This window comes from Nonomuraea aridisoli (genome assembly GCF_003236395.1).
In the GTDB taxonomy this organism is placed as follows: domain Bacteria; phylum Actinomycetota; class Actinomycetes; order Streptosporangiales; family Streptosporangiaceae; genus Nonomuraea; species Nonomuraea aridisoli.
The window spans coordinates 1-51,981 of the sequence record NZ_POUD01000024.1; the positions used below are offsets into that span (position 1 = coordinate 1).

Annotated in this window: 73 protein-coding genes (1 of these 73 only partly in view); 21 read left to right on the forward strand and 52 right to left on the reverse strand. The window is 70.4% G+C overall.

Annotated features, from left to right (window positions below):
* The 6 genes from C1J01_RS08705 to C1J01_RS08730 all read right to left on the reverse strand — a co-directional run.
* On the reverse strand, positions 1-353 hold a 353-nt coding region (locus C1J01_RS08705), incomplete at its 3' end, for a hypothetical protein (protein ID WP_146615505.1).
* Positions 350-613, reverse strand: coding sequence for a hypothetical protein (locus tag C1J01_RS08710; protein ID WP_111177900.1), 264 nt, complete (start codon positions 611-613; stop codon positions 350-352). The genes C1J01_RS08710 and C1J01_RS08705, both read right to left, overlap by 4 nt.
* Before the next feature lie 69 nt (positions 614-682).
* Positions 683-1,219, reverse strand: coding sequence for a hypothetical protein (locus tag C1J01_RS08715; RefSeq protein ID WP_146615506.1), 537 nt, complete (start codon positions 1,217-1,219; stop codon positions 683-685).
* Positions 1,212-1,589 carry a hypothetical protein gene (locus C1J01_RS08720; RefSeq protein WP_111177904.1) on the reverse strand — a complete coding sequence of 126 codons (378 nt, stop codon included), beginning with the start codon at positions 1,587-1,589 and terminating at the stop codon, positions 1,212-1,214. The genes C1J01_RS08715 and C1J01_RS08720 overlap by 8 nt, the downstream gene beginning before the upstream one ends.
* Positions 1,586-1,945, reverse strand: coding sequence for a MerR family transcriptional regulator (locus C1J01_RS08725; RefSeq protein ID WP_111177906.1), 360 nt, complete (start codon positions 1,943-1,945; stop codon positions 1,586-1,588). The genes C1J01_RS08720 and C1J01_RS08725 overlap by 4 nt, the downstream gene beginning before the upstream one ends.
* Before the next feature lie 82 nt (positions 1,946-2,027).
* The gene (locus tag C1J01_RS08730) at positions 2,028-2,489 is read right to left on the reverse strand and encodes a helix-turn-helix domain-containing protein (RefSeq protein ID WP_111177908.1); all 462 of its coding nucleotides are present in this window, start codon (positions 2,487-2,489) and stop codon (positions 2,028-2,030) included.
* 236 nt (positions 2,490-2,725) lie between these two features.
* Here C1J01_RS08730 and C1J01_RS08735 point away from each other — a divergent pair, with 236 nt between their 5' ends.
* From C1J01_RS08735 to C1J01_RS08790, 13 genes are all read left to right on the forward strand, one after another.
* Positions 2,726-3,127 (forward strand): hypothetical protein, encoded by a 402-nt coding sequence (locus C1J01_RS08735; protein WP_111177910.1) that lies wholly within the window; start codon positions 2,726-2,728, stop codon positions 3,125-3,127.
* A gap of 129 nt (positions 3,128-3,256) precedes the next feature.
* Positions 3,257-3,649: a hypothetical protein gene (locus C1J01_RS08740; RefSeq protein ID WP_146615507.1), complete on the forward strand. Its 393-nt coding sequence runs from the start codon at positions 3,257-3,259 to the stop codon at positions 3,647-3,649.
* Positions 3,634-5,052 (forward strand): tyrosine-type recombinase/integrase, encoded by a 1,419-nt coding sequence (locus C1J01_RS08745; protein ID WP_111177914.1) that lies wholly within the window; start codon positions 3,634-3,636, stop codon positions 5,050-5,052. The genes C1J01_RS08740 and C1J01_RS08745 overlap by 16 nt, the downstream gene beginning before the upstream one ends.
* A gap of 519 nt (positions 5,053-5,571) precedes the next feature.
* Positions 5,572-5,742 carry a hypothetical protein gene (locus C1J01_RS49660; RefSeq protein ID WP_181448639.1) on the forward strand — a complete coding sequence of 57 codons (171 nt, stop codon included), beginning with the start codon at positions 5,572-5,574 and terminating at the stop codon, positions 5,740-5,742.
* Positions 5,736-6,368, forward strand: a complete 633-nt coding sequence (locus C1J01_RS08755) for an HAD family hydrolase (RefSeq protein ID WP_111177918.1) — start codon at positions 5,736-5,738, stop codon at positions 6,366-6,368. Before C1J01_RS49660 ends, C1J01_RS08755 begins: the two co-directional genes overlap by 7 nt.
* 61 nt (positions 6,369-6,429) lie before the next feature.
* Positions 6,430-7,611, forward strand: coding sequence for a helix-turn-helix domain-containing protein (locus C1J01_RS08760; RefSeq protein ID WP_111177920.1), 1,182 nt, complete (start codon positions 6,430-6,432; stop codon positions 7,609-7,611).
* A 365-nt stretch (positions 7,612-7,976) separates the two neighbouring features.
* On the forward strand, positions 7,977-8,252 hold the full coding sequence (locus C1J01_RS49020) for a hypothetical protein (protein WP_146615508.1): 276 nt from the start codon (positions 7,977-7,979) through the stop codon (positions 8,250-8,252).
* Entirely contained in the window at positions 8,245-8,490 is a 246-nt protein-coding gene (locus tag C1J01_RS08765; RefSeq protein WP_111177922.1) for a hypothetical protein, read from the forward strand. The genes C1J01_RS49020 and C1J01_RS08765 overlap by 8 nt, the downstream gene beginning before the upstream one ends.
* A 205-nt stretch (positions 8,491-8,695) precedes the next feature.
* Positions 8,696-9,205 carry a hypothetical protein gene (locus C1J01_RS08770; RefSeq protein WP_111177924.1) on the forward strand — a complete coding sequence of 170 codons (510 nt, stop codon included), beginning with the start codon at positions 8,696-8,698 and terminating at the stop codon, positions 9,203-9,205.
* A 107-nt stretch (positions 9,206-9,312) separates the two neighbouring features.
* Positions 9,313-10,263, forward strand: coding sequence for a DUF2637 domain-containing protein (locus C1J01_RS08775; protein WP_181448640.1), 951 nt, complete (start codon positions 9,313-9,315; stop codon positions 10,261-10,263).
* The gene (locus C1J01_RS08780; protein ID WP_111177928.1) at positions 10,260-11,660 is read left to right on the forward strand and encodes a hypothetical protein; all 1,401 of its coding nucleotides are present in this window, start codon (positions 10,260-10,262) and stop codon (positions 11,658-11,660) included. The genes C1J01_RS08775 and C1J01_RS08780 overlap by 4 nt, the downstream gene beginning before the upstream one ends.
* An 11-nt stretch (positions 11,661-11,671) precedes the next feature.
* Entirely contained in the window at positions 11,672-13,867 is a 2,196-nt protein-coding gene (locus C1J01_RS08785; protein WP_111177930.1) for a hypothetical protein, read from the forward strand.
* 274 nt (positions 13,868-14,141) lie between these two features.
* The gene (locus tag C1J01_RS08790; RefSeq protein ID WP_111177932.1) at positions 14,142-14,705 is read left to right on the forward strand and encodes a DUF4352 domain-containing protein; all 564 of its coding nucleotides are present in this window, start codon (positions 14,142-14,144) and stop codon (positions 14,703-14,705) included.
* Between the two features lie 81 nt (positions 14,706-14,786).
* Here the strand turns inward: C1J01_RS08790 and C1J01_RS08795 are convergent, their stop codons facing one another.
* The 29 genes from C1J01_RS08795 to C1J01_RS49665 all read right to left on the reverse strand — a co-directional run bounded on the left by C1J01_RS08795 (position 14,787) and on the right by C1J01_RS49665 (position 35,316).
* Entirely contained in the window at positions 14,787-15,257 is a 471-nt protein-coding gene (locus C1J01_RS08795; RefSeq protein WP_181448641.1) for a hypothetical protein, read from the reverse strand.
* Between the two features lie 79 nt (positions 15,258-15,336).
* Positions 15,337-16,338: a peptidoglycan recognition protein family protein gene (locus tag C1J01_RS08800; protein ID WP_146615510.1), complete on the reverse strand. Its 1,002-nt coding sequence runs from the start codon at positions 16,336-16,338 to the stop codon at positions 15,337-15,339.
* Positions 16,335-16,682 carry a putative phage holin gene (locus tag C1J01_RS08805; RefSeq protein ID WP_111177938.1) on the reverse strand — a complete coding sequence of 116 codons (348 nt, stop codon included), beginning with the start codon at positions 16,680-16,682 and terminating at the stop codon, positions 16,335-16,337. Before C1J01_RS08805 ends, C1J01_RS08800 begins: the two co-directional genes overlap by 4 nt.
* On the reverse strand, positions 16,675-16,884 hold the full coding sequence (locus tag C1J01_RS08810; protein ID WP_111177940.1) for a DUF7620 family protein: 210 nt from the start codon (positions 16,882-16,884) through the stop codon (positions 16,675-16,677). The genes C1J01_RS08805 and C1J01_RS08810 overlap by 8 nt, the downstream gene beginning before the upstream one ends.
* The gene (locus C1J01_RS08815; protein ID WP_111177942.1) at positions 16,881-17,207 is read right to left on the reverse strand and encodes a hypothetical protein; all 327 of its coding nucleotides are present in this window, start codon (positions 17,205-17,207) and stop codon (positions 16,881-16,883) included. Before C1J01_RS08815 ends, C1J01_RS08810 begins: the two co-directional genes overlap by 4 nt.
* On the reverse strand, positions 17,207-17,698 hold the full coding sequence (locus C1J01_RS08820) for a hypothetical protein (RefSeq protein WP_111177943.1): 492 nt from the start codon (positions 17,696-17,698) through the stop codon (positions 17,207-17,209). The genes C1J01_RS08815 and C1J01_RS08820 overlap by 1 nt, the downstream gene beginning before the upstream one ends.
* A gap of 165 nt (positions 17,699-17,863) precedes the next feature.
* Complete coding sequence (locus tag C1J01_RS08825; protein ID WP_111177945.1) at positions 17,864-20,578, reverse strand: fibronectin type III domain-containing protein; 2,715 nt, start codon at positions 20,576-20,578, stop codon at positions 17,864-17,866.
* Positions 20,575-21,456 carry a hypothetical protein gene (locus tag C1J01_RS08830; RefSeq protein WP_111177947.1) on the reverse strand — a complete coding sequence of 294 codons (882 nt, stop codon included), beginning with the start codon at positions 21,454-21,456 and terminating at the stop codon, positions 20,575-20,577. Before C1J01_RS08830 ends, C1J01_RS08825 begins: the two co-directional genes overlap by 4 nt.
* On the reverse strand, positions 21,453-23,699 hold the full coding sequence (locus tag C1J01_RS08835) for a phage tail protein (protein ID WP_146615511.1): 2,247 nt from the start codon (positions 23,697-23,699) through the stop codon (positions 21,453-21,455). The genes C1J01_RS08830 and C1J01_RS08835 overlap by 4 nt, the downstream gene beginning before the upstream one ends.
* Before the next feature lie 423 nt (positions 23,700-24,122).
* Entirely contained in the window at positions 24,123-24,485 is a 363-nt protein-coding gene (locus C1J01_RS08840) for a phage tail assembly protein (RefSeq protein ID WP_111177951.1), read from the reverse strand.
* A gap of 94 nt (positions 24,486-24,579) precedes the next feature.
* Positions 24,580-25,140 carry a phage tail tube protein gene (locus C1J01_RS08845; protein WP_111177953.1) on the reverse strand — a complete coding sequence of 187 codons (561 nt, stop codon included), beginning with the start codon at positions 25,138-25,140 and terminating at the stop codon, positions 24,580-24,582.
* 60 nt (positions 25,141-25,200) lie between these two features.
* The gene (locus C1J01_RS08850) at positions 25,201-25,617 is read right to left on the reverse strand and encodes a phage tail termination protein (RefSeq protein ID WP_111177955.1); all 417 of its coding nucleotides are present in this window, start codon (positions 25,615-25,617) and stop codon (positions 25,201-25,203) included.
* Positions 25,586-25,969, reverse strand: coding sequence for a hypothetical protein (locus C1J01_RS08855; protein WP_146615512.1), 384 nt, complete (start codon positions 25,967-25,969; stop codon positions 25,586-25,588). Before C1J01_RS08855 ends, C1J01_RS08850 begins: the two co-directional genes overlap by 32 nt.
* A gap of 59 nt (positions 25,970-26,028) precedes the next feature.
* Positions 26,029-26,328 carry a DUF5403 family protein gene (locus tag C1J01_RS08860; protein WP_111177959.1) on the reverse strand — a complete coding sequence of 100 codons (300 nt, stop codon included), beginning with the start codon at positions 26,326-26,328 and terminating at the stop codon, positions 26,029-26,031.
* Entirely contained in the window at positions 26,328-26,720 is a 393-nt protein-coding gene (locus tag C1J01_RS08865; protein WP_181448642.1) for a phage head completion protein, read from the reverse strand. Before C1J01_RS08865 ends, C1J01_RS08860 begins: the two co-directional genes overlap by 1 nt.
* Positions 26,717-27,127: a Gp19/Gp15/Gp42 family protein gene (locus C1J01_RS08870; RefSeq protein WP_111177961.1), complete on the reverse strand. Its 411-nt coding sequence runs from the start codon at positions 27,125-27,127 to the stop codon at positions 26,717-26,719. The genes C1J01_RS08865 and C1J01_RS08870 overlap by 4 nt, the downstream gene beginning before the upstream one ends.
* Positions 27,128-27,136: 9 nt before the next feature.
* Positions 27,137-27,490, reverse strand: a complete 354-nt coding sequence (locus tag C1J01_RS08875) for a hypothetical protein (protein WP_111177963.1) — start codon at positions 27,488-27,490, stop codon at positions 27,137-27,139.
* A gap of 14 nt (positions 27,491-27,504) precedes the next feature.
* On the reverse strand, positions 27,505-28,533 hold the full coding sequence (locus C1J01_RS08880; RefSeq protein WP_111177965.1) for a major capsid protein: 1,029 nt from the start codon (positions 28,531-28,533) through the stop codon (positions 27,505-27,507).
* 12 nt (positions 28,534-28,545) lie between these two features.
* Positions 28,546-28,935, reverse strand: a complete 390-nt coding sequence (locus C1J01_RS08885; RefSeq protein WP_111177967.1) for a head decoration protein — start codon at positions 28,933-28,935, stop codon at positions 28,546-28,548.
* Positions 28,936-28,950: 15 nt separating this feature from the next.
* Positions 28,951-29,595: a capsid assembly scaffolding protein Gp46 family protein gene (locus C1J01_RS08890; RefSeq protein ID WP_111177969.1), complete on the reverse strand. Its 645-nt coding sequence runs from the start codon at positions 29,593-29,595 to the stop codon at positions 28,951-28,953.
* A gap of 86 nt (positions 29,596-29,681) precedes the next feature.
* A complete protein-coding gene (locus C1J01_RS08895; protein WP_111177971.1) occupies positions 29,682-30,422 on the reverse strand; it encodes a VG15 protein in 741 nt (246 codons plus the stop codon).
* Positions 30,419-31,777, reverse strand: a complete 1,359-nt coding sequence (locus tag C1J01_RS08900; protein ID WP_235854339.1) for a phage portal protein — start codon at positions 31,775-31,777, stop codon at positions 30,419-30,421. Before C1J01_RS08900 ends, C1J01_RS08895 begins: the two co-directional genes overlap by 4 nt.
* Complete coding sequence (locus C1J01_RS08905) at positions 31,774-33,474, reverse strand: terminase large subunit domain-containing protein (protein WP_111177973.1); 1,701 nt, start codon at positions 33,472-33,474, stop codon at positions 31,774-31,776. The genes C1J01_RS08900 and C1J01_RS08905 overlap by 4 nt, the downstream gene beginning before the upstream one ends.
* Complete coding sequence (locus C1J01_RS08910) at positions 33,446-33,880, reverse strand: phage terminase small subunit (RefSeq protein ID WP_111177975.1); 435 nt, start codon at positions 33,878-33,880, stop codon at positions 33,446-33,448. Before C1J01_RS08910 ends, C1J01_RS08905 begins: the two co-directional genes overlap by 29 nt.
* A gap of 116 nt (positions 33,881-33,996) precedes the next feature.
* On the reverse strand, positions 33,997-34,260 hold the full coding sequence (locus C1J01_RS08915) for a hypothetical protein (protein WP_146615513.1): 264 nt from the start codon (positions 34,258-34,260) through the stop codon (positions 33,997-33,999).
* A gap of 11 nt (positions 34,261-34,271) precedes the next feature.
* Positions 34,272-34,481, reverse strand: coding sequence for a hypothetical protein (locus C1J01_RS08920; protein ID WP_111177979.1), 210 nt, complete (start codon positions 34,479-34,481; stop codon positions 34,272-34,274).
* A gap of 9 nt (positions 34,482-34,490) precedes the next feature.
* Complete coding sequence (locus C1J01_RS08925; RefSeq protein WP_111177981.1) at positions 34,491-34,802, reverse strand: HNH endonuclease; 312 nt, start codon at positions 34,800-34,802, stop codon at positions 34,491-34,493.
* Entirely contained in the window at positions 34,802-35,149 is a 348-nt protein-coding gene (locus C1J01_RS08930) for a RyR domain-containing protein (protein ID WP_220039800.1), read from the reverse strand. Before C1J01_RS08930 ends, C1J01_RS08925 begins: the two co-directional genes overlap by 1 nt.
* Positions 35,146-35,316, reverse strand: a complete 171-nt coding sequence (locus C1J01_RS49665; RefSeq protein ID WP_181448645.1) for a hypothetical protein — start codon at positions 35,314-35,316, stop codon at positions 35,146-35,148. The genes C1J01_RS08930 and C1J01_RS49665 overlap by 4 nt, the downstream gene beginning before the upstream one ends.
* On the opposite strand from C1J01_RS49665, the gene C1J01_RS08940 reads away from it, so the two are divergent.
* On the forward strand, positions 35,315-35,833 hold the full coding sequence (locus C1J01_RS08940; RefSeq protein ID WP_111177985.1) for a hypothetical protein: 519 nt from the start codon (positions 35,315-35,317) through the stop codon (positions 35,831-35,833). The two genes, C1J01_RS49665 and C1J01_RS08940, sit on opposite strands and share 2 nt — an antisense overlap.
* 107 nt (positions 35,834-35,940) lie before the next feature.
* Here C1J01_RS08940 and C1J01_RS08945 read toward each other — a convergent pair whose 3' ends face one another.
* Positions 35,941-36,144: a hypothetical protein gene (locus C1J01_RS08945; RefSeq protein WP_181448643.1), complete on the reverse strand. Its 204-nt coding sequence runs from the start codon at positions 36,142-36,144 to the stop codon at positions 35,941-35,943.
* Between the two features lie 66 nt (positions 36,145-36,210).
* Here C1J01_RS08945 and C1J01_RS08950 point away from each other — a divergent pair, with 66 nt between their 5' ends.
* From C1J01_RS08950 to C1J01_RS08960, 3 genes are all read left to right on the forward strand, one after another.
* A complete protein-coding gene (locus tag C1J01_RS08950; protein ID WP_146615514.1) occupies positions 36,211-36,555 on the forward strand; it encodes a hypothetical protein in 345 nt (114 codons plus the stop codon).
* A gap of 161 nt (positions 36,556-36,716) precedes the next feature.
* Positions 36,717-37,088: a hypothetical protein gene (locus tag C1J01_RS08955; RefSeq protein WP_111177991.1), complete on the forward strand. Its 372-nt coding sequence runs from the start codon at positions 36,717-36,719 to the stop codon at positions 37,086-37,088.
* A 217-nt stretch (positions 37,089-37,305) separates the two neighbouring features.
* Positions 37,306-37,710 carry a helix-turn-helix transcriptional regulator gene (locus C1J01_RS08960; RefSeq protein WP_111177993.1) on the forward strand — a complete coding sequence of 135 codons (405 nt, stop codon included), beginning with the start codon at positions 37,306-37,308 and terminating at the stop codon, positions 37,708-37,710.
* Here the strand turns inward: C1J01_RS08960 and C1J01_RS08965 are convergent.
* The 3 genes from C1J01_RS08965 to C1J01_RS08975 are packed head-to-tail and all read right to left on the reverse strand — an operon-like array spanning position 37,707 to position 41,280.
* Positions 37,707-38,003 carry a hypothetical protein gene (locus C1J01_RS08965; RefSeq protein ID WP_111177995.1) on the reverse strand — a complete coding sequence of 99 codons (297 nt, stop codon included), beginning with the start codon at positions 38,001-38,003 and terminating at the stop codon, positions 37,707-37,709. The two genes, C1J01_RS08960 and C1J01_RS08965, sit on opposite strands and share 4 nt — an antisense overlap.
* Positions 38,004-38,056: 53 nt before the next feature.
* Positions 38,057-40,786: a hypothetical protein gene (locus tag C1J01_RS08970; protein WP_111177997.1), complete on the reverse strand. Its 2,730-nt coding sequence runs from the start codon at positions 40,784-40,786 to the stop codon at positions 38,057-38,059.
* On the reverse strand, positions 40,786-41,280 hold the full coding sequence (locus C1J01_RS08975; protein ID WP_111177999.1) for a hypothetical protein: 495 nt from the start codon (positions 41,278-41,280) through the stop codon (positions 40,786-40,788). The genes C1J01_RS08970 and C1J01_RS08975 overlap by 1 nt, the downstream gene beginning before the upstream one ends.
* 522 nt (positions 41,281-41,802) lie before the next feature.
* On the opposite strand from C1J01_RS08975, the gene C1J01_RS08980 reads away from it, so the two are divergent.
* The 3 genes from C1J01_RS08980 to C1J01_RS08990 all read left to right on the forward strand — a co-directional run bounded on the left by C1J01_RS08980 (position 41,803) and on the right by C1J01_RS08990 (position 43,097).
* A complete protein-coding gene (locus C1J01_RS08980) occupies positions 41,803-42,273 on the forward strand; it encodes a hypothetical protein (protein WP_111178001.1) in 471 nt (156 codons plus the stop codon).
* 147 nt (positions 42,274-42,420) lie between these two features.
* Positions 42,421-42,690: a hypothetical protein gene (locus C1J01_RS08985; protein ID WP_111178003.1), complete on the forward strand. Its 270-nt coding sequence runs from the start codon at positions 42,421-42,423 to the stop codon at positions 42,688-42,690.
* Positions 42,687-43,097 (forward strand): helix-turn-helix transcriptional regulator, encoded by a 411-nt coding sequence (locus tag C1J01_RS08990; protein WP_111178005.1) that lies wholly within the window; start codon positions 42,687-42,689, stop codon positions 43,095-43,097. Before C1J01_RS08985 ends, C1J01_RS08990 begins: the two co-directional genes overlap by 4 nt.
* Positions 43,098-43,183: 86 nt before the next feature.
* Here the strand turns inward: C1J01_RS08990 and C1J01_RS08995 are convergent, their stop codons facing one another.
* Positions 43,184-44,068, reverse strand: coding sequence for a hypothetical protein (locus C1J01_RS08995; protein WP_146615515.1), 885 nt, complete (start codon positions 44,066-44,068; stop codon positions 43,184-43,186).
* 457 nt (positions 44,069-44,525) lie between these two features.
* Between C1J01_RS08995 and C1J01_RS49025 the strand changes: the two genes are divergently transcribed.
* Entirely contained in the window at positions 44,526-45,917 is a 1,392-nt protein-coding gene (locus tag C1J01_RS49025; protein ID WP_146615516.1) for a S1 family peptidase, read from the forward strand.
* 1,073 nt (positions 45,918-46,990) lie between these two features.
* Here the strand turns inward: C1J01_RS49025 and C1J01_RS09000 are convergent.
* The 12 genes in view from C1J01_RS09000 to C1J01_RS09055 are tightly spaced (at most 58 nt apart) and all read right to left on the reverse strand, a layout consistent with a single transcriptional unit that may run on beyond the window.
* Complete coding sequence (locus tag C1J01_RS09000) at positions 46,991-48,070, reverse strand: hypothetical protein (protein WP_111178009.1); 1,080 nt, start codon at positions 48,068-48,070, stop codon at positions 46,991-46,993.
* A complete protein-coding gene (locus tag C1J01_RS09005; RefSeq protein ID WP_111178011.1) occupies positions 48,063-48,284 on the reverse strand; it encodes a hypothetical protein in 222 nt (73 codons plus the stop codon). The genes C1J01_RS09000 and C1J01_RS09005 overlap by 8 nt, the downstream gene beginning before the upstream one ends.
* Positions 48,277-48,846 carry a hypothetical protein gene (locus C1J01_RS09010; RefSeq protein WP_111178013.1) on the reverse strand — a complete coding sequence of 190 codons (570 nt, stop codon included), beginning with the start codon at positions 48,844-48,846 and terminating at the stop codon, positions 48,277-48,279. Before C1J01_RS09010 ends, C1J01_RS09005 begins: the two co-directional genes overlap by 8 nt.
* Positions 48,846-49,067 (reverse strand): hypothetical protein, encoded by a 222-nt coding sequence (locus C1J01_RS09015; protein ID WP_146615517.1) that lies wholly within the window; start codon positions 49,065-49,067, stop codon positions 48,846-48,848. Before C1J01_RS09015 ends, C1J01_RS09010 begins: the two co-directional genes overlap by 1 nt.
* Entirely contained in the window at positions 49,060-49,389 is a 330-nt protein-coding gene (locus C1J01_RS09020; RefSeq protein ID WP_111178017.1) for a hypothetical protein, read from the reverse strand. Before C1J01_RS09020 ends, C1J01_RS09015 begins: the two co-directional genes overlap by 8 nt.
* Positions 49,386-49,808: a hypothetical protein gene (locus C1J01_RS09025; RefSeq protein ID WP_111178019.1), complete on the reverse strand. Its 423-nt coding sequence runs from the start codon at positions 49,806-49,808 to the stop codon at positions 49,386-49,388. Before C1J01_RS09025 ends, C1J01_RS09020 begins: the two co-directional genes overlap by 4 nt.
* Positions 49,809-49,866: 58 nt before the next feature.
* Positions 49,867-50,160, reverse strand: a complete 294-nt coding sequence (locus C1J01_RS09030) for a hypothetical protein (protein ID WP_111178021.1) — start codon at positions 50,158-50,160, stop codon at positions 49,867-49,869.
* Entirely contained in the window at positions 50,157-50,540 is a 384-nt protein-coding gene (locus C1J01_RS09035) for a hypothetical protein (RefSeq protein WP_111178023.1), read from the reverse strand. The genes C1J01_RS09030 and C1J01_RS09035 overlap by 4 nt, the downstream gene beginning before the upstream one ends.
* The gene (locus tag C1J01_RS09040; protein ID WP_111178025.1) at positions 50,537-51,436 is read right to left on the reverse strand and encodes a hypothetical protein; all 900 of its coding nucleotides are present in this window, start codon (positions 51,434-51,436) and stop codon (positions 50,537-50,539) included. Before C1J01_RS09040 ends, C1J01_RS09035 begins: the two co-directional genes overlap by 4 nt.
* 25 nt (positions 51,437-51,461) lie before the next feature.
* Complete coding sequence (locus C1J01_RS09045) at positions 51,462-51,656, reverse strand: hypothetical protein (RefSeq protein ID WP_111178027.1); 195 nt, start codon at positions 51,654-51,656, stop codon at positions 51,462-51,464.
* A 5-nt stretch (positions 51,657-51,661) separates the two neighbouring features.
* Positions 51,662-51,868, reverse strand: a complete 207-nt coding sequence (locus tag C1J01_RS49670; protein WP_181448644.1) for a hypothetical protein — start codon at positions 51,866-51,868, stop codon at positions 51,662-51,664.
* Positions 51,865-51,981, reverse strand: the 3' end of a protein-coding gene (locus C1J01_RS09055) for a hypothetical protein (RefSeq protein ID WP_111178029.1). It continues 222 nt past the right edge of the window; only the last 117 of its 339 coding nucleotides appear in the window; its start codon lies off the right edge, out of view; its stop codon occupies positions 51,865-51,867. Before C1J01_RS09055 ends, C1J01_RS49670 begins: the two co-directional genes overlap by 4 nt.

Genomic DNA, 51,981 nt, shown 5'->3' on the forward strand with positions numbered 1-51,981 from the left:
GGCTGGGGCTGCGGGCGGGGGGCGCCGTTGTACGGTGGCCGGCCGACGTCGGCGGCGCGCATCGTGGCGAAGGCGGCCGCGGCGGACTCGGCCTGGCGCTCGCGGGCGCGCTTGGCGAGCTCGTCGCGCAGCAGCTTGTCGAGCTGCTGGCCGGTCCGTGTCAGCTTGTCGGCGAGCACAAGGGCGGCGTGGAGCTTGGACTCGTCGCCCTCGCGGGAGACGCCGGCCGACAGGCCGGCGACCCACAGGACGAAAGCCTCGTCGGTCACGTCGACCCGGATCTGCTCGGGCAGGATGGGCCGGTCGGAGTAGTACATGCCGACGGGGAACGCGTCGGCGGACAATCTGATCATCGGGGGGTCTCCAGAGTCTCGGCGTCGGTGCCGGAAGTCGTGAGCTCGTTCCTGAGCGCGGCAACCATCTCGATGCCGGCGTGGGCGAGCGCGGCCGCGGCGTCGAGGTCGCTGTATTCCAACTCGACGCCGCCAACGAGCAGGGCGGCCGTGGGCGGCCCGTCGGCGTGCTGGCGGACGCCGAGGAAACGGGCGTCGCCGTCGTCCACGTGGACGGGCTGCCTCGGCCCGGGGACGGGCTGAATGCCGATAGGGTGCATTGATCCCTCTCTGACTGGTCGGGGATGGTGCGTGCCGCCCGCCGATCGGGGTCCGGCGGGCGGCAAGTCCTACAGGCGCCAGGCGGGCAGCAGATGCTCGGGACGCAGCACCGGCTCGCCGTCGGCGTCGGCCGCGTCGGCGTCGCCGTCGAGCGCGCCGAGCACCTGGGCGCACACATGCGCGACAGCCGCCCACGTGCCGCACGGGTCATCACCAGGGGTTCGCTTCATCGCGGCGTCGCGCCAGCTCCGAGCCACCTGCCGGGCGCGCGCCACGGCGAACTGGGCGTCCTGCTCGGGGTCGTGCTCAGCGTGCGGGTGGTAGACGAGCTCGGCGTCGCTGATCCACTGCGGAGGCTCGTCGACCTCGCCGGCCAAGATGACCTCCGACGTGTCGTCGGACCAGCGGTCCTCGCCAAGACGGCGGCGGCCGATCGCGGTCCAGGCCGACCGCCAGTCGTCGTCGCGCCAGACGTAGGCGATCCGCAGCCGGGTGACGAGGATCTCCACGGGCGCGCGGCCGGTCCGCCGCAGGACGGCCGGGCCGTCGACGCGGAACTCGACGACAGTCCGCACGCCTTCCGGAACGGCGACGGGCCTATCCACGGGCGCCTACTTCGGTGGCCACCGGGTCGCCGTCGAGGATCCGCTCGCCTGACTCGCGGAACTGGGCTGTCGTGATCGCATACCACACGTCGACGTCGACACCCATGAAGGTGCCGCGGATGCCGATCCGGATGCGGTGCTTGCCGTGCTTGTAGCGGTGGAAGGTCCACGTGGGCCCGGTCAGCGCGGCCGCCGCCTGGCGCAGGCCGGCGAACACCGCGTCGACGGACCCGGGGCCCAGGAGTTGGCCGGTGATGCGCGCGTTCCCCTCCTGGTCGTCGCGGGTCTGCCAGACCCAGACGGGGGGCAGGTCGTGTGTGGTCAGCTGTGCGAGCGCGGCGGCCGCGATGTGGTGGGGGCGTGTGCTCATCGACGGATGCCCTTCGTGATGGCGCGCAGCAGGGTGCGCAGCGCCGCGGCTTGGTCCTCGGTGAGGGAACCGCGGTGGTCGTCGTCGACCACCAGCAGCGTCAGGACGTCGGCGGCGGCCGCCAGCTCGTCGCTGCTGATGCCGGTGAGCTGCACATGTCTGGCGTCGGCGAGGGCAGGGTCCGCCTTGAGCGCGTGGACGTCGTCGGCGTAGAAGCGGCGGTGGCCACCGAGCGTGCGGAAGCAACGCAGCCGGCCGGTGTCGGCGTAGCGGAGGACGGTCCGCCGGCTGACGCCGAGCAGCTGGCCCACCTTGGCGACGGTGTATGCGGTGACCGCCGGTTTAATCTCGGTCATGAGGCTTGCGCCCCTCTCTCGGGTTGGGGTTGCAGGTCTCGCGGGCTCTGGCCGTGGCGTCGGCTGGGGCCCGCGCCGCTTGTCACTCGGTGGCGTTCTCGAAGGTCTCGCGGTACCACTCGAGGGCCTGGCTCTTGCGGATGCGCAGGCGGCCGCGACGGCCGTAGCGGCTGAACGGCGGGCCCTCGCCGATGGCGCGGTAGTGGCGCAGCGTCTTCGGCTTGATCTTGCAGAGCTCTGCGACCTCCTCGAACAGGAGGATGGGATCGTCGTCGTGCTGCAGCGTGTCCATTCGTCGGTCCTCCGTGTTGTGCGAATCTTCGGACACCTCGCCGGTGGTGAAGAGGCTGGAGAGAGGGAGGCGAAGCTCCCTGGCGATGGCCTCGGCGATGGTGGGGTTGCATCGTCGGTGGCCTCTGAGCAGGAGGGACATGAACTGCTTTGAGATGCCGACGGCTGCAGCCAGGTGGGCGCCGTCGGTGCCGGCCTCCTCTATGGCGGACGTGAGGTTCTGGATTCGTGCGGCGTAGGTGGTGCGTGCCATCGCGGGGTGCTGCCTCGCTCTCCGTTGTGCGATTCATCGCACGCTAAGGCGCAGTGCCGAACGTTGTCTAGGGTTGCCGAGCATCTTGTTAGTCCCGGTTTGCTCAGGTGGGCGGCACTTACCTCCTGGCTCTGCTTTACTCCCTTCAGTTGTTGACTCGGTTGCCGAGCAGTACAAGAAGGGGTGGCCGCTGTGCGTTTCGGCCACCGTCTCGGCCCCACGAAGAAAGGGACAGCATGCCGACGAGTGGTGGGGCTCCCGGCAATGATCGGCTGAGCGCATTCGTCCGCGACTACCTGCAAGAACACGACGAGAGCGAACGCGGCCTGGCCGCCCGTGCCATCGACCCGGAGACAGGGCTCACGCTGCAGCACGGCTGGATCAACCAGCTGAAGAAGGGGCGCGTGCCACGCGCGCCCGAGCTGTGGCGACTGCGAGCCCTGGCGGTGGCCATGGAAACGCCAGTTGCCGCGCTGGCACAGATGGCAGCAGCTCAGTGGCTTGGCGTCGAGGTCGCCGACGTCCAGACGGGAGAGGAGGAACGTGTCAGTGTCACCGTGCCGAAGGGAATGACGCCGGCCGAACGGGAACGCTTTATCCGGATGGCCGAGGACATCGCGCGGCACCTGAAGGAGTAATTGCAGATACGACCTAGTGGTGCATCCGACATAACAACATGATTTCTGTTAGCAAAACGGGACAACACCACATCGACACGCGTGGACACACTCGGCACTTCAGGCAACAGAACGCCCAGAGAGGCCCGTATGTCCCCGCTGATCGTCATACGTCTCGTTGATCCGGCCGAACTGGTGTCCGGCCGGGTCAATATGAAGTGGCGCCCGACCGCCATCGACGTGTTGCTGGACCGGACAGTCGTCGACCCTGAAGCGCTCCCAGTGCTGGAAGAGGCCGCGGCACGGGGTCTGGCCCAGCTCTTGCCGATCCTTCAGCCCGGCCGACCGGTTCCCGTCGTCCGCTATTTCCTGGAACGTGACATGCCGGTCGGAAGTTTACATTTGGACATATCCCCGTTCCAGACGGACATCTTCATCTCCCAGGGCCTAATGCCGGAGGCTGTGGCCGAAGAACTGAGTAGTCACTCAACTCATATGCTGCGCCGGCTGCGCTCGTGGAGGTCGATATGGCGAAACCGGTAAAGCGGTGCAATTGCCGCGACGCGAACGGCAAGCTGCTCGGCAAGCAATGCCCGCAGCTCGCCAAGCGAGATCACGGAGCCTGGTGGTATCGGTACGAAGCACCGCCCGCCGCCGACGGCAAGCGCCGGCGGCCCTGGGCGGGCCCGTACAGGACGAAGACCGAGGCCGAACAGGAAGGATCCAAGCTGGCCGCGAGCGTGGCCTCCGGTGCGCCGGCCCCGGACCGCAAGCTCAAGCTCGGCGCCTTCCTCCGCAACTGGATCAAGGGTAAGCAGCAGCTCAGCGAGCGCACCCGGAAGGGATACGCCGAGCACATCGACCTGTACCTCGAGCCCGGCCTCGGCCACGTGCCTCTGGCCGAGCTCCGCGAGCACCATCTGTCCGAGCTGTACGAGGCGATGGCACAGATCAACCGGCCCCTGGAGGGCGAGCCCAGCGAGATGCTGCGCCGCCTCCTGGCCGTCCGGGCGAGCGCCGCGTGGGATGGCGCCAAGCCCGGCCAGCTGCACATCAGCAAGCCGCTGTCGCCGGCGCGGATCCACCGCGTGCACGCGACCCTATCCAGTGCGCTGAGCAGCGCGATGCGGCAGAAGGCGGGCGGCATCTCGCACGACCCGTCGAAGAACATCGAGCTGCCGAAGGTGCGCAAGCGGCGGCCGCTGCTGTGGACGCCTGAGCGAGTGGCGAGCTGGCGCGCGCAGGTGGAGGCCGAGGCGGCCAAGCCGGCGGCCAAGCGGCAGCCCGTGCCGCGGCCGGGGCCGGTCATGGTGTGGACGCCGGCGCTCGTAGGGGAGTGGCTGGACCTGCTGGTGGAGTGGGACGTCAGGCTGTATCCGCTGTTCCACCTGATCGCTACGCGAGGACTGCGACGCAGTGAGGCGTGCAATCTGGAGTGGATCGACACGTCGCTGACCGGGAAGGGCCCGAAGACGATCAGCGTGCTGGAGGACGAGAACGCCGAGGCCGAGGCGGGGATCAAGTCGGAGTCGTCGAGACGCGTCGTCGTGCTCGACGACGTCAACACGGGGCTGCTGCTGGGGTGGCGGCGGCGCCAGGCGGCTGAGCGGCTCGCGGCGGGGCCGCGCTGGGTCGGCAGCGACAAGGTGTTCACCGACGAGCGCGGCCGGCCGCTGGACCCGGACAAGCTGTCCGATCACTTCGAGTGGCTGATCAAGAAGTCGGGCCTGCCGCCGGTGCGGCTGCACGACCTTCGGCACTGCGCGGCGACGCTGATGCTGGCGGCCGGTGCCGACATGAAGGACGTGTCGGCGACGCTGGGGCACCGGCAGTTCTGGTTCACGGCCGACACGTACACGGTCGTGCTGCCCGAGCTGGCGGCCGCGTCGGCTCAGGCGACGGTGGCCATGATCCCGCGTCGGACATCACGGGTCAGCGGCTCATGATCGTTCGCGGGATGGTCCAGCATTGGTCCGATCCTGCGATCAACGAGGGGTCGGACCGGTGCTGACGATCGGGGTTTTGGCTGGTAGGGCGCCCGGGGCTCGAACCCGGAACCTACGGATTAAAAGTCCCGGGGAATTGCGTGTCGATCATTACCGAACAAGATCTTTCAGTGCCATCTGTGCAGCTCAGCGTTGTTTACCAACGCCATTCGCTACCGATGAATGCCGAGCATTTCCAAGCTTTATGGTCCAGCAATGGTCCAGCGCGCTATCGTCATGGTCCACAACAAAGACGGGCCCGCCCGGTGAGCCAACACCAGACGGACCCTTGATCATCACCTGTGCGACCAGGAGGACGATCCAATGCCGCAGTTTACTGCGATGCCGAACGCTGCCGTCGAGACTTGTCAGCCATGGTGTGCCGACCACGCCGACGCCACCCCACGCGGCCGCCAGGCCGACCCTGCCGACCAACTGTGCCAGCGCACTCGGACTTCGCCGGCGTACGGCGAGATTCTCATGACGCACAGCGCAGACCAGGGAACCACCATCGCGCTCTACCGCACCCGCGACGAGCTCACCCCGGCCGAGGCCGAGCAGCTGGCGTACGCGCTGCTGCAGGAGGCGGCCGCCGCCCGCGCCGCCGACGCGGGCGCTCCGGGGCCAGCCCATAAGCTCGGCGAGTGCTGACCTTTGCATTCGACGTCGGAGAGACCATCGTCCGTGATGACCGCTACTGGGCTTCCTGGGCTGACTGGCTCGGCCTCTCCCGCCACACGGTCTCCGCGCTCGTGGGCGCCGTGGTGGCCCAAGGCCGGGACAACGCAGACGCCCTTCGCTTGCTGGTGCCAGGCGTTGACCTCGACGCCGAGTACGCAGCTCGTGAAGCGGCTGGCCGCGGCGAGCGCATCGAGGAGGAAGACCTGTACCCGGACGTCCGTCCGGCCCTGGCTGCGCTGCGAGCGGCCGGGCATCGTGTGCTCATCGCCGGCAACCAGACCGCCCGCGCCGGCGAGCTCCTGCGCTCCCTCGATCTGCCGGTCGACGGGATCGCCACGTCCGGCGAGTGGGGTGTCGCCAAGCCTGGCCCTGCGTTCTTCACCCGCTTGATTCAGTACGCCGAGACCCCGCCGGAACGGATCGTGTACGTAGGCGACCACCCGGCAAACGACGTCACGCCCGCCAAGGCCGCCGGCCTGCGGGCCGCACACATCCGCCGCGGGCCATGGGGGCACCTGTGGGCCGAGCACCCGGTCGCCGCCGCGGCCGACTGGCGGATCAGCACGCTTACCGAGCTGACCACCATCTCGGGCTAACACTGGGCAGGTCAGTGACCAGCTCGCTACAGTCCGAGAAGAGCCTCGTACTGGAGTCCTCATGCCCTCAGCGCCTCACGGCGGGCTAGGCCGGCGCGTCGCCTACTACCGGAGCGTCGCCCGTCTCACGCAGCAGCAGCTGGCCGACGCCGCCACGATCCACATCGGCACACTGCAGAAGATCGAGCGCGGAGCCCGGGGCGCCAGCGACAGCATCGTGGAGTCGATCGCCGCCGCCCTCGGCATCGACCCGTCTCTGCTCCTGGCGGACCGCGCCCAGGCCAGCTCTCGCATCCACGCGGCCATCCCCGCCCTGTCCGCAGCCATCGCCGCCTACGACGTGCCCGACGACGGCCCCGTCCGGCCGGTGCCACAGCTCCGCGACGCCGTCACCGAGGCCGTAACCTGGCGAGTGGGCGCCCAGTACGTGCAGATCGTCCGCCGCATGCCGGATCTGCTCAGCGAACTCTTCCGCGCCCTGCAGATCGCGCCTACCGAGCAGCACGCGGAGATCGCCCGGCTGACCGCGTCAGCTCTGCGAAGCGCCGACGCGGTGGCCTACAAGTTCGGCGCCTACGACTTGAGCGCGAGACTCATCGACCTCATGCGGTGGGCCGCCCAGCAGGCGAACGATCCCATCCTCTCGGCCGCGTGCGCCTACGTCCGCACCGAGACCTTCTTTGCCGCCGACGCCCACAGCCAGGGCCTACGTGCTCTGGTCGCCGCCATCGACCAGGCCGCGCCGCCAGCCGACGTGACGACCACAGCCGCGCTCGGAGCGCTGCACATGCGCGCGGCCGTCATCGCCGGTCGCGGTGGCGACGTCGACGCCGCAGAGCTGCACCTCGCCGAGGCCCGCAGGCTCGGCGACCACGTGCCAGAAGCGGTGTACGCGGGCACTGCCTTTGGGCCTCACTCCGTGCGCATCCACGAGGTGTCCGTCGCCGTCAGCCTGGGCAGCGAGCACGTCAACCGCGCCCTCGAGGTCGCACGCGAGTGGGCGCCCCCAGGCGCGCTGCCTGCCGAACGACGCTCCGGCTTCTACATCGAGCTGGCCCGCGCCCAACTCTGGTCGGGGCTCCCCGACGACGCGTTCGAGAGCCTCAAAGTCGCCCGGAAGATCGCACCACAGCACACCCGCGATCATCGCTGGGTGCGCGAGGACGCCGCGACGCTGCGCCGACTGAAGCGCGCCGACGCCGAAACCCTCACCAGCTTCGCCGAATGGTGCCACGCCACCTGAGGTAACCCACGCTGGGTCACTTACATCGGCGCAGGCCCTGCACCATCTGGACTGTCACGACGACGGCCACAGATGGGATCGCTCATGACCACGTCAGTGCCGCCTGCGCCGATCCCCGTGCGCGACACGATCAGCATTGCGCGCCTGCACGGCTTGGCCTGCCTGTACTGCGGCGCAGTGAACAAACTGCAGCCCGCCGGTCAGGTACTCCACCGAGGTCGGTCCTGGCCCATCGTCGCCTGCGACACCCACGTCCATCGCTCTGCGCCCCTGGACCGGACGACGTCACCGCCGGCCCAGGGACTTGATCAGGAAGTGAGGTCCTGACCCATGACCGACCATATCTCTGGACACCGGGACGGCCCATGAGCGTTCAGGCCGACGACGTCCTCTTCGCCTGGTCCGCACGTGACCACAGTGGCGAGGGTTCATGCGGTGTCACGAACGAGCCCGAACTCGCCGAGAAAAGGCTGCAAGCCGCACTCGACGCCCTCCGTCCCGGTGCTGTCGGGATTGTCGAACTGGTGCGTCTGGACTGGGACGCCCGCCAGCCGTCCTATGTGCACGGTGCCGTTGTTCTTCGATCCCGCCGCAAGGACAGAGGACCCGGGATCTCCGCTGTGGTGATCGACCGTGGCTGAGGTTGTGGAGAATCAGCGCGACCGTCTGCTGCATGCGCTTGAGATGACGTATCCCGGCTGGAACATCACCGTCGAGGACGGTTGGTGGATCGCTGAGCTGTGCGGACAGCTGACGCCGCAGCTGTCGAAAGCTGGCGTCGTCCGGTACATCAGGCGCACTGACGGCGTGGCGCTCGGCACCGCGCTGTCACAGCAGGCGGCCCGGCGGCACAGCGTCGGACCCTGCACCTTCGTATAGCGGCCCGGCCGGGCGCCTGCGAATGGCGCCCGGTCGGGCGGACGGCCCCCGCCCGCGTGCGCCTACCCCATGGAAACCGCCGGGCCGGGGCCGCTCCAAACGTCCGGCCGGGATTCCCACGTCCCGGCCGGACCAGGCCCCCCGCGACGCTTCTCCGGGCGAAGCGGGGGGCCGCCCTACACATGAGCCCCTCACCATCCCGTCCATGTCCCTGGAGAGCACCGTGATCAGCGCGACGAGCGAGTACGTGCACAGCGATGTTCATGAGACCGTCGCGCACCACCTGGGCGACGGCCGCTGGGTCGTCTCCGACATGCCCGGCCTGGTCATCGACCGGACCGCCGCCATCCGGCACGTCATGTGGAAGGAAACGGAGAGGGGCAGGCAAATCATGTACGAGCAGGCACGCGAGACCGTCACCCCCGAGAAGGCCCGCGCCAAGGTCCAGGCGCTGCTGGCCGAGGCCCGGGCGGTGCTCGCGGTCGCCGGCCCCGTCACCGACTCCTGGCTCGCGGCCCGCATGGACGAGGCGAACTATCTGCTGTGCCTCACCCAGCTCGTCTTGGGCCGCCTGGAGGGCGAGCGCGGGGCCGTCTGCGTGCTCTGCCAGCGCAGTGACCGCTCCATGCGCCAGGTGGGCGTCTCGCCCGAAGGGCTGCTGTTCGCCTGCGTCGACGGCTGCATGGAGTCGCTGATCAAACCGGCGCACACCTAAGCCGTCAGGTTCCCCACCCGGCAGCCACCAGGTGGGGAACCGTCCAACTTTGCCCGGACCCAAAGCACCTTGGAGCCCGAACGATGCACGACCGTACCGGCGATCAAGTGACCGCCACCAGAGACAAAACGGACGACTTGGCCGCGCCCTCGCCGGCCGCCGCGCCGCCGCGCCGGCGCCGCTGGTGGCGCCTGCCGGTCGTCCTCCGTAGGCGGGCGGACGACGGGATACGTCCTGCCCTGCCGGCCGCGCCGGGCCCGGCTGACTCCCCGGGCCCGGCCGCGGTCCCCGCCCCCGTGCCAGGCGGCCGTGCCATCCGCGGCTGGTCGATCGCCACCATCCTCATCGTGGCCATCGTCGGCACGGCCATCAGCTCGTGGCACGCCTTCGAGCTCGTCCACGGGGCCGGCGAGCCCGTGCCAGTGGCGCTCGGCTACCCGCTGCTCATCGACGGCCTCATCTTCATGGCGAGCATGAACATCCTGCATGCCGCCCGCTACGGCGGCGGCAAGCCGGTGCTGGCCTGGGTGACGCTGTGCCTGGGCGCGCTCGTGACGCTGGCGGTGAACGTCGCCTACGGGTGGGACCGCGGCCTGCTCTCGCAGTTGATCAGCGCCATCCCGCCGGCCTCGGTGCTGCTGTCGTACGAACTGCTGATGAAGCAGATCCGGATGACCTCGCGCCGCGCCGCCCACGCCGCCCACGCCGCCCCGGCCGCCGACGCCGGCCACGCCGAGCCACCCGCCGACGAGGTGGCCGAGCCGTCGGCCGCCCCGGCGCCGGTCGCCCGGAACCTGGCCGAGGCGGTGCTCGCACTGCGCGCCACCGGCGAGTCGATCCGGGGTGTCGCCCGCGCGTTCGAGATCCCGCGCAGCAAGGTGGAGACCATCATCCGCCAGGCTGAGGACGGCGGCGACGAGGCGGCCGACGAGCCCGCCGACGACGAGGCCGACGAGGTGATCGCCCGCCTGCGCGACAGCAAACCGCTGCCGCCGGTCAACGGGGCGGCCGCCGGCGGCTCCACCCTGTTGCGCGGCTCTCTGGGCGGCGGCGTATGACTACGCCGGACACCGACCTCGGCGGCCGCCCCGACGACCCGGACGAGACCGGCGACGAGCTCGACGACCTCCCGGACGGCCACGACGACGAGCCCGGCGTGGGGCCAGGCTCGTCGCTGCACCAGGCGGACGACGCCGACCCGGCCGCGGACGACCAGGCCGCGCCGGTCGACCTCGGTACGCCTGTTGGGCAGCTGGCCGCGGGCGCCGCCCTCGTGACGGTCGCCGGCGGGCTGGTGCTCTACCAGGCAGGCGGCTGGACGTGGCTGGCCATCGGCGCCGCCGCCCTGGCCGCGCTCGCCATCCTCGTCGTGGTCGCGCCGCTGGCATGGCGGCGTCTGCGCGGCCGTCGACCGTACACGTCCGGTGCGCGCCGCAGCTGGCCGTCGAGCCGCCGGTCGGCCGGTGGCGGGTGGCGCGTCCCTCGAGGCAGCCGCGCCGCCGCCGGCCGTTCCCGCGGCGGCGTACGTGCCGCCCTCAGCCGCATCCTGCCGCGCGGCCGCTCGCGCTCGGCCGCACCGGCAGCCGGCCGGGCCGCCCGCCGGGGCAGGCTCGGCCGGGCAGCCCGCGCCGTGGCCGCCGCCGGCCGACGCCTGGCCGGGCGTGGCCGAACCCGGCGCGGCCCGAAGACCATGCGCCGGGTCGGCAAGGCCACTGCGGCGGCCGGGCGGGCGATCAAGCGCGCCACCCGTCTGCCACGCGCCGCCGCCCGGCTGGCCCGGGCGGTGCGCGCCGCCAGGTCACGGACCCGTAAGGCGGCCGCGGGCGCCGGGCGACGGCTCAACGCGGCCACCGGCGGACGCCTCGGCCGCGCCTGGCGGCGGCTGGCGGCAGCGCGCTGGCCGCGCGCCCTGCAGGGGCGCGCGCGCACATGGCTGCGGAGGCTGGCGGGCGGCCGCGCCGCCGGCCTCTGGCGCCGCTGGCGCGGCCGCCGCCAGGACGACAGCAAGAGCGCGGACGAGGAGGACACGCAGCCGATACTCACCGTCGCGCCTGCCGCCTCCTCCCGTACGACTCGCCGGGCCTCCCGGACCCGGCTGGAAGGATCACCAATGTCTGAGTTTGCCCTGATCACGCATGCGACCGAACTGCCGACCATCGCGGCCGAGTACCAGGCCGGTCACATGATGGAAGTGCGTGGACATGTGGCGATGCTGCGAGAGCTGCCGCTCAGCGCGGGCGCGGCCGTGCGTATCTTCACCGAGCGGCTGGCCGCCGACTACCCGCTGAACGACGAGGCCAAGGAAGCGCTGCAGCGGATCTATGAGGCCCTGGGCGCGGTGGTCGACGCGTGTGACGAGGCGGCCGAGGTGTTCGAGAGCACCCACGAGGCCGACATCGACCGCTTGGAGCACCAGCGCGTCGGCGAGCCGATGTGGGACGCCGGCGCCCTGTGAAGGCACAGCAGATGAGCAAGAGCGCGACGGGCGAGGGCCGCCGGGCCGACTGGTCGCTGCGGCCGCGCGGCCCGTGGAGCGCGGCTGCGCTGTCCGGGCTGGGCCTGGCCGTGGCCGCCGGCATCGGCCACGAAACGGGCGTCGATCCGCTGTGGGCGGCCGCCGCCGGCACGGTGGCCACGGTGGGCACGCTCGCCGTGCACCGCGACGCCGGCGCCGGCCCGCTGTGGTACCGGCTGAGCTGCTGCATCGGCGGTGGCGGCTGGCTGACATGGGGCTTGGCTCACGGCATCTGGTCGGAATGGACGGCCGGCTCGCTCGGCCTCGGGTTGCTGGCGGCCGCCATCCTGTCGCCGATCGCGCGGCGGCCGCCGCTGCCGCGCCCGGCCGCGCCCGGGGACGGCGGGCGCCGAGCGGTCGGGTCGGCGGTGGTGCTGCGCCGCCACGTCCGCCAGGCGCAGGAGTGGGCGGCGCGGATCCACCGTGTCGCCCGGATCCGTGTCGTCGTCGACGAGGTCCGCGACTGGGGCAACGGCTACGGGTTCAGCATGCTGCTGCAGCAGCCCGCGGGCCCGTCGACCACCAGGCGGCTTGTCCAGGCGGCCGAGGGCCTCGCCGAAGACGCGGGCCTGGAGCACGGATGTGGCGTCGAGTTCAAGCCGGGGCCGCGCCGGGGCACCCTGTGGATGCTCGTGAGCACTGTCAACGGACTGGCCGAGGTGATCCCGTTCCCGGGCATCCGGCTCGGCGGCAGCATCACCGACCCTGACGCGATCCGGCTCGGACAGCACCGCGACGGATCGGTCGCCACGGTGGCGCTGCGCGAGTCATCCATGATCGCGGCCGGGCAGAAGAGATCCGGCAAGACAGGGCTGCTGCACGACATCACCGCGGACGCCGGCGCCCTGGACGACACGGTCGTCTGGCACATGGACCTCAACGGGGGCGGCATCTCCAGGGCGTGGCTGCGGTCATGGCTGCAGGGCCGCACCGCCCGGCCGGCGATCGACTGGGCCGCGTCGTGCCCCGAAGAGGCGCTGCTGATGGCGCACGCCCTCATCGCCATCGCCAAGGACCGTAAGGCCACCACCGCCGACCTGAAGGCCGAGCACAACGTGCAGTTGCTGCCGGTGTCGCGGGAACTGCCGGCAATCCTGCTGATCCTCGACGAGGGCAAGGAGGTCCTCGGCACGAAGATCACCGACGCGGTGATTCGAGAGATCCGCCGGCGCCTGGAGCAGCTCGTCGACATCGGCGGCAACGAGGCGGTCAACGCGGTGCTGTCGGTTCTGCGGTCGGTGTCCACCGCGCTGTCGACGGACATCCTGAAGCAGTGCTCGACGCGGGCCACGATGCGAGTGTCCGACCAGAGCGAGCTGGATTACCTGTTCGGCTACCGGCGCGGCATCACGCCGCAGGACGCGCCAGAGCAGGGCTCAGGCTTCCTCGCCGTCGCCGGCAGCGGGCCGCGCCCCTTCAAGGCATTCTTCATGCGGCCCTCCGACATCGACGCCGCCGCGGTGGCGATCGCCGAGCACCGGCCCGACCTCGACGCCGCGGCGGCCGCGGCCGCGGGCGAGGCGTACGCCACCAGGTTGGAGCGGATGAGGTACCTGTTCGCCACCCCCGCCGAGCAGCAGGCCATGACGGCCCCCGCCCCGATCGCGCTGCCCACCGGCGAGCTGTGGCACCCGGGCGGCGCCGACGAGGGCCAGGGCGACGTCGACGCCGGCGAGCGGCTGCCGACCCGTCGCCCACCCGGCACCGTGGAGCGCCGTTCGCATCTGCGCCTGCTGTCCCCGGGCGGCGTGACCGCGCACTGGGGTGACCTGGACCGGCGGCGTCCTCGCCGGCCGGCCGCCACGCACCCGCGCCCGGCCGAGCAGCCGCTGCGGGCCGAGCACGTCCGCGAGGTCGACGACGGCAGGCCGATCCCCGAGCTGCTGGAGCGAGCGCTGCAGCTGCCCTGGACCGGCACGCCGCCGCGTCTGCACAGCGAGCGCCTGGCCGCGCAGCTCGGACTGTCGGAGCACGAGCTCGCGCAGCTGCTCGCACCGCTTGGCGTGCACCCGCTGCCGAACGCATTCGAGCGCGGCGGCGTCCGCCGGCGCGGCTACGCGCGGGCCGACGTCGAGGCGGCCGCGGCTGCGATCCGCCGCGGTGACCTCGACGTGCCCGAGGAGGTGGCCTCCTGGACCGCCGCCTGACCTCTCACGGGCACCTCCCACGCGGGCCCCCCACACCCTGGGTGTGGGAGTTGCACGCGGCCGCACGTGGGGGGTGTGCCACCCTCACGCCGCTGGCCTGCGGCGAAACGCCCGTGTGGGGGTGTGGGGCCATGAGGAGAGCCGGGGTTTTGGCCGTACGTGGCCAGGCCCCACACGCAACCCGCACGGAGCCGCGAGCGTCCACGTACGGCGTCCGCCGCCATGGATCACCTGTCCGAAGTTTCCGATTCCCCCTTGTCCCCGGGAGAGTTCCATGAGGTTCATCGCGTTACTGTCCGCCGCCCTGCTCGCGCTGCTGCTCGGCTGTGGAACCCCGACCGTTACCACCATGCCCAACACCGAGGAGCCCACCGCTGAGGAGAGCAGCGCCGAACCGACGAAGGCCACGCCGAAGAACGCCGGCCCCGCGAAGGTCGGCGACACCATCACTCTGCAGGGGTACGAGCCGGCCGTGAAGGTGGCCGTCACGGTCGCCAAGGTCTACCCGAACCGGCCCGGCGGCGAGTTCGACCAGCCGCAGGACGGACACCGCTTCTACGCCGTGCAGCTGGTGCTCAAGAACGTCGGCGAGGCCGGTTACGGCGACAGTCCCGGTAACGGCGCTTACCTGATCGACAGCGAGGGCCAGCAGCACAGCACGACGTACGCATCGGTGCAGGGGCTGCAGGGCTTCGAGGGCACCGTCACGATGGGGCCCGGCGACACCCGCCGCGGCGTCATCGTCTTCGAGGTCCCGGAGAACGCGAAGATCGACCGGCTGCAGTTCGCCCTCGAGTCCGGGTTCGCTGACCAGAAGGGCGAGTGGCACCTGAGGTGACACCCGCTCCACACACGACCAAAGGCCCCCGCCCCTCACCCGGAGGTGAGGAAGCGGGGGCCTTTGTCGTGCGGGCGACGGTCAGCTGTACGTCGACGGACCACCGGTTGTCTTGGGCAGTGCCCGGGTGTTCTTGTCCCGTACGAAACCCGGCGCCGGGTCTGCGGCCGGCGTCAGGCCGAGCGGCAGCAGCACCATCAAGACGACGTTCAGCGCGGTCACGAGCGCTGCCGTCGACTGCTCGGACAGGGGAAGGCCGAACGCGATCAGGCCGGTCAGGATGGTCTGCACGCCGCCGGTCAGCGCCGACACCACGAACGGGCGCGTTGCCACCGCCACCAGCACGGCCACGAGACCGGCAGCAACCGTCATGACCCAGTCGGACACCTCGGCGGTGAATCCGAGGTCGTTGAGCGCGGGAAGCGTGACCAGGAACGCCAGCACGGCCTGGAGCGCATGCAACCAGGCGGCCGGTTCACGGCCGAAAACCTTCATCATGATCACCTCATCTGAGGTCGGAAAACAGGAACCGGGCTGGCCGCAGAGCGTCATGAGCGCGGCCTGCAGCAGGCCCGGTGAGGGGATGCGGCGCGGGCCGTACGGCCGCGCCAGTTCGTCGAGCTCTCGACGGTCAGGGGTAGCGGTGCATGATCGCCTTGAAGGCGCTGGAGGCTTCCAGGACGACCGGCCCGGCTGACGCGTGCCGGATGGTTACCCGGGCGCGGCGGTCCGTCGACAGCTTGAAGTGGCCGTTGAGGCCGTACTCGACGCGGCCGTCGACGTCGGCCCGCACCGTGGCGAGCCGGTTGATGGGCCAGGCGACGTCGACGAGCGTGCCGTCGTCCAGGTGCCGGGTGAGGCCGATCTGCACCGGCTCGCCGGGCGCCAGGCCGCGCAGCGCGACGTGCGCTGTCACGTCGGCCCACACGTCGACGTTCGGCGCGATGCTCTGCCCGCCGGCGGGGTGCCAGCCAGAGGTGTCCTTCCACTCGGCCGTCCACCACGGCTGGTAGTCCTCGGCCGCGGGGACGGTGATCTCGTCCTCCAGGCCAGCGCTCACGATCTCCGGCATCGGCATGTCGTCCTCCGGTTCGGTAGGCGGTGAAGTGGGCGGCGCCGAGCTGCTCGGCCGGGGCGCGCCGTCGCGCACCCACGCGTACAGCTCGGGCCCGGGACAGCTGGTCGCGTAGCCGTCGCGGTGGCCCTTGATCTCGCGGCCGGCGTCGCCTTCCTCGCGCAGCCACTCGATCGCGTCGCGGATCCCGTGCAGCATCGCCGGCGGCGGCTCGGTGACGCCGGACGTGCCAACGAGACCGAGCACGGCGTAGTGCCCGGAGTTCAGCCCGGCGCCGTTGGCGGCCGGCAGGTGGTGCAGGCCGCGGCCCACGAACACCTTCCTGTGGGCACAGACGACGGCGCTATAGCCGATGTCCTGCCAGCCGTTGCCATCCATGTGGCCGCGCTGAACGCCTCTCACGGCCTCGACGCACGCCTCATGGTCCTTGAGCGTGCGCGGGTCGACGCGGCCGCCGGTGTAGTGGACTTTCACCCCCCGGGTGGAGCCCAGATAGGTGTAGGAGCCGCGCGGGGTGCGAGCGCCCCACTTCGCGCGGCTGACCAGATCAACCATCAAGATCCTTTCTCCTTGCGGCGTACGCGGCGCTCGGCCAGCTGGGCGCGGGCGATGATGACGAGCCGCCAGCTGAGCACCCACGCGAACGCCAGGAACGCCAGCGCGCGGACGTACAGCCACAGCAGGTGCGTGTCGGTGGGGCCGGCGAATCGGCCGCTGGTGAGCAGTTGCACGGACCACAGCGACAGGCCGGCGGCGAGCACGGCCATGAACGAGAACAGGTGACGCCCCATGGGGCTGCGCCACCAGCCGGCAGTCAGGCTGTAGATGACGACGCAGCTGAGCGCCAGCAGCGTCGACACGACCACCAGCACGCTCCCGGCGGCGTAGACGAGATCAGCCACGGTTCCCCCTGAGAGCTGCTTCCAGCAGCTCGGCGAAGTGGTTGGACTCCCGCAGCTCCCGCAGCTTGCGAGCGAGCGTGAGGTGCTCCCGGGCGTGTTCGCGGGCGCGCTGCAGGTCCTTTTCCGCCTGCCTCTTCGAGGCGGCGACGTCGTGGGCCGCCTGCTGGAGGCCGGGCTGCTGCTCGTGCCGCTCGTCCGTCATGGCTTCGCCTCAATCTGGCCGCGTAGCTCGGTCAGCAGCGCAACGGCTATCTGGGCGCCCTCGTTGCTGGCCGCCAGGGCGGCCCTGAGCTCCCGGGCATGCGCTTCGCGGGTGAGCTCGTGCGCGTCGCGTTCTTTCTGCCAGAGGGTGCGCCACTCCTCGGCGTCGGCCGCCGCTTCCCGGAGGCGTGCGTCGCGGTCGGCACGCACGTCTTCCAAAGTCGACCGGGGAACCAGCCGGCCGGTGGCGATGAGCCAGATGATCGCCAGCAGGACGACGACCGCGCCGCCCTGAACGATCGGCAGCTGGAGCAGCCCCTCCATCAGCGCATGCCGACGAACGTGGACGGCGGCTTGGTGTGGAAGGTCGGCTTGCGGGGGCGGTCGGCGTTGGCGCGGAGCCACTCGACGGCCAGGACCCGCGACTGCACGCGGGCCGGGTCCAGGCGCACGCCCTGGCGCAGCGGAGCGAGCGGGTCCTCGGGCGCCGTCCGCGCGGATCCGACATAGGCCAGCGCGGCGGCCCGGTCCGAGTGTGGAGCGTCCTCGATGCGGACCATATGCCGTTTCACCGCGTCGATGCGTGCCAGGTGCGCCGCTCGCCGCTCGACGTCGGGAACTCCCGGCGTCCAGCAGGTGGGCAGCCCGTGGATCTCCTCGAGCAGTGCCGCGCAGGCGGCGTTCTGCCAGGCCAGTGGATCGTCCGGGCTGGGCAGGTGCGGCTCGTACAGCGCGATTTCCAGCAGCGTGTCGAGGTCGTCAGGGTCGATGCCGTATTCGGCGCACCGCCATTCCATCTCGGTGTTGGGCAGCACGCGGATTCCGTGCGCGTTGTTGGCGGGGTTGACCTGGTATGCCCCAGATCGGCTCGCCGCCCACGGGGACGGCAGCGGGCTGCGCGGGGTTGAGCAGGTCTGCCGCGGTATACGCCAGCTCGACATCCCACGTCTGCCACAACTCGGTCATGGTCGTTCTCCTGCTCAATGGCGGTGGGACCACCAGTAGTAGGCGGTGCTGGTGGCCCAGTCGGTATTGATCCGGAAGCCGGTCTGGTTCGACCAGGTGCAATACCAGTCGCCGGCCGGGTCGTGGTCCTCGGAGTCGCTCTCCTGGACGCCCCGGCGGACGACGGCGACAGGCCCCATGTTGCCGATCATCGTGGCGCCGTAGGAGATCCACATAGAGCCAGGGGGACCACCGGGAGTCGCCACCAACGAACCGGCGATGATGCCGGCGGTAGGCCCGAGCGCGGTGAAGTCCCACCACCGGCCGACATGCCTCGTGCGGCCGGTGCCGTCGAACCAGAAATACTGCTCGTCCTCGGGCAGGTGGAAATAGCCGTATCTGGCGTAGCTCTCGGCGAGCTCCATGAGGCCGCCGTTGGCGTCGGTCAGCGTCGCGTCGCGGACCTGCATCTGCATGAACCCGGCGGCGATCGTCGTCTGGGACGCGGCGGTGACGGCGGCGTTGGTGCCGGACGTGACCTCGAATGTTGCCTCTCCGGCGAACCGATCGTCGCGCGTCCTGAGCCTGGTGTAGTTCGTACCAGAGCCGGCCGGGATAAAGCGCATCTCGGGGAAGGTCGCGCCGGGCGGGGCGAACTCCAGCCGCCGGCCGCTCGCCGCGGTGCGGATGAAGGCGCCCGTGATCGTCTTGCCGTCGATCGCCGTAGCGCTGAGCTTCGCCGCGGTGACGGCCCCAGCGTCGATCTTGTCGGCCTGGACGGCGTTCGCCGCTAGGTGGCCGGTCTGGATGGACAGCGCTTGGATCAGCCCGGAGGTGATGGAGTTGGCCACGATCTTGTCTGAGGCGGTGATGCTGCCGTCGACGATGTTGGCGCCGTTGATCACCTTGCCGATGAGGTCGGTGTTGACGAGCGGCTGCGTGGCGATCGATGCGCTGCCGGATTCGCCGGACTCGTTGCCCCTACGGTCGACGCTGGTGAGCCGGAACCACCGGGTCTGGTTGTACGGCTGGTCGGTCACCAGGACGGTGCCGGCGGCGCGCAGCTCGTCGACGACCTCGTACGGGCCGTCGGCCGCGGCGGCCATCCACACCTTGACCCGCTCGAAGTCGGACGGCATGGCGACGTCGCCGGCGCCGAGCCCGTCCCATGTCACCTGGATCACGCCGAGACGCGTGGCCAGGGTGGGCGTCGACGGCACGGGCGGTGGGGTGACGTCGTCCGGGATGAGCGTCACGAACTGGTCGGAGAACTCGCCCGGGGTGCCGTCGGCGGTCGCGCGGACCTTGAACGCGTACGTGAACCCGACCGGCAACGGCGAATAGGTGGTGGTGGTGTCGCTGCCGTCGGTGCGGGCGATCATCCGCCACACCTCGCCGGTCTCGTTGGGACGGGCGAACAGCTCGTAGCCGTCGACGTCGATGGCGACGCCGGCGACGTCGGCCGTCACGGCCGACCAGGTGGCGGTGATCTGGCCGCGGGCGAACCCGTACTCGTCGACGTAGGCCAGCGGGTTGACGATGAGCCCGGCAGGGGCCGCGGGGACGCGGCCGCCCGCCTCGGGAGCAGGGTCGCCGCCGGACCCGCCCGAGGCTACGCCGCCGGCGAGAATGCCGGACATGCGGCGTGCAAGCCGGAGGTCGGCCTCGAGGAACCTGTCGTTCAGCACGAGGTTGCCGGCGAGCTCGCCGTCCTGTGCGCGGGTGAGGCTGATCTGTCGCACTCGCAGCGACTCCATAACGCCGTCGGCGCCGGGGGCGAGCACGTGCGCGCCGGGGCTGTAGTGCTCCCACGGCATCCATCGGGCCGCCTGCAGGGTGATGCCGCGGGTGATCTGCAGTCGCTCGCGGGCGACCCGGTCAAGGGCCGCCTGGCCGAGCAGCGTGGCGGTGCCGGCGTCTGCGACGCCGCCCTGCCGCTGGTGGCTCTCCCAGCGTCCCCACGGGGTCAGCGCCTCGGCGTTGGTCACCTCCAGCGAGAAGCCGTCCTCGCCCTCGATGAGGATCGCGGACGCGAGGTCCTCGAGGGTGCCCTCGTCGGGCGCCTCGGTGATGTCGCGGCCGAGCCGCAGGTCGACCGGCGCAGGCCCGGACGCGAGGTCGTCGCCCAGGACGGTGCCCTCGTTCCAGACACGCAGGGTGCGGCCCTGCATCGCCCAGTCGATCACGCCCTGCTCGGCGAGGTTGATGAGGATGGCCAGCAGATCCTTGCCGACCTCTACCTCGAGCGTGAGCGTGGTGTTCCACGGCTGGCCGGCCGAGTCGGCCGACGCGGTGAAGTTGACGGCCAGACCGGGGCAGGCGCCGCGCGCCTGGCCCTCGTCGACGAACGTGCGCAGGATCGCACCGGGCGACACCGCGCTGAACGGGCGTTTGCCCTCGTTCATGACGGGCCCGCGGTAGAGCAGCACCTTCCGGGTCATCCACGCGTAGCCAGGCAGCGTGTACGAGCGGGCGCCCGCCTGGTCGGAGGCGTCGCCCGACCGCTTGAGCCTGAGCATCCGCGAGTTGAGCGGCTCCACCCACGGGCCGCCGTCGACGCTGTACTCGACGGCCACCTCGACGGGGCCGTTCAGGCGCTCGGCGCCGACGGCGTACCGGCTGTAGGCCAGCGTGAGCGATGACACGTCGTTGAGCGGCCAGCCCACCTCGTACGACAGCGGTGTGGGCAGCAGGCCGAGGCGGCCGCCGTTCGGCGTGTACGCGACCAGGCGCAGCTGGTAGTCCGTCACAGGTGAGCCCTCCGCGCTCGAATCTGCAGGCTGCTCGCCGCGGTGGTGCCGCCGGCCGCCGCGGCGACGGTGACGGCCCGGCTGTACGGGTCGCCGTCGGCGATGGCCGGGGTGAGGGGAAGCCACCGCGACGCCGAGCCGGGCCCGGTCGCCTCCAGCTGGCCGGTGACGTCGTCGCCGTCGGCCAGGTCCCACGTGTCGCCGGTGACGACGGCGGCCGCCTGGGCGCCGCAGTCGACGAGCAGCCGCTCGCCTGCGGCCAGGGCGCCGTCCCAGGTGATGGCGGCGCCGGTGACGACGTCTGCCACGGACGGGTCGTTGGCGGGCCCGGTGACGCGCACCAGCGCGTCCACGATCGCCGCGGTGCTGCCCGCCAGCGGTGTGACGGGCTGCGCGGCGCCGGGCATCAGCCCGTCCCAGGTAACGGCGACCTCGTCGCGCCACACGCCGGCGGGCACCTGGAGCAGCACCTGCAGGCGCGCCACGGCGTTGCCGACGTCGACGGCCGGCTCGCTCGCGGACAGCACCGTGGCGTCGGCCTGGCGGACGATGCCGGGCGCCGCGTAGTAGCGGACGTCCAGCAGCCGGTGCCGTACGCCGAAGACGCCGGCGAGCGCCTCGAGGTTGCGTTCCATCGCCTCGTAACCGCCTTCGGTGTCGTCCGGCCACACGGGCAGCACATGCAGGTCCAGCGCGAAGCTGGTCGGCTCCAGGTCCAGGCCGACGATGGGCAGCTCGCCGGATCTGCCGGCGACCTTGACGGAGATGGCGCGGGCGGCGGGCATCGGCCGCCGGCGCGTTTCCGGGGCGAGGTACCAGCCGGGGCCGTCCATGCCGATGCCGTCGACCTCGTACGTGGGGTAGATGGGCGCGCTCATCCGAGCATCCCCAGCGCGGCCGCGTACTGCAGGGTGCGGTTCGTGGTGCGGCTGGTCGGTTCGGCCTGCGGGTAGTAGTTGTGCACCGTCAACCCGCCGCCGAGCTGACCGCGGCCGCCGCCGGCCGCGGTCTGCAGCTGGCCGTCGAGGTTGGGCAGAGCCGCGCCCGCCAAGCCGTTGGCCGCGCGGGCGACCAGGCGCTCGCCGACCGACATGCCGTCGGCGAGCATGCGGGCGATGGTGCGGCCGGCCTTGTCCGGCGGATGCGTGCGCAGCGGGCCCTCCTTCGCGGGAGAGAACGGCAGCCGCGACCGGATGGTGGCTGCGATGTTCGACATGGACGCCCCGACCTGGCCGACCATGGATCGGATGCCGTTGATCAGGCCCTGGATGACGTTCCGGCCGGCGGAATACAGCAGATTTCCCAGGTTGCCCAGGGCGGTGCGGATCCGGCCGGGGATACCGCGCACCACCGTGAGCACGTTGTTGATGCCGCTGCTTGCGGACGAGCGCATGCGGGTGAAGGCTTGCGTGGCCAGCGTTCCCAGGTTGCCGACCAGCGCAGACGCCGCGGACCGCGCCCGGCCAGGCAGGCCGCGCAGGAACGTGAGCACGTTGTTGATCCCGGTCGAGGTGAACGAGCGGACCCGGTTCCAGGCGGTGGTGGCCAGGGTGCCCAGTTGGCCGGGCAGAGCGGCCGCGGCGGATCGCGCCCGGCCGGGCAGCCCGCGGACGAAGGTGACCACGTTGTTGATCGCGTTCGTCGTGATGGTGCGGACTCGCTCCCAGGCGCCCGTGAACAGGCCGGCCACGGTCGATCCGAACGACGACAGCGCGGAGCCGATCTTGCCGGGCAGCTCGCCGAACCAGGTGGCTACGCGCTCCATGAGTGGTCCGAGGTCGGAGAACCACACGTGGATCCGTGACAGAACGGCGACGAACTCGATGGCCCAGGGGATGAGCCCGATCAGCCCGGAGATGAACCCGGCGAACATCTCCGGATTTTCCGAAATTATGTTCGATACGTCGGTGATCGCTGCGGCGATCTCCTCGAAGAGTCCAGGCAGCTGTGGGCCAACGGTGTCCAGGAGTCGGACGAAGGCGTCCGAGAGCGGCCCGATGGCTGGGCCGAGCCTCTCGAAGGCAAAACCGACTTGCTGGGCGAAACGCGCCAAAGCGGGAGCTATGCGCGTAAAAGCCTTCTCGATGTGCGGCGACAGCGCATCGAAGGTCGTGCGCGCGGTCCGCGCAATGGACTGCAGAGCGGGAACGAAGGGCTGCGCCATCCGGCGTAGCTCTTTGGACACGTGTTTCTGCAGGTCAGTGAAGGATTTCTGGACCTTCTTGTTCTCGGCGACGGCCCGGATGCCGATGGCGGCCAGCCCGCCGCCGAGCGCCACCACGAGGCCGGTGGCGACGGCGCCACCCACGAGCGGCAGCGTCAGCAGAGCGGCCGTGATCGCCACGACCGTGACAAAGACGTTCGAGCTCATCGCGGTGAAGGCCGACGAAAAGGCGCTGCGGATGCCGCTCGCCGCACGGCTCGCATCGCCATCGAGGCCCTGCACCTCGGTGCGGCCGCGGTCGACGTCGACATCGACGTCGACCTGCACGTGACGGTCCAGCCGCTCGAGCTCGGCCTCGAAGGCGTTCAGCTGCGCCAGGGCGGCCGCGGTGTTCATCCGGACGTCGACCGGCGCCGTCTCTGCCAGGCTGGCGAGCTCGCCGCGGATGGCGGCGAGCTCGGCCCGCGCGGTGTCGGCCTGGATGTCCACGCCGATGCGCCGGTCGCCGAGCTCGGCCAGCGCCTGGCGTAGCGCCTGCACCTTGGCATCGGCCTCGCTGCTGTCGGCCGTGATCTCGGCCTCGGGCAGGTTCGACAGCGCGGTCTGGATCCGCCGGCGGAACGCCTGAGCGAACGCGCCCGCCGCGGCGTCGCCCTCGCTCGGCATACTGCGCCGACTGCGGCGCGCCGACTCTTCCAGCGGGTCGCCGACCGGGTCGCCGAGGCCGCGCTCGACGCCGTCGGCCAGCTCGTCGCCTATCCGGCGGCCGAGCCGCTCGAGCTCGACGCCGGCCTGCCGGGCCTGCCGATCCAGGCCGCTGGTGTCCAGCGCGGCCGGGACGGTGACCTCAAGAGCTCGTTCCAGCCGCTCCAGGTCGTCTTCGAGGTCTCGGCGGAACCGTTTGGTGTCCGGCATCACCCGCAGAGACACGCGGCCGACCTGGCGCGCTTGAGCCATCCGTCGCCACCCCCTTGTGTCGTGCCGGTACGCCGAACTGCGCCCGGAGGTCAGAGACGGTGGTCACGCGGCGCCGCCGGGCCTGCTTGGCCTGCGGCCGCGGGTAGGGCTGGAACTTGGGCGGCTTGCGACGCCATCGGCCGCTCGCCCGTGTGTTGAGGTTGATGGCGTCGTAGATGTCGGCCAGCTGGCTGTTGACGCGGGTCCAGCCGCGCCAGTCCGGCCGCTGTGGTGCCTTGCGGGTCACGCGCTGCGGCTCGGGGTTGTTGCGCAGCTCGGCGATCAGTGCGGAGTCCTCGGGGAGGTGGTCGATCAGCGCCAGCGTCAGCAGGGGCGGCGGTCCGTCGCCGCGTACGACGTCGACCAGGTCGACGCGGTAGAAGCGGCGCAGGTCGGCGTACAGTGCGGCGCCGTGCTCGTCGATCAGCTCTCCGAGGGTTGCGCTTCCCCCGGCTGGGCGGCCTCCATGTAGCCGAGGAAGACCTCCATGAGGACGGCAGCGTCGTGATCGCACGCCTTGAACAGGCGGTCGGCGGCAGCCTTGGACGGCGCGACCACCCGCAGCACGTCCTCGAGCACCTCGGCCAGGTCCAGATCAGGCTGGTCCTTCATCATCTCGGCCATGTTCTTGAGCTCGTCGGCCTTGGCCAGCAGGTCTTTGCGCTTCTTGCTGGGCAGGCGCAGCAGCGACTGCAGCTGTACCTCGCCGTCGGGCAGCTCGACGACGAATGGGCCGTACTTGCGGTCGGCGGCCGCCTTGATGTCGGCGAGCGTGACCTTGGGCATGCGGACCTCCACAGGTGTTGTGGTCGGAGGCGGACCTGACGACATGAGGGGCGGACGGCACCGGAGGTCCGCCACGACCGGCGCCGCCCACGTCTCAGGGGGTGGGCACCGGGATCAGGTCGCCCTTGGGGCTGATCTCGAACAGCCACGGCTGGCCGGACACGCCGAGGATGGTGGCGCGCAGCGGCAGGCCGGCGAGCGCCTCGGCGTCGAACTCGATGTCGTCGGCCTGCGCGATGCTCACGCGCTGGAAGTACATGGCGAGCTGCTCGGCGCCGTCCTCGACGACCACCAGCATGGTGCCGGTCAGCTCGGTCGGGTTGGCCGGCACCTGGAAGTAGCCTTCGACCACGCTGCCGTTGGCGCCGAAGTACGCCTGATAGGTCTGCTCGTCCCACTGCTGGGCGATGAACGTGACCTGGCGGATTCTGGGGCTGGTCACGTTGCGCAGGGCCTGGTTCTGCCAGGTGCCCAGCGTGGTGACCTCCCCGCCTTCGGAGGTGAGTCCGAACGGGTCTTCCAGAGACGTGTGGCCGAAGTCGATGAACGGGTCGCCCGGGGCGAGCACGTTAGCCGGCCGGGTGACGCCCACGGTGGGGGCGAACCAGTAGTGGCCTATAGCCGGGACGAGTACGGCGTCGTCGTCGAGCGCCATGGATACCTCCAACGTCAGCGAATGATGATCATGAGAGGGGGCGACCCTGCGGCGGCGCTGTCACAGGGCCGGCCGTACGGCGAGCTCGTACGTCGCCTGATAGCGGTAGATGCCGTTCGGCACCTCGTCGCCGGGTAGCAGGTCGGGCGCGGCCTGGTCGCGGAAGCGGGAGATGGACCCGACGCTGGGCACGACGGTCTGCGAGCGCCACGCCTGCACCAGCAGGACGCGGGCGGCCTCGGAGATGTCCTCGGCGTCGCTGTCGGTGCGGGCCCACACCTGGACGTCGACGAGCGCCTGGTCGAGGAAGCGCGGGTCAATCGACGCGCCGCCGGCGCGCCGCGCCAGCACGAACGGGTATGTCATGCGCGCGGGGATGAGCGTGCCCACCGTGATGCCGGGCCAGTCGGCCTTCAGCGGCTCGCGCAGCAGCCCCAGCAGCAGGTCATTGACGCGCGCCAGCAGTCTCGGCGGCATCCTCACCCCCTTGGCGTTCCGGCTCGTCACGGCCCGTTCCGAGGCGTTCCGAATCGATCCGGACGGTTCCGGACGGTTCCGAGTCGTTCCGGATCGGTACGGCGAGTGCGGCGGCCAGCTGGTCGACGCACATCTCGACGGCCGCCCGGAAGGCAGGGCGCCAGCTGTCGCCCTTGGCCTCGAGGTCGGCCTGCCACTCGGCCAGCAGCGCGCCGACGCCCTGCAGCCGCTGCTGCTCGGCGACGGCGGCCGTGGTCGTCTCGATCAGCAGCGCCTCGTGCCCGGCGAGGCGCTGGTACGCCTGATCGGTGGCGCGGCGGGCCTCGTCTTGCTGCCCCTCGGCCCGGGCCATGGCCGCCACCGCACACGCGTGATGGTCCGGCTCTCGCCAGCACTCCGGGCCGTGCCCGGTCACCGAAGGCCCGCAGTGCGGTGGATGACGTACAGGCCCTGACTGGCGCCGATCGTGCGGCCGTCGCGCATGTAGGCGCCGTGCCCGTACTCGATGCTGATGACGCCCTCGCCCACCATGCTGACGAAGGCGTCGACCTTGCCCGAGGTGACCTCGATTCGGGTAGCGCCCGTGACCCGGTGCGCTCCCAGCAGGCCCCTGGCGCGGCCGGCCAACTCGCCGGCCTTGTTGCGCACGGCCTTGCGTACGCCAGGCTCGCGGGCGACCAGCCGCGCCACGTTGCGGTTGACCTGAGCCATCAGTCAGCCCCCTCATCCTCAGGTGTTGCATCTGCAGCGACGAACGGAAGGTCGGCGTTCGACTGAGGGCCCCGCGCCTGCAGCAGGGCCGTCACATGCCGAGTCCGCAGGCTGCCGCGCGACCATTGCGGCTCGCCGGCCAGGTCCCATTCACGGCCGTCCCACACCACCCGCGCCCACGCCCCCAGCGGCGCGTTGCGGGTGATGAATCGGTACGTGGTGGTGACCTGCTGGCCGGCGACGGCCGCCTCGGAGGAGGCGACCGGCTGGACGCGGCCGCGGGCCGGGACCGGCGTCTCGGCCGGCACCCGGACCTCGTTGCCGCGCTCGTCGAGCGTGACCACCTCGGGGTAGATGAGGACCTCGTCCGGGCCGCCGTCGAGCAGGCTCACCACAGCCCCCGGCGACGACGAGGAGCCAGCGGCCCCCACCGCGGCGTGCCGATCGCCGGCGCGATCGTGAACGCGCCGGCGATGCGCACGCCGAGCCGTTTCCAGTCGGCGTCGGTGATCTCCAGCAGGCCGGACGCGACCTCAGCTGACCGGCTGTAGGAGTAGTCCCCGTCTGACTCCGACCTGTACCCCTCGGGGTTGCGCAGGACCCGCAGCACGGCGTTGGCCTCCACGATGACCAGCCGCTTGAGGTACTGCGGGTCGGCGGCGCGGGCCGCCAGGTCGGAGATGCGTTCCTCGATGAGCACCTCGGCGTCGCCGAGCAGCGTCTCGGCCAGCGTCTCTTCCTCCGAGGTCAGTGGCCTGCCCATGCGCGCCCTCACGTCCTGGACGGTCGCGTACGCCACGCCGGCCTCCTACTCGGGTCGCTCGCGCTGGTCGGCCAGGGCGATGAGCTCGTCGCGCGTCTTGCCCTCGAGCTCGGCCGGCGGCACGCCGTCGTTCTCCAGGTAGGTACGCCAGGCGTCCTTCGTGGCGGACTTCGCCGGCCGCTGCGGCTGCGCCGGCGCGCCGCCGGTCGCGGCCGGGTCGGTCGTGGTCGGTGTCGCCTGGCCCGGGCCGGGCACGACGGTGTCCTCCTGGCCGTCGTCCTCGGCCTGCCACACGGACGGGTTGCGGATCAGCTTGGCGTCCTCGTCGGAGACGACGTCGCCCGGCGCGTACACCCGGCCGTTCACGTGCACGTAGCGGGCGACTCTGCGCTGTGCCATGTTCTCGCCCTCCTTTACGCGGCCACGTCCGCGACGAACGTGAGGTCGGGGTTGGCCATGATGGGCAGGCCGATCGCCGCGGCGTGGGTCCAAAGCGCGATCGGGTCGGTGGTGCGGAAGTTGCCGACGACGATGCCGGGCTGGTCGCCGGGCGCCAGGTCATAGTCCGCTTCCTGCGCCTCGAGGGTGAGGCCCATGAGCGTGGCGCCGAGCTCGCTGTCGCCCATCGGGTCGGCAGGCGCCGGCAGGAAGACGACCTTGTCGTCCGGGATGACGCGGCGGGCGGTGCCGGCCGGGTCGATCAGGCGCGCGTCGTACGTGGTGACCGACGGCAGGCCGAACGACATCAGAACGGCGTTGACCTGATCCAGCGTCATCAGCGCCGCCGAGCTGCCGGCGATCTGGCCGCGCATCTGCTCGTTGCGCATCAGCAGCGCCACGACGCGCGTCGACGTGAGGATCGTGCCGGGGTTCTCGCCCACGTCGTTGTTGTAGGTCTGCGCCCACGACAGCAGGTCGTCGAGCGGCGTCGAGGTGGCCAGGTCCGTCCAGGCGGTGGACGCGGTCACCGAGTGACTCGGCGAGCGGTCGAAGTCGACCGTGGCCATCACGCCGTTCTCGGAGATCGTCACGCTGCCGTTGACGATCGCGTCGGCCCGGGCCAGCTCCAGCCGGGCCGCGATCTTGCGGGCGAGCGTCTCGGCGTCGCGGAACACCAGGTTGGTGATCTCCTCGTCGAGGTTGCGCATCCGCAGCTGCTGGTACTCCGTCAGGCGCAGCTTCTCGCCGATCGGCGGAAGCTCGCCCGTCACGCGGCTGACGCCCGGCCGCGCGCCGATCGGCGTCTCGGCGTCGTAGGCGCGGAAGCTGGCGGCCCGCACCAGCTCGTTCGGGCCCCGGTTGAACCGGAACTCGAGGTCGTTGACGTTCCGGTACGGCAGCCAGCGCGCCAGGCTGAACTGGTTGACGGCCCGGTCGGCCAGGCTCTCACGCGCGAAGCCGGTCAGCTCGGCCGGCGTCGCGTACTGGGCGATGAGCTCCATGTGTCAGCCCCCTTACACGTAGACGATCGTGGTGGCGTCGGAGGCCGCGGCCGGCGCCTCGAAGTCCACCGGCAGCTTGGCGACGATGACCCGGCCGTGGTCCAGCAGCGCGCCGACCACGTCGACGGCGTCGGAGGCCGGCGCCTGGACGGAGTCGAGCAGGAACCCGGCCAGCACCTGGCGGCCGTCGGTGGCCGCGGCGTCGTACGGCCCGTACTTGCCGCCGTCGGTGATGAGGCCCAGCGGCAGACCCGACGGGAAGTACCCGTCGGGGTAGTGCGTCGCGGGCGTGAACGTCGAGGTGTCCAGGGTGATGCTGCGCCCGGCGTCGGTGCCGTGGCTGGACCCGAGCCAGGACGCGTCGTCCTGGCCCCAGCTCTCGGTCCGGAGGGTGAGATCCATGTCTCTCCTTCGTGATCACGTCTTGGTGGTGCGCTGTCGGTAGCGCTCCCGTCCGGCGGCGAGTGACCCGCCGTCGCTTCCGCCGCCACGGCCCTGGGAATGATCCGGCGCCGGCGTCCGGCGGCCGCCGGGGCGGCGTTCGTCGGACTGCTCGTCGTCGGCGGACTGCTTGAGCTTGTCGGCCAGCGTCTTGGCCCGGTCGAGGACCTCCTGCTCGGTCTCACCGGTCAGGAAGGCCATCAGCTCGTCGTCCAGGCCGTGCTTGCGCGCGGCCCTCTCCTTCCACAGATCGACCTCAGTCCGCGTGGCCCGGCCGAGCGCTTCCTCCAGCTGCTCTTGCTGGCGCTGCGCCTCGGTCTTCTGCGACTGCGACAGCTCGTCGTACTTGGCTGCCTTGGACTTGAGATCGTCATAGTCGGCGTACTTGGTCCGCTCCCGGCCGAGCCGCTCGCTCACGATGCGGTCGACGTCGGCCTGCGTGAAGGTCGCCGGCGGCTGGTTGCCCTGGCCGCCGTTGTTGCCCGCTCCGCCGTCACCGCCGCCGCCCTCGGGGGCGCCCTCGCTGCCGCCGAGCACCGGCCAGATCGGCCGGCCGCCCTTGAGCAGTCCGATGGCGCGCAGTCCAGTGCGCGGGTGAACAGGCAGATCGTGTGTCGTCATCAGGTTCTCCGTGAGCCCGTCGGCGTAGGTGTCCGGCCTTGTGCGCGGCCGTGGCGCTTCCCGCCAGCGGGCGGGTGGTCTGTGGGTCAGGCGGCCTGCTCGCCGCCCTGCTCGCCGCTCTGGCGGCGCTGCTCGGCTAGGTAGCGGCGCAGCCCGTTGAGGCTGCGGCCGCCTTCCCGCCACAACCGCTCCGCGGCCTCGTACTCGGCGCGGCCCGGCCACTCTTCCCGGGCGAACACGGGCACCGCGATGCAGTCGCAGCGGTCGTGGTACGGCTCGCCGGTGCCGTCGCGCAGCAGCGCCGCGCTGGCGCTCTTGTAGACGGGGCCGCGCGACACGAGCATCAGGCAGAACGCGCACGTGCTCGTTCCGGTGGCCACGCGGGCGTAGCCGAGGGCCTCCGGGTCGTGCCGGGCGGCGTCGACGATCGCCTCGCGGCCGGCGTCCTGGGCGTGCCGTACGACGACGGCGGCCGCCTCCTGGCGCACGAGCTCGGGCACCGCCTGGCCGTCGTCGAGCCCGGCCAGGCGGCCGCGGGCGACCCGCCGCAGCGCCTTGTCGAGGGCCTCGGGCGGGTAGTTGCGGCGCGGGAACTCGATCGGGCCCTCGGGCGCGCCCTGCAGGACCCGCTGCCCGCGATAAAGCCGCTCGGCCGCCCGCCACGACTCCGTCCGCGACCGCATGACGATCGGGTACAGCGCCTGTACGAACGCCCGCCACTGCTGATCGGACGGCCGGGCCTGCAGCACGCCGAGCAGCGGCATGAGCAGCTGCAGCAGCCTGGCCAGGACGCCGGCCTGCTGGCGCCGGTACTCCTCCGGGGTCACGCGGCCGCGTCCTCATCGTCGACGACCGGCTCGTCCTGTTCCTCTTCGGCCAGGAAGCGCACTGCGGGGTCGTCGTCGGACAGCTGCCGCAGCCGGCGCCGGTACTCCGGCCCCCAGCCCATCTGTTCCCATGCGGCCTCGCGCGGCAGCAGCCCTGCCTGCACAAGCTTGACGATCGCGTCGGCCTTGGCCGCGAAGGTCGGCGTGGCCGGGTCGCGCCACACGGTTTCCAGCCGCACCGCGTCGTTCGGGTCGAGGCCCTTGACGAGCATGGCGCGCCGCTGCGCCGCCTCCCACGGCCCGGACAGGCTACGGATCTGGCGCTCGGCCCGCTTGACGAACCGCGCCTCGCTCGAGCGGATCGCGTCCGCGCTGGCCGGCTGGTCGCTCGTGAACCCGAGGTAGTGCGCCGGCATGCCCGTCATGGCGGACACGGCGCGGGCGTACCAGTTGAGCACCTCGGTGAAGTTGCGCAGGTCGGCCGCCGGGAACTGGCCCACCTTCGCCTGGTCGTTCATCAGGGTCAGGAACCGGCCGAGGTACGCCTGCCACGCCGGGATCGGGTTCCCGTCCTGGTCCTTGAAGTCGTCCTCACTGGCGCCGAGCACGTACCTCTGCGGCACCGACAGTAGCTCTTGGGCACCCTGCAGGTTCGTCAGCGACCTGCAGGCGGCATCCGTGAGGCCCATGATGTCGCGCATCTCGGTGTGCCCGGCCCGGTTGCGGATGCGCTGCCGGTTCGCCACCGGCACCACCAGCGAGACGCCGAGCTTGTGGTCGTCGGCCTTGTCCTCTTCCCACTGGCCGTCGCGCCGCCGGTAGTGGACCGTGCGGTTCTCCAGGTAGAGGGTGGCGTGCGTCGCCGGCGTGCCGTCCTCGTCGTCGCTGTAGAGCCGGGCCGAGGCGATCACGCGTCGCGTCCGCGGGTCGGTCACCGCGGTCATGTAGCGCGGCGACTCCACGGTCATGACCGGCGGATCGCTTCTCGCGTCCGGCGAGCCGACGGTGATGAAGCCGCCGCCCGTGATGAGCTTCTCCAGGTGCAGCAGCCCGGACTCCTCGTCCAGGTCGTTGGCCTGCCACCAATCCCACAGCCGCTCGTCGGTCCTCGTGCTGCCGCCGAGCCGGAACCCTTCGATGTCGAGCCTCTCCTCGAGGCTGTCGACGTACATGCCGGGCCAGTTGATGACGGTGGCCAGCTGCTCGAGCTCGGGTGGCAGCGCCAGGCCGAGCGCCTGCAGCCGCCGCTCGCCCTCGTAGTAGCCGTCCAGCGTGTCCAGTCGTCGCTGATTGCGCTGGATACGGCGAATCAGCTTGCGCAGGATCTGCACATCCAACAGCGACAGGTCGATCACCGCAACACCACCACCCTCCGGTCGGTCTTGCGCCGCTGCTTCGAGGGCGGCAGAGCCAGGTAGTCCTTGCGCGCCAGGCGGGCGATGATGCCCGTTACCGCGGCGTCGATCTTGTAAGGCGAGTGGCGGGACTCCTTGCCGATGCTGACGCCGTACTGGTTCGGCCGCCGGCGGGCGTTGAGTGCGTGCCGGCGCGTCCGGGGGTCGCCGTCGTGGGTCAGGTCGCCGGCGACGATCGCGGCGTGCGTGGCTTCGCACTCTTCGGTGAACCGCCGCAGCACCGCGGTACGCTCCCGGCCGCCCTGCTGAGGGCCGGCGTCGTCGTGGCGGTCCTGCGTGGATCGCATGTCGAACCGCACGGGATTCTTCGGGTTGGCCTTCGCGCACACGCGGCCGCCGTACTTCTCGCCCCACTGGTCGACGTACGACAGCAGCGGGCCGGGCTCGGCGTAGAACGCGACGACGTCGAGCCGGTCGAACGCGCGAGCCACCGCGGCGTCGAGCTCGAGCCGCGGCACCTCCCAGTCCGCAGCTTCGGGTCCGTCCGGCGGCTCCCACACCTCCCACGTGAACAGGTGCCCGTCGGAGATCCGGCAAACCATCATCGCCGTGGCGTCGCCGGACTTGGACAGGTCAGCGGCCAGCGCCACCTGGTCGCCGTCGGCCAGGACCTTCGTGGCGTCGGCGCAGGCGTCCCACTGCGGCGCCTTCAGCCACGCGTCGCGGGCCTCGGTCGGGCGGTTGAAGTACTTGCGTTCGGAGTCGTCCGGGCTCGAGCTCACGTCCCAGATGCGCTCGATGATGAACGACCGGTCCACCCACCAGCAGTCGTCATAGACGAAGTCCAACGCGCGCCGCAGCGACTTCTCGTCGGCCATGTCCGTGTCCGGCGGCGCGATGCGCGCGTCGTACAGGATGCGCGTCTGGCCGCGCGTCTTGCCCTCTTCCTGCGCCAGCCACGCCCGGTAGGACGCCTCGGCGACGCTGCCCTGCTCGGGCTTCCACGCGTTGCAGGTCTCCAGCATCCGGGAGCCGGACTTGGCGAGGTTGTCGGCCAGCGTGTTGTAGAAGGTGGGGCCGCCGTTGGACGGCAGCCAGTGCTCTGTCTCGTCGCCGACGATGAACGACGCCTCTCCACCTTCCGCGGCCGTCGACGAGCTCGTCAGCACGTGCAGGGCCCCTTCGGGCTGCATGTAGTACTGCGTTTTGCCCGGGTCCAGGTTGAAGTCCCGGACCAGCCGCGAGCCCTTCGGCGCCAGGGCCCGCACCATGCGCATGGTGTTCTCGGTCTGCGACTCGGCCGTGGCCGCGATCTGCACCAGCGGCATCGTCACCCGGCGGCCGCGCACGCCTCCGGGCAGGTCCGGATCGAAGTCGTCCACGCGGACCGGCGCGGTCAGCTCGCCGAGCGCCACCAGGGCCGCGAAGGGGCTCTTGCCGGATCCCTTGGCCAGGCGGCGCACCGCGCGCCGGTACAGCCACGCCCCGGACTCGTCGACGGCGTACCACCACAGCAGGAAGCGCAGCTGGGAGTTGACGAACTCCCAGCGCTTCCCCGCCCTCGGCCCGTTGGGGTGCTTGAGGTACTTGGTCGCCCACCGTACGAGCTCCCACCCGAGCGTCCACCTCGGCAGCCCTTCGGGCAGGGTGATCAGGCGGCTCGCCGGGTCAGCCGCTGAGGCGCTTTTGGTACTCATCGATCGCCACGACTGCTGCCTCCTCGTCGCCGTCCATCTCGCCGGCGCGCTCCAGCTCCAGCCGCATCCGCCGGCGTGCGCCCTCGGTGGTGAGCAGCTCGGTGGCGCCGGCCGCCCACGCGGCGACCATCTGCGCCGAGACGCGGGAGCGTTTCTTGAGCTCGCGGCTGAGCAGCTCGGCCCACACCCTCGCCTGCGCCCAGTCGCTCGGCTCGTAGAAGGCCGACTGGCCGGACTCGGCGAGCGAGTCGTACCACTCGCGCGCCAGGGGGTGCCATCGGGCCTCGGCCGCCGGCGGCGCCACACGGACGGACCGGGACGGCGCCTTGGTGACCTCGCCGCCCTCCGGTTTGTTGGTGCGGCGGCGCTGGTCGGACCGCTTCGGCACGGGGCCGCGGGTGCCCATCGCTCACCTCCTGCCGTCACATTCCGTAGTCGGCGCGGCCGGCTCGCGGACCTGAAAACCCGTAGCGGGTGGCAGCGGCTATGACACAGCGGTCTAGGGCCAGCCGGGGCCGGGGGTTACCCCCCTGGGTCGTCACGCGGCGTGATGTCGAGCGCTGCGCTGATCTGATCGCAGATGTCGCGCATCATGGTCCACATCTCTCGGGCCGCGTCGCCGGCCGCGACGTCGACGCGCACCGCGGCCGCGTGCCGCCAGGTGTCGGCCAGCGCTCGCGCTCTGCCGATGGCCGCCTCAGCCTGCTGCGCTCGCATGGTGGTCGCGCGATGGTCCTGACGTTCGCGCAGCAGCGCTTCCTCGGCCAGGCGCAGCTTCAACTCCATGACGCTGTGCGTCACAGGTTGTCGTACCCGTCGGAGTCGACGTCGTTGGCGACCGCGATGAGCGCCCGCTGCGTCACCCAGTCGGTGCCGGACGAGACGCGCAGCACGACGGACACGCCGCCGTCGGGCTTGTGCACCTTGGCGATGAGCACCGCGTCGGAGACGAGGTCGTCGTCGGCCAGGTCCAGTTCGATGCCGAGCTGGTCGATGGCTCGGTGCATGGCGATCTCCTAGGCGGTCAGGCCCGGGTGCGGGTCGGGCGGCCGGTTTCGGGGGATGCGGCGCGCGTTGGCGGCCTCGGCGCCCTGCCTGCTGCTCTTGCGCCGGTGGTGCCCGGCGCACTTGGCGGCGAGGTTCTGCAGGCGGTGATCGTCCCTGTCGCCGAGGTGGTCGACGTCGGTGGCGCGCTCGCCGCAGCGGTTGCCGGTGTCGGCGCGGATGTGCGTGCACTGGTAGCCGTCGCGGCGCAGGACAGCCCGCCTGATGTCCGGCCAGTTGGGCGGGAGCGTGTGGCGTCGCGTGCTGCCCTTCCAGCCGGGCATTAGCTCACGGCTCTCACGATGGCGTGGAAGATCGCGTCCTTGGCCCGCTGCTCGGCGGGCAGTTCGCCGTAGGGCACGAGGCACGGATGCGTCTTGGCGTCGGCGTCCTTGACGTCGCCATAGGTCCATCCGTCGGCTTCCTTGTGCGCGCGCCAGGACTCATGCAGCTGCTCGGGAGTGGCGCCGGATCGGGCCGTCTCGACGCCGGCCACTGCGGACTCGCGCTGCCATTCGGGTGCGTCTTCCCAGGCGGGCGACGGGGCGGGGTCGTTCGTCAGTGCCTGAACGGCGCGGTTGGCCTCATGGCAGATGCGCGCGACCCAGTCCACGGGCATGGTGATGCTCACTCGCTTGCCTTTCTGATCAGGTGGTCAATCTTGGCCTCGATGCGCTCGAGGTCGCGGGCGCCGGCGCGGAACATGACATGCTTGGCGGCGAGCAGCTGCACGGCCTGGAAGATGAGCTGCAGCCACTCTGACTGCCAGTTCTCGAAGGTCGCGGAGGCTCTCCCCATGATCAGCACACCTCCCAGTCACTGGGCTAACGTCCAACTGACCTACCACCAGATCCAGCTCCGGGATGCCGAAGAGGGCGGGCCGGCACCTCTGGAAACCCAAGGCAACGGGCTGATCGTGGTAGATGACGAACCCGACGGTGCGACGATCTTGACCGGCATCGCGATCGGCGCCGTCGATGTCGAGGTGCAGCTGACGGATGCGCCCCCAGGCCTCGATCTGGACAGTTGGGAAGAGGTAGTCGAGGTCTCCATCGAGTCCACCACGGGATCGCTGATCGTGTGCGGGCTCGATGGAGATCTCCCCGACCTACCTAATCTCGCCCACCACGGAAGCGGCTTCTATCGCCTACGAGTACACGCGCGCGGGCGCGATACCGACCCGGATGGGTCGGCCAACACTCCTCTGCCGTTCGAGCACTACCTGATCATCTCCTGGCCCGCCCCGTCTGCGCCCGAACAGGCTTTCAAACACACCGACGCCTTCGGGCGCGAGAGGCGCAATCCGAAGCTGTAGAACGCTCTCTTCCATGAGGAACGCGCAGTCCATGACGCGCACCTGGAGGAGGCAGCTCGCCGGTTCGCTGTGGCGTTCGGCGACGGCGCCCCAGTCGCGCAGGGGCTTCATCGGTTGCGCCGGTCGCCGGGCCAGAAGCCGTTCGTTTCGTAGTGCCATTGGGCGCAGATCCGGCGGGCGCGTTCGTTGCCCACGTGCTTGTCGAGCTCGCGGACGCAGCGTGTGAAGTCGCCGGGTGTGCCCCATCTGATCTTGATGGCGCCTGTGCCGCGCTTCCAGTAGTTCTCGAGGTTCTGTCCTGCGGTGGCCACGGTCACCTCCCGGGCGTTGATGGAAAGCGGGGGTTTGTCGTGGGTGGTGCCTGCACACTGGGAGGTGTGAGCCACGACCGAGGGGAGACGGTGATGCTCGTGGATGAGATGGAGCGGCTGCTGCGTGCGCCGCTGGCCAGCGGGAACGCGGACGCGTGGGAGCGTGGCCCGGACGCCTCGCACGGGTTCGGTGATCCGTCGGCGCCGGTGGAGTGCCGTGTGCTGCTGGTCGTGGGCGAGTGGGCCGAGGTGGTGACGGAGCACCACGGCGTCGGCGACGATCCGCTGCGGGTGCCGGCGGCCGGGCTGGCCGATCAGCTCGGTGTGGCGGTCGATGCGCTGCCGGGGCTGAGGTTCTCGGGTGTGGTGGGTGACGACGGCCTGGTCACGGGCGTGTCGCTGGTGTCCTGATCTGGTCTTTCGTGGCGGGCCGGTCGTGCTGATCGGCCCGTTTTTCTTCGCCCAACTTGTTGCAAATCACCATTCCAATGCTGCATAATAGAGATGTCGGAAGGGGCTGGCACCCCCGACCGGCAGCAGATTGAAAAGTCCACAGCGGAAAGGAAGGAAACATGGCAGACAGCCATGAGGAACGCCGACGCGAGCTGATCATCAAGCTCACCGAGACGTTCCGACTCCTCCGGGCGGCACTCGCCGACCTGCCCATCCCCATCCAGATCGCCCCCTCCATGGCTTCCGAGCCCGAGGATGTCGACCGGATGCTCGAGAGGGCACGGGAAGCCCTCCAGGACGAGCCGATGCACGAAGGTGCTCGGACCCACCTGGACATGGCGATCCTGGCATTCGCCTCGGCGTTCGATGTGGCGCACATCGCGCACCATCGTGAGGCGATGCAGTGGCGATACGACGGGACGCTCTTCCTTCTCGGCCAGACCGTAGCGAACATCACGCTCGCAACGCTTCTGGCGGACGAGGAGTCCTAGCCGCCGCCGTGGTCCCGGGCAGCCAGCCCGGGACCACGGTCCCCGCTGGACTGATCTGCTGATCTCCGGAGAGTGGCGGGCACGGCCGGGCCCGCCACGCATCCGGGCCGCATGAGACGTTGATGGGCCTGGCAGGGCGGACCGTGAAGGTCCTGAATGGCACCCCTGCCAGGCCCAGCAGACTGATCGTCCACTCGCAAGAGAGGAAGACGCTTCCATGGTAGCTCCCCGGCGCGTGATCGCCCCAGAGATCGCCGAGCGGTACGGACGTGCTCTGGACACGGTCAAGGAGACCTGGCGCAAGCATCCGGAGTGGCCGGCGGCTGTAGGCCGGCGCGGCCGGTGGGCCGAGTACGACGCCGACGCCGTCGACGAGCTCGTGCGCCGGGTGTTCCTGCGCGAGCCGACGCCGGCCGAGGGCGATCCGGACGACCTGCTGACGATCGCCGACATCGTCACGTACACGGGCCTGGCGCGCGGCACGATCGCGGCCGACATCTCGCGCGGCCGCTGGCGCGAGCCGGACGAGGAGGCGCACGGGGTGAAGCGCTGGAAGCGCAGCACCGTCGACGAGATCCTCGAGGGCCGCCGCGGCTACCACCGCAGGAAGGCCGACGGTTAGACGATGGGCAGCTGCCCGGCCAGCATGACGGGCTGTTCGACGGGTGCGGTCACGCGCGCCCACACGTCGTAGGTGCCGACCGGCAGCTCGTTCGGGCTTCCCGGGCCGACGAGGACGCGCGCCTCGGCGCCCTCGCGGGTGATGCTCGCGGTGTTCCACTCGGCCGCTCTCCAGTCGTCCTCGGTCGGTTTGACGCCCACGCCGGTGAACGCCAGCTGTACCGTCTCGGTGCCGTAGGCGCCCTCGATCCACACGTACACGTACGGCCTGGACAGGGACGAGATGGCATCCACCCGTGGCCTCCTCTCCGGTCGGGCGTAAGGTCCATCCGTCGATGGACCTTTCGTCAGTGGGCGACGGACGACCAGCGCAGGCGAGGCCGGCCCGCCACCCATCGGACGCGCGGCGAGGCGGCGGCCCAGGCGACGCGGACGGGCCCGGCCCGCATCGGCCGGGCCGCGTACACCACCGGCGTGATCGGCAGCGCGACGTCGGCCTCGGCCACCAGGCCGAGCGCACTCGAGTTGATGCGCAGCGCGGTGTCGAGCTCGGCCGCCTGGCCGACCTCGAGGACCGAGACGCGCACCATCGGCTGGGCTGAGTCGACCGCCAGGACCTGGCCGACGGCGCGCTGCAGGCCGGCCGCGACCGCGGCCGCGGCGTCCCCCTCGGCCGCCTGGCCCAGCGCGCGGATCTTCCTCCCGGTGACCGGCAGCGCCGTGTCGTCCTCGCCGGTCTGCGGCACGGGCGTTCCGACGAGCGGCGCGATGTGCCGGGCGGTGCCCGTCTCGGCGACCTGACTGACCTGCGCGGCGTGGGCGCGGCCCATCGGTGAGACGCCGTCGAGCTCGGACGCTTGGCCGCCGAGCGCCCGCTGCTTGCGGCGGCCGAGCAGCTGCGCGGCCGCGTCCTCGGCGGCCTGGCCGACCTGGCCGCGCTTGGTCGCCGCGATCGGATGCGCCGCCGCGGTGGTCGCGGCCTGGCCGATGCCGCGCGTCTTGCGGCCGCTGACAGACCGGGCCGCGTCGCCCTCGGCGACCTGGCCGACGGTGGCGGACTGCTCGGGCGAGGCCGAACCGATCTTCTCGTCTGCGATGGCGACGTCGTCGAGGTACCAGTACCCGGTGTCGCGCTGCAGGTGGAACTCCGCGCCTTCGGGCTTGCCGTTCGGCCACGCCAGAGTGGTGGAGATCGCGTAATCGTCGTGGGCGCTGGAGTTGGCGGCCAGGTACAGCCACATCTCCACTGTGCCGTTGCCGGCGGCGCCGATCGTGTAGCGCAGCTCGATGCGCACCCACTGCTCGGTGGGGACCGGGGTGGTGAACCCGGCCGCGGCCGTCTCGGAGAACCCGGCGTATGCGGTGATCTCCCGGTCGGGGAAGATCCACACCGCGGATACGACGCCCGCCGAGCCGAGCAGCACGAACACCCGCTGCGCCGCGGTGGGGGCCGCGACGAGCCACAGGTACAGCCGGGCACAGAAGACGTCCCCGGGTTGCGCGACCGCCCGCCAGTCGAGGTGACAGTCGACGCCGGCGGCCGGGTTCACGGCGGCCAGGCCGGCGCGGGCCTGCACGTTGGTGTACTGCAGGCTGCCCACGACGCTGTTGAACGGGTCGCCGCTGGCGCCGCCAGAGTTGCCGGTGGTGATCGTCTCGCCGTGCGTGCCGCCGTCGAAGACGTTGCCCCGGACGATCCCGCCTCCAAAGGTGAAGGTGAGGTCGTCGATCCATGCGGCGTCCGCGCCGGCCGGGACGGACACGTCCTTGAAGTACCGGAAGATGACCGTGGTCGCGGCCGACACGTCGAAGGTGTCCGACTGCGTCCATGGGATCTCGCCCGACAAGCCGCCTTCCGGGTACTGCTCGACGCCGTCGATCAAGAGCTGGAACTTGTCGAACGTCTCCTCAGAGCTCACCAAGTACCAGAACCGCATGCCGGTCGCGCCGGGCGGAACCGTGACGATGGCGTCAGTGGTCTGCTCGTCGGTGATGACGCCCGAGCGCAGCGACGCGCCGCTGTCGTGTCCCTCGGTGGTGTCTCTGGTCCAGCCGGTGTCGCCGCCGGCGGTGATGGTGACGACGTAGGTGGCGTCCTCGAAGTCCTCGACGAGCTGCGTTCCGCCGGTGCCCACGCCGTGGTGCGTGATCGTCAGGCGCGGGTCGGTCGTCGTGCCGCTGGCGTCGGCGGTGGCGAACTGGACGAACTCCCGGGCGGTCGGTGCCGTTCCGGTGCGCTGCTTGGACGAGGACGTGAACAGGCGTACCATGCCTGTCTTGAGGCCCGGCACGGACAAGAACGCCGGCTGGCTGTTCAGCGTGTAGTACTGGTTCAGCGTCCCCATGCTGTTGGTGTTGATGCTGGCCAGCAGCGTGTAGGTGTTGAGGGTGTTGCCGGGCCGGTAGTCGGCGGTGGTGAGCGTGTCGCCCCAGTCGAACGCTCTGGCCTCCACCACGAAGTTGCCGCCGGCCAGGTTCTGGCCGGTCTGGTACAGCGCCAGCTGGACCGCCGTCACCTCGTCGCTGTCGGTGATGGCGCTCGTGTCGAAAGCCCAGTACTGCTGGTAGCAGCTATACGTGCTGACGAAGAACTGGCCGGTCGCGGAGAAGGCGCCCGTGGTGTCGTTCAGGATGGTGCCGGTGCCGTTCCGGGCGGCGGCGTACGTATTGCCCTGGCCCTCGAGGCGGCCGTCGGCCGGCTCGCCGTAGATCACCGTGACGGTGCCCGCGGTGCGCCATCCGCCGGGGTTCGGCGTCTCGTCGATCGAGTCCCAGACGGACTCCCAGAACGCGGCCGCGGGGTCCTGCCGCCCGTCCCTCGTGACGGTGGGCGGGTTGATGATCCGCCGGTGGGGGTCGATCGGCACCTCACGGCCCTGCGCGTCGTGCAGCTGCACCCACGCGTCCACGCCGACGGGCTCGCCGGCGGCGTTGCGGATGACGGCAGGCTCGGCGAGGACCTCGAGCCGGTGGCCGTGCCGGGTCTTGTGCAGCCGATCGCCGGCGGCGTGCTGCTGCCAGTCCCGGTGGCACGCGTCCTTGACCGCGGCCGCCCGCTGGCTGCAGGTGTCAGTCATCAGGCGGGGGCGGCCCGGTAGAAGCCGAGGCTGTTGATCTGCGCGACGACATCGGAGCCGTCCGGTGTGATGCCGAAGTCGTGGGCGCTTATCGGGATGATCTGGGCGTCGGTCGACGAGGGGGCCGGCCTGTAGCAGACGAGCAGCTTGGACCAGGCGCCGCCGGTGGCCTGGACAGCGGTCCAGGTCTGGTCGGGGATGTCGATGTCCACGCGGTCGTTGTCGTAATCCGGCTCGTACAGGGCTAGATCAGCGGCGAGCAGCACCTTTCTGCTGTATCCGGCGTTGGTGGCCTCGTTGGTGTTGCCGAGCACGACGTCGGCCAGGCTGACCTTGTCGCGCAGCACGGCGTCGGACTCCACTCCCGAGGCGGCCAGGGCGACGACGAGCAGCGCCGAGTTCGCCGGGTCGCCGTTCTTGACGCGCCAGTAGAACTCGACGGCGCGGCCCAGCGCGATGTTGAACGGGAAGTCGGCCACGAGGGGATCCTCCAAGCTGCTCGGCCGCTCCTCGCGGCGGTGGTGTACGGCGGCCGCCGGCGGGCGGGTGGATGGCAGGGCCGGACCTGTAGCCCTGCCATCCGTCCTCCCGGCCTCGCGGCCTTTCCCTCAACCTCCCGGCCACGCTCGCCACGTGGTCGGAAGCATGTCAGCGGCCAGGCCGCACGCCACGGGGAGACAGCGCGGGCCTGGCCGCTCGTCAGTGCGGCAGTGGCGGGTTGAGCGGCATCCTGCCGACGCGTCCGGGGCCCGGGCGCTCGCCGGTGGGGGAGACAAGCGCCCGGGGGCTAGGTAGGGGCGCGGCGCCTGGTCGGTGGTGGGACCGGCGGGGGTCGGCGCGCACCGGTGAGAGTCCGCCGGTCCCTTTCGGCCGATTGAAGAGCCGAGATCTCAGGCTACTTTCTCCCGCTGAACACTCCCGCCAGGTACAGAAGTGTGGTAGATTTTGAGGTGTCGGGACGGGGGGTGAGAGCCCCGGAACCGGCGGCCGATTGAGAACTCAACAGAGGAGAGCCGATGGGAAAGCGCACCAGCGCCTACCACAACACCAGCGTCACCGTCAGGTACGCCGGTGACCACGAGACCCACGTCGAGAGCATCCTCGACACGCTCCGGATCATGCTCCCGGGCCTGATCATCACCATCACGGATCTGAACGCCGTGTGGTGCATCTGGAAGGGCTGGCACGAGGCGGCGGACATCGCCCCGCAGATCTTCACCGACGAGCGCGCCACGCCCTACCTGATCAGCCCGGTCACCCGGATCCAGACGGCGGTCACCATCACCGGATGGCAGCCGGGACGCCAGGTGTGGGGCAAGACCCGCACCCACTCGGCCAGCGGGTGCGGGGAGCTCCGGGTCAGGGTCGGCGGGCTCACGATCATCTGCGACGATCGCCCCGCCTTCGACCGGCAGCTCGCCACCTGGGCGCTCGCCTACGACACGGGCAAGCGGATCACCTGGCGCGGCAAGCTGGCCGACATCTAGCAGAAGTGGGGGCGGGCGCACCGCCCGCCCCCACTCGTCCACATCGGCGTCCCGCCTCTGCTGAGTTCTCCACAGAACGCCGTTCTAGGACGCGGCGCGGCCCGCCCGGCCGACAGCCTGGGGTGGTCACGAGAGGGGAGCATCACCATGTACGAGATCCGAGACGAGCGCGGCAACGTGCTCGACACCCGGGAGACGTTCGACGCGGCCGAGCAGCGCGTCGAGGCGCTGTGTGCCGAGGCGACCAAGCAGGCGGCCGCGAGCGGTGAGGGCACACGCGGCATGACGCTGAGGTGGACGGTGGTCGACGCGGACAGCGGCGAGGTGGCCGCCGTCATGAGCATGTCGCCGGACGACAGCGGCCGCCCGTACCGGCCGATCAGCGAGGCCTCGCCCGAGCGTGAGGGGCAGGCGTGATCCCGGCCGGACGTGATGCCGTCGACGGGGTCGGCGCCGCCGAGATCCTGGGCATCAGCCCGCAGACGTTCCGCAACCGGCGAGTGGCCGCCCGAGAGGGTTTCCCGCGCCCGTTCAACCCCGGCGCCCGGAAACCCCTGTACGACCGCGCCAGCGTCGAGGCGTACCGAGACGGCCGCCGGCTGCCCACGTGGCCGGTCGGCACCCGGGAACACCCTGACGACCTCCTGGACGGCCCAGAGGCGGCCGAGGTCCTCGGCATCGAGTACGGCACGCTGCGCCACTACAAGGCCGAGGGACGGCTGCAAGCAACGGATGTGGTGTGCGGGGTGCCGCACTGGCGACGCGCGGCGCTCGCTGCGCGGCGAGACAACCCGGGCAAGGCCGGGCGGCCGTCCAAGGGATAGCCGAGCCCGGGCATGCGAAAGGCCCGCCAGCGCGGCGGGCCTTCGTCTCCTAGCCGATCACAGGATCGCGTTCGCGCAGGTCAGTGTCAAGCATCGCCGCCGGGCATGTCGGCCGGCCCGCCTCCGTTGAGCAGCGCCAGCACATCGCCGATCCGGTAGAGCGGCCGGCCGATATCGTCGGCGCCGTGTGAGACGATGCGGCCGCGGTGCGCGTAGCCGCGGATCATGCTCGGCGTGAGGCCCGGCCGGAACGCTGCGAGCGCCCGGGCGATCTCCGTAGCGGTGCCGAGGTGATCGGCCACTTGCCGCAGCAGCCACCGCTCGCGCGCCGTGGCGCTGTGCGTCGCGCCGCAGGACCGGCACCGGATGAGCCGGTCACCATGCCGCACGTACAGATCGGCCTGGCACCCGTCGACGTCGCACGGCCCGGCGTACCAGGTCGCCGGCGGCCGGTCGATCGCACGCCGGGCCAGCCGGATGGCGTCGCCCAGCTCGTCGATCGCCTCGACGAGCGCGGCGTGGCCGAGCAGCGCGGCCCGCTGCCGCAGCAGCCAGCGGGCCAGCCCGGCCAGCGTGTCCGGCGGGACGCGGCCGCGGTGCGCCCACCTGCAGGACGGGTGGTCGCAGACGCGGCATAGCGGCCCCGCCCGGGTCTCGTCGACGGACAGCGCCCGATACCAGCCGGCCAGCGCCGACCGCAGCACGCTGATCGCCTGGCGGGCGCGTTCGTCGTACGGCAGCGGGGCCCGCCGGACGGTGAGCCCCACCTCCCGGTCCTCGTCGAGAGCCTGCAGGCGGCCGCCGTCCGGGTTCTCGATGCGGGTCTGGCGGGTGAGCGCCAGCTCGAGGTGGTGCTCGAGTGAGGGGACGTCGGCCAGGTCCCGAAGCAGGCCGGCCGAGCAGGCCCGGCACGCGGACAGGTGGCCAGGCATGCTGCGGCCGCAGCTCGGGACGGGACAGGGCATCGGCATGTCGGGGAGGCTCCAGAGGTGTGGAAATGAGGAAGATAGCGGGCGAGCATTCAGCGGCACATGTTCAGCCGTCGCGGGTGGGGGCGGTACTCCTGAAGCGGTATAGCGTTCTCAGTTGACGCGTCCTACCATTGCCCAGCGACATCATCGCCCCGACCGGCCGACGTCGGGCTGCATTTTCACCCCCACCTGCTCCGCTCGTTGTTGAAGGCGAAGCGGAACGCCGGGTTTTCCCGTATCACATATTTCCCCATAGTCAAGATCTTGAATGATTCCACTTAGCGCATCATGGTGGCAATAAGACGGCTAGCACGAAGCCCTATTATTCAAGCTCAACGAAAGGGAGATCATGCAGCGCTTTTTAAGGGTCATTCTAATCTTAGTTGCCATCGTATGCTTATCGGCACAATCTCTACCATCGGTGTCAGCCTCTACTCAATCAACCCACCAGGCGCCGATGTCCAGTTCTGGTACAGGCGGCAAGATAGGCCCCGAGGGCAGGCTCGCCATCAAGCTGGATGCACAAGACCAACCCAAACTCGAACATCCAGCCGTGGAAAAGATCTTAGCCGAGGCAAAGGTGAGAGGGATTCCACCAGCGAATGCATTAAAGAGCTACGCCCTAGAGCTAGTGAAGAGGAATCCAGAAATAGAAGGCAGCCTTCCAGACGGGCCGGTCCCTGACCCCGATATTGAAATTGACGGGATCCCATACGCGGAGCTAATTGACTTGGACCGCTTCGCCAAGTCTAATAATATGGATCTAGCCGAAACCATAAGCCGCTACAGTTGGGCTCCGAGAATAAATCCCATCGCTGCACAACTGCGTTCAGAGCATGCAGCGGAAATCGCAGATATCGCCATAATCGATGATGGTAAAGCCGTTCGCATGGGGTTTAAGGGTGAAGTCCCGGACAAGGCGGTAGAGCTGGCAAAGACGCTGCCTGTCGAAGTTTTTATTTATGCAGATAAAGGTTTTTCGGAGGTAGAGCTAGAAGCGGCAAAGAGATCGGCGCATGACGAGGTCCTAAAGCGCAATGAAGTCGCTGCCGTTGCTAGCAGTTATGACGCAGAAAAAGGTCTAATAAGCATCAGGGTGAGACCCAAGGAGATCCCTAAAACCAGCGCCGACACCGCTAATTTGGAAGCATCCATCCGTCCAACGCAGCCTTCAAATCCTGTCATTTCCGTATCCGTATCGATAGATGAAGAGCTTGAGATTCGTTCGATCGATCAATACCTCCGAGGCGGTGGCGTTAATACTCCGAAGTGCACTAACGGCTTCAATATAATTAATTCCTCAACGGACGCCAGGGAGACGCTGCAAGCTCGGCATTGTGCCGACGAGCTGTATCTGATCTACCATAATCACTCGGACTATGACGGAAACACTACAACCATGGCACGCAATGGGCGGGCGACGGAATTCGATCTGGCGAGATACCAGGGAGGTGGTCTTACTCGCACCCGCACGTTCTATTACGACTGGAACCTTCCGCGATATGCCCATGATGTTGGAACCTCTCCTGTCATAGGCCAACCCATATGCAAGTTCGGGAAAACGACTGGCGCTACATGCGACGCTATAACGGCTCTGAATGTCGATCTCACGAGTCGAGTCGGCGATGGCCAGACATGGCGAGGCAACATCGAGACCGACCGCATCAGCGATCGTGGTGATAGCGGCGGGCCAGCATATTACGGGAACAGAGCATGGGGCATATCATCTGCAGACAGTGGAACTTGCTCGCTCTGCGATACCGCTACATGGTTTGTAGCGGTAGATCGAGTCAACGATCCAGGAGGTTTCGGTGCGAACTGGAACGTCTGGGTGTGCTCCACATGCTGAGCAGCGGGGCCTGAACCCCTAAGAGTCGGCTCCGGCGAAGCACGCTATACCCAGAAGGTATGGGTGATCTCAATACAGGGATCACCCATATCGCACATCTATGGTTTGATATATGCATGGTTGGCAGAAGATCAGAAATCTTGCCGGTTCGCTCGAGCATATATCGGGCAGCCTTAGCCGCCTCCCTCCTAACCGCCGCTGCATGTGGAGCTGATTCGGCAACTCTAAGAATCATCGGCACAGATCCCATCATTGTCGTCCGAGACGCAAGTGTTTCAGGCCTAGCCGAACGCACGGGTACCGTGCTATACGATCGACAAAGCAAATGCCTCCGCATTGATTTAAACCAGCCCGATGAGGCAATTCCAGTATGGCCGAGCGGGACCACTCCGCTCATTACTCACGGCAAACGAGGCGTAAAGGTGCCAGGTGTCGGCGATATAGTGGAAGGCGACATAATAGCCCTGGGGGGCGGTGCGGCCCCATGGAAACTTAGCCCTCCAGACGGAATTAAGATACCGCGAGGGTGTCTTCCTCCTGGGCCGGAAGGGACCGCGTTCATCATCGGTAGGGTAATTCGCAAGGAATAGATATCAGGCGGCCCAACAGTTCAGGTCCAAGCACGGCGCTGATGTGACGCATCGCGATCTCGCCGTGACACACCAGGTCCTTGTAGGTGCGTTCTAGAGCTCACCTCTGTTGCCCGCTGGCCGCGGGCTGAATATGCGCCTCGGCCACTGGCACGCCGCGGTGGCAGTAGCACGGCCAGCCCAGCGGCGGCCGCTCACCTCTCCCAGGGGGAGCGGCCAGAACGCGCAGTCGCCGCAGGTTTGCGCATGACATCCGGCAGGATGTGCGTCGGCGTGAGCTTGACGGGTGGGGCTTGGTACGCCATACCTTCGCCTGCTCGTCGGTGATCGCGCCACGGCCGAGGCACTCGAAACACCGCTCGCCGGACGGCCAGCGGCCCTTTCCGTCGCATGCGGGGCACTGCCAGGGGAAGATGGTCAGCCCGCCCCCTGGCGCCGTCTCAGGCGCGCCTACAGAGCCGCACACGTGGATCACACGCTCGGTCATGACGGCTGCCTTTCGTGGTGGCGTAGCACGCGCACCCGTTCCGGGTGGACGATCGGCGCGTCCTCGGGGCCGCGCCAGTGGTCCTCGATCCACAGCGGCCGGTGTACGCGGCGCTTGGGGTACCAGTGGTTGCGCCAGTGGCCGGTGACCGGCACGCGCACCGACAGGGTGCGGCCGCTGCCGGCCTCGCCGTCGACGGGCTCGACGTCCTGGCCGTGCCCGGCGCCGGGCACGGTCGTGTAGCGGCGCGGCCGCGCGTCGAGGATGCGGATGCCGCCGGTGGGGTAGCCAGCGCGCTCCAGCTGGCGGCGCAGGCCCCGCCGTACGGGCTCGGTGCGCTGGTAGATGAGCGGCTGCTGCATCAGCATCAGCGTGGTCAGCAGGTACTTGGCCCAGTGGCTGGTGTAGGCGGGGGTGTCGTGCTCGCGCAGCTGCTGCTCGAGCTCGCCCCGGTCGGCGTAGGCGATCGCCCATTCGTTGTCGGGCACCAGCCTGGCCAGGGTCGGCCGGATGAACTCGCGCACGGTGTCGTCGAGCATCGGGGCGAGCATGTCGCGGCGGTCGCGGTAGAACGAGACGAGCACGCCGCCGTTCTTCCAGCTGCCGGCGCGGTCGTACGGGCCCCACGTGCACGCGATGATCGGGATGTCCTCGTACGGCTGGTCACGTTTGTCCACCGCGAGGCGGTTGTCCACGATCAGCGCGGCCGCAGCCTCCGGGCGGCGCACGCTGATGAGGGGCGCCTCGAATACGATCAGCCCCGCCGGGTGCGGGAAGTCCTCGGCCGTCGGCGCGAACGCGGGCATGCTTGCCGCGGCGGCCTGAACGATCGCGGTCATCTCGGCCGTGACGAAGTACAGCTCGGCGTCGGCCAGGGCGCGCCGCTCGTGGGCACACAGCATCTCGGCGTAGGCGCGCATCACGCGGGGGTGCCCGTTGAACTCGGGATGGCCGAGCCGCGTGCCGGCGTCGGTCGACTGCCTGCTGTGGAACTCCAGCCCTCGGCCGTCGCGCAGCCACTCCATGAGGTCGCGGCGCAGCGCGGGCACGTCGGTCGGCTCGAACGTCTCAGCCACGGTCGTCCTCCCGGCGCAGACGCGCGTACGCCCATTTCACGCAGTAGGCGTGGCGGCCGATCACCAGTGCCATGCCGATCCACGCGGTGCCGCGTGCGGCCGGGCTGAACCCGTAGCGGTTGCGGGCCAGGCGCAGGCCCGGCTCGGCGACCTCGTAGCGGTAGAAGCGCGGCCAGTGGGGTTCGGCGTAGTGGCGCCAGGCCGTCTCATTCATGGTCGCCTCCGTGATCCGCGCGCAGTTCGCGCAGGTAGGCGAACAGGCCGTCGATGCGGTCCGGCGGCATCCCGCCGGCGGTGCGCAGCGCCTCGGCGACGAGCTGGTCACTTTCGGCCGCCTCGGCCGCGACCAGCCACGCCAGGCCCATCTGGCGGGCCTCGTCGGTGGACAAGACGCCTTTGAGATGGCCGCGCCGGATCAGGACCAGGCCGCGCTTGTCCTTCGTCGAGCCGACCGGCAGCAGCGACAGGGTTTCGTCGTAGCCCCAGGCGCGGCGGCCGGTCTGGGAGACGATGAGCTCGCCTGTGAACCGGCTCGCGGTGTTCGGGTCCAGGCCGAGCTTGACGGTGACGTGCACCATGACGTCGGCCCACGAGGCGACCGTGAACAGGTCGACGGCGGTGGCTCGCACGACGTCGACCGTCGCCGTCCAGTCCTGGCCGCGCCAGGAGATGAGGCAGTCCGTGGGCGCGTCCGGGTCGAGGCCGCCCACGATCTCGATGACGTCAGCGCCGGCGGGCGATGCGGCCCGCTCGCGGGTGTGCTTGCTGCGGTTCATCAGGTGGTCCTCTCGAGGTCGGCGGCGGCGATGAGCCCGGCCATGGGTCGGCGCACGCCCGCGATGGTGATGACGTGGGTGCCGTCGGCGCTGGCGTCGATGCCGACGCGGTGGCACGGCTCGTGGCAGATCAGCGCGTAGCTGCCGGGCTGGACGTCGGCGTGGGCGGTCTCGCCCGTGGCCGGGTCGAAGACGGTCACTCTGATCGGCTGCTCAGACACGGCGGCCGCCTCGCAGGTTGGCGATGCGGTCCAGCAGTTCCTGGCGGGCCACGTTGGCCCCCGTCGGGTAGCTGCCGTTCAGGAGGGTGCGGCCGATGCGGCCGCGCTCGCCGAGCTCGTCGGCGACGTCGCGCAGCAGCGCGTACACCTGATCGGCGTAGGCGATCTCTCCGGTGTGCACGACGCTGACGCCGGCGTCGGTGAGCTGAGCCATGATGTCGGCCGCGTGCTGGCCGTGCGGCGGCATCAGCGGGCCGCCGGCGGCCGCGCGCTCGCACATGGTGGCGTGCAGCGCCTCGGAGAGGATCTGGGCCGGGCTCACCGGGAACCGTCCTGGCGGTCGACGTGCGCCTCGTCGGGCACGAACTCGCCGCGGGCGACAGCACCGGCGGGTGCCTTGGCGGCGCAGATGCGCTGCCAGCCGACGCGGCGGTACCAGCGCCACCCGGTGCTGGTACCGCAGCCGTACGCGCACGGGACGCCGGGGGTGGGCGGCGGCGGCAGCGGGCGGTCCTGGCCGCCGGGCGGCCGGGGGATGTTCCAGTGGCGGCCGAGCTGCTCGGCGAGGGCCTGCTCGGTGCGGCCGCCCACGATGACGATCTGGATGTCCGGCAGCCCGATGTCGGCGAGGTTGACGCTGATCGGCTCGCCGGCCATGAGCCGGGTGACGTTCTCGCCGGACAGGCCGAACAGGGCCAGCGGACGCTGGCCGTCGCGGGCGATGCCGCGTGCTTTGATCATGGTCTTGTCCTTGGTAGGGGAGTCGGATACGGGTTCGGGCAGGGGGCGGCCGCGGCCGTCACGACGGCACCCGGGGGTCCTCGATCGCCAGCTGGCCGGGGATCTCGCCAGGCGGCCGGACGACGATGCGCTGCGGGACCGCCAGGCGGCGCGTCGCGCGCCGCCACTTCCGCCGGCACCCGCCGCCGCGGCGTCGCCCGTCGGCGCCGCGCGCCAACGAGTCCTTCGCCCACACGCGGCGGCCGCAGTCGTCGCACCGAGCGACCCACCGGCGGCGCCGCCGCGGCGGTGGCTCGTCGACGTCGCCGGCGGGCGTGGGCGGCGGGACCTGCCACAGCGCTGGCTGCGTCATGGCTTGTCCCGCTCGGCCAGGAGGCGGGCCTGCTCGACGCCGCGGGCATAGACGGCGCGCACCTCGTCGGGGTCAACCGGCTTGGTGCGCCGCTGGTGGGGCGGGATCAGCTCGGCCGGGCGGGCGTGCCCGTCGACCATGAGCCGGGCCAGGCCGACGAGCTGCTGCTGCCACGTCAGGCCGATCACGTCGGCGTCGACCAGCGCCGCCTGGATTTCCGCACGGTTCCAGTCGGGGCGTACGGCCACGCCCAGGGCGACGAGCTCGCCGCGCGCCTTCTGGACCGGCGCCGCGGGCTCGCTGTGGCGGGCGGCGCGGCGGCAGTCCGGGCACATCCTGGGATCGGCCAGGCCGTGCGTGCAGGCGGGCCGGGCGTTCACGCGGGCCTCCGGGCCAGGCGGGCGGCGTGAATGACGAGCGCGGCGATGGGTGTGCCGGGCGGGGCCTGGGCGCGGGCCGCCTCGAGGTAGCTGCTGCCGAGATCGGGCAGCGTCGCCAGGAAGTCCCGGGCGCTGTCGTACGGCTCGGCCGGCGTCTGGTCGATGGGCCCGGCCGGGGCCGTGCTCGCGCGGCTCGGCTCGGGCACCGCGAGCATCAGCGGCGGCTGGTGGTGGTTGGGCTGTCGATGATTTCCGGCCGAAGGCTCGCGGTGGACAAGGCGGGGCCCTTCCACATCCGTCCGTACGGCGGGGACGCCCGGAGTAGAGGGATTGTTTTTAGAGGGACTTTCTTTAGAGGGACTTAGGGTCCATCCGTCGATGGACCTTCCGCCCCTGATGCTCCATCCGTCGATGGACCTTCCGCCGTGAAGCTCCATCGGTTGATGGACCTTGGGGTCGCTGGAAGCAGGGTTATCCACAGGCTGCGCGACCGGGTTTTCCACAGGAAAGCTCCCTTCGTCGATGGACCTTTGCGGGTCGGGGAGAGCCACGGACGCCGGGAACTCAGGCAGCCGGAACTCCATGGAATGGCCGTTGCTGGCGAAGGTCGGCCGGCCTCGCTTGTCGGTGCCGGTGGGCACGCGGACCTCCAGGCCGTGCTTGGCGAGGCGGCCGAGGATGTTGCCGAGCGACTTGTCCGAGACGTCGAGCGCGCCCCTGATGCGCTCGAACAGGCTCTCGGTGTCGGGGCGGTGGCGCAGCATCCTGCGCGTCTGCTCGTGGGCCCGCTCGGCGATCACGAACAGCACGTTGCGTTCGGCTTGGGAGAGGCCGAGCTCGCGCGCCGCGGGCGTGCGCAGCCACTCGACGACCTCTCCGACCAACCTGCCGCTCATAGGTGTGGATCTCCGTTCTGCCTGGTCACTCCTCCCGGGGCGGGTTGGGTCTTCGCAGCCACTCCTCGGCGCGGCGCCGGACATCGGGGCCCGCTTTCCCCGCGCGCAGCCGGTGGACGGCGTCCTCGCCGACGTCGAGCTCGAGAGCGACCTGCCACCAGAAAAGGCCGAGCTGCCGTCGGCGGGTCTGCAACGCCCGGCTGAGCTCGTCGGGCTTCATGCGGGTCATCGCCCGCCGCCGGGGTGAACCGTCACGAACGGCGTGGCGGGCGTGCCCGTGCGGACGACGACCGGGCGCGGGGTGTCGGGGACGGAGGCGAGTGCGCCGAGTGCGGCAAGGGCCACGCCCGCGGCCGCGATGGTGCAGCCCCACGCCAGGCCCGGCGGGCATCCCACCAGGGCCTGGCGCAGGCTGCTGAGCCGCCGGGTCACGATCCCTGCCGCAGCGCCATGAGCTCGGCCTCTGCCTCGGCCAGCGCGGCCCGGGCGGCGACGAGGTCGCCCGTGTAGCCGTGGCCGTTGAGCGCGGCCGCCGCGGCCGCGGT

What these genes read in the sequence shown, in the direction of transcription:
- C1J01_RS49660 (WP_181448639.1), top strand. Translation starts at nt 5,572, where the DNA reads ATGACGCACAGCGCAGACCAGGGAACCACCATCGCGCTCTACCGCACC.
- C1J01_RS08790 (WP_111177932.1), top strand. Translation starts at nt 14,142, where the DNA reads ATGAGGTTCATCGCGTTACTGTCCGCCGCCCTGCTCGCGCTGCTGCTC.
- C1J01_RS08725 (WP_111177906.1), bottom strand. Translation starts at nt 1,945, where the DNA reads ATGACCGAGATTAAACCGGCGGTCACCGCATACACCGTCGCCAAGGTG.
- C1J01_RS08890 (WP_111177969.1), bottom strand. Translation starts at nt 29,595, where the DNA reads ATGACGACACACGATCTGCCTGTTCACCCGCGCACTGGACTGCGCGCC.
- C1J01_RS08995 (WP_146615515.1), bottom strand. Translation starts at nt 44,068, where the DNA reads ATGCCGATGCCCTGTCCCGTCCCGAGCTGCGGCCGCAGCATGCCTGGC.
- C1J01_RS09040 (WP_111178025.1), bottom strand. Translation starts at nt 51,436, where the DNA reads ATGAGCGGCAGGTTGGTCGGAGAGGTCGTCGAGTGGCTGCGCACGCCC.
- C1J01_RS08955 (WP_111177991.1), top strand. Translation starts at nt 36,717, where the DNA reads ATGGCAGACAGCCATGAGGAACGCCGACGCGAGCTGATCATCAAGCTC.
- C1J01_RS09010 (WP_111178013.1), bottom strand. Translation starts at nt 48,846, where the DNA reads ATGAACCGCAGCAAGCACACCCGCGAGCGGGCCGCATCGCCCGCCGGC.
- C1J01_RS08845 (WP_111177953.1), bottom strand. Translation starts at nt 25,140, where the DNA reads ATGGCGCTCGACGACGACGCCGTACTCGTCCCGGCTATAGGCCACTAC.
- C1J01_RS09030 (WP_111178021.1), bottom strand. Translation starts at nt 50,160, where the DNA reads ATGACGCAGCCAGCGCTGTGGCAGGTCCCGCCGCCCACGCCCGCCGGC.
- C1J01_RS09045 (WP_111178027.1), bottom strand. Translation starts at nt 51,656, where the DNA reads ATGAAGCCCGACGAGCTCAGCCGGGCGTTGCAGACCCGCCGACGGCAG.
- C1J01_RS09005 (WP_111178011.1), bottom strand. Translation starts at nt 48,284, where the DNA reads ATGAATGAGACGGCCTGGCGCCACTACGCCGAACCCCACTGGCCGCGC.
- C1J01_RS08940 (WP_111177985.1), top strand. Translation starts at nt 35,315, where the DNA reads ATGATCAGCACACCTCCCAGTCACTGGGCTAACGTCCAACTGACCTAC.
- C1J01_RS08905 (WP_111177973.1), bottom strand. Translation starts at nt 33,474, where the DNA reads ATGAGTACCAAAAGCGCCTCAGCGGCTGACCCGGCGAGCCGCCTGATC.
- C1J01_RS08785 (WP_111177930.1), top strand. Translation starts at nt 11,672, where the DNA reads ATGAGCAAGAGCGCGACGGGCGAGGGCCGCCGGGCCGACTGGTCGCTG.
- C1J01_RS08720 (WP_111177904.1), bottom strand. Translation starts at nt 1,589, where the DNA reads ATGAGCACACGCCCCCACCACATCGCGGCCGCCGCGCTCGCACAGCTG.
- C1J01_RS08740 (WP_146615507.1), top strand. Translation starts at nt 3,257, where the DNA reads ATGTCCCCGCTGATCGTCATACGTCTCGTTGATCCGGCCGAACTGGTG.
- C1J01_RS08880 (WP_111177965.1), bottom strand. Translation starts at nt 28,533, where the DNA reads ATGGAGCTCATCGCCCAGTACGCGACGCCGGCCGAGCTGACCGGCTTC.
- C1J01_RS08885 (WP_111177967.1), bottom strand. Translation starts at nt 28,935, where the DNA reads ATGGATCTCACCCTCCGGACCGAGAGCTGGGGCCAGGACGACGCGTCC.
- C1J01_RS08980 (WP_111178001.1), top strand. Translation starts at nt 41,803, where the DNA reads ATGGGAAAGCGCACCAGCGCCTACCACAACACCAGCGTCACCGTCAGG.
- C1J01_RS49020 (WP_146615508.1), top strand. Translation starts at nt 7,977, where the DNA reads ATGAGCGTTCAGGCCGACGACGTCCTCTTCGCCTGGTCCGCACGTGAC.
- C1J01_RS08850 (WP_111177955.1), bottom strand. Translation starts at nt 25,617, where the DNA reads ATGCCGCCGAGACTGCTGGCGCGCGTCAATGACCTGCTGCTGGGGCTG.
- C1J01_RS49665 (WP_181448645.1), bottom strand. Translation starts at nt 35,316, where the DNA reads ATGGGGAGAGCCTCCGCGACCTTCGAGAACTGGCAGTCAGAGTGGCTG.
- C1J01_RS08795 (WP_181448641.1), bottom strand. Translation starts at nt 15,257, where the DNA reads ATGACGCTCTGCGGCCAGCCCGGTTCCTGTTTTCCGACCTCAGATGAG.
- C1J01_RS08915 (WP_146615513.1), bottom strand. Translation starts at nt 34,260, where the DNA reads ATGGAGTTGAAGCTGCGCCTGGCCGAGGAAGCGCTGCTGCGCGAACGT.
- C1J01_RS08835 (WP_146615511.1), bottom strand. Translation starts at nt 23,699, where the DNA reads ATGGCTCAAGCGCGCCAGGTCGGCCGCGTGTCTCTGCGGGTGATGCCG.
- C1J01_RS08760 (WP_111177920.1), top strand. Translation starts at nt 6,430, where the DNA reads ATGCCCTCAGCGCCTCACGGCGGGCTAGGCCGGCGCGTCGCCTACTAC.
- C1J01_RS08925 (WP_111177981.1), bottom strand. Translation starts at nt 34,802, where the DNA reads ATGCCCGGCTGGAAGGGCAGCACGCGACGCCACACGCTCCCGCCCAAC.
- C1J01_RS08730 (WP_111177908.1), bottom strand. Translation starts at nt 2,489, where the DNA reads ATGGCACGCACCACCTACGCCGCACGAATCCAGAACCTCACGTCCGCC.
- C1J01_RS08920 (WP_111177979.1), bottom strand. Translation starts at nt 34,481, where the DNA reads ATGCACCGAGCCATCGACCAGCTCGGCATCGAACTGGACCTGGCCGAC.
- C1J01_RS08855 (WP_146615512.1), bottom strand. Translation starts at nt 25,969, where the DNA reads ATGGCCCGGGCCGAGGGGCAGCAAGACGAGGCCCGCCGCGCCACCGAT.
- C1J01_RS08745 (WP_111177914.1), top strand. Translation starts at nt 3,634, where the DNA reads ATGGCGAAACCGGTAAAGCGGTGCAATTGCCGCGACGCGAACGGCAAG.
- C1J01_RS08910 (WP_111177975.1), bottom strand. Translation starts at nt 33,880, where the DNA reads ATGGGCACCCGCGGCCCCGTGCCGAAGCGGTCCGACCAGCGCCGCCGC.
- C1J01_RS08875 (WP_111177963.1), bottom strand. Translation starts at nt 27,490, where the DNA reads ATGGCACAGCGCAGAGTCGCCCGCTACGTGCACGTGAACGGCCGGGTG.
- C1J01_RS49025 (WP_146615516.1), top strand. Translation starts at nt 44,526, where the DNA reads ATGTCCAGTTCTGGTACAGGCGGCAAGATAGGCCCCGAGGGCAGGCTC.
- C1J01_RS08960 (WP_111177993.1), top strand. Translation starts at nt 37,306, where the DNA reads ATGGTAGCTCCCCGGCGCGTGATCGCCCCAGAGATCGCCGAGCGGTAC.
- C1J01_RS08860 (WP_111177959.1), bottom strand. Translation starts at nt 26,328, where the DNA reads ATGGCTCAGGTCAACCGCAACGTGGCGCGGCTGGTCGCCCGCGAGCCT.
- C1J01_RS08985 (WP_111178003.1), top strand. Translation starts at nt 42,421, where the DNA reads ATGTACGAGATCCGAGACGAGCGCGGCAACGTGCTCGACACCCGGGAG.
- C1J01_RS08780 (WP_111177928.1), top strand. Translation starts at nt 10,260, where the DNA reads ATGACTACGCCGGACACCGACCTCGGCGGCCGCCCCGACGACCCGGAC.
- C1J01_RS08710 (WP_111177900.1), bottom strand. Translation starts at nt 613, where the DNA reads ATGCACCCTATCGGCATTCAGCCCGTCCCCGGGCCGAGGCAGCCCGTC.
- C1J01_RS09025 (WP_111178019.1), bottom strand. Translation starts at nt 49,808, where the DNA reads ATGATCAAAGCACGCGGCATCGCCCGCGACGGCCAGCGTCCGCTGGCC.
- C1J01_RS08970 (WP_111177997.1), bottom strand. Translation starts at nt 40,786, where the DNA reads ATGACTGACACCTGCAGCCAGCGGGCGGCCGCGGTCAAGGACGCGTGC.
- C1J01_RS08815 (WP_111177942.1), bottom strand. Translation starts at nt 17,207, where the DNA reads ATGGAGGGGCTGCTCCAGCTGCCGATCGTTCAGGGCGGCGCGGTCGTC.
- C1J01_RS08830 (WP_111177947.1), bottom strand. Translation starts at nt 21,456, where the DNA reads ATGAGCGCGCCCATCTACCCCACGTACGAGGTCGACGGCATCGGCATG.
- C1J01_RS08735 (WP_111177910.1), top strand. Translation starts at nt 2,726, where the DNA reads ATGCCGACGAGTGGTGGGGCTCCCGGCAATGATCGGCTGAGCGCATTC.
- C1J01_RS08770 (WP_111177924.1), top strand. Translation starts at nt 8,696, where the DNA reads ATGTCCCTGGAGAGCACCGTGATCAGCGCGACGAGCGAGTACGTGCAC.
- C1J01_RS08840 (WP_111177951.1), bottom strand. Translation starts at nt 24,485, where the DNA reads ATGCCCAAGGTCACGCTCGCCGACATCAAGGCGGCCGCCGACCGCAAG.
- C1J01_RS08810 (WP_111177940.1), bottom strand. Translation starts at nt 16,884, where the DNA reads ATGACGGACGAGCGGCACGAGCAGCAGCCCGGCCTCCAGCAGGCGGCC.